At 68.4% G+C, this 57,114-nt stretch carries 46 protein-coding genes, 1 tRNA gene and 1 pseudogene (1 of these 48 only partly in view); 28 read left to right on the top strand and 20 right to left on the bottom strand.

The features are described from left to right. The 4 genes from AB5S17_RS17620 to AB5S17_RS17605 all read left to right on the top strand — a co-directional run. Positions 1-9 carry the 3' portion of a (2Fe-2S)-binding protein gene (locus AB5S17_RS17620; protein WP_369241768.1) on the top strand. 489 nt of this gene lie to the left of the window's left edge, so only the last 9 of its 498 coding nucleotides appear in the window; the start codon falls outside the window, past its left edge; its stop codon occupies positions 7-9. Next, positions 6-1,064 (top strand): xanthine dehydrogenase family protein subunit M, encoded by a 1,059-nt coding sequence (locus AB5S17_RS17615; RefSeq protein WP_369241766.1) that lies wholly within the window; start codon positions 6-8, stop codon positions 1,062-1,064. Before AB5S17_RS17620 ends, AB5S17_RS17615 begins: the two co-directional genes overlap by 4 nt. Continuing rightward, positions 1,057-3,306 (top strand): xanthine dehydrogenase family protein molybdopterin-binding subunit, encoded by a 2,250-nt coding sequence (locus AB5S17_RS17610; protein ID WP_369241764.1) that lies wholly within the window; start codon positions 1,057-1,059, stop codon positions 3,304-3,306. The genes AB5S17_RS17615 and AB5S17_RS17610 overlap by 8 nt, the downstream gene beginning before the upstream one ends. A 223-nt stretch (positions 3,307-3,529) precedes the next feature. Beyond that, positions 3,530-4,561 (top strand): Gfo/Idh/MocA family protein, encoded by a 1,032-nt coding sequence (locus AB5S17_RS17605; protein WP_369241762.1) that lies wholly within the window; start codon positions 3,530-3,532, stop codon positions 4,559-4,561. A gap of 30 nt (positions 4,562-4,591) precedes the next feature. Here AB5S17_RS17605 and AB5S17_RS17600 read toward each other — a convergent pair whose 3' ends face one another. Then, entirely contained in the window at positions 4,592-5,065 is a 474-nt protein-coding gene (locus AB5S17_RS17600) for a DUF2244 domain-containing protein (protein ID WP_369242028.1), read from the bottom strand. An 89-nt stretch (positions 5,066-5,154) separates the two neighbouring features. Here AB5S17_RS17600 and nth point away from each other — a divergent pair, with 89 nt between their 5' ends. Then, the gene (gene nth / locus AB5S17_RS17595; RefSeq protein WP_369241760.1) at positions 5,155-6,036 is read left to right on the top strand and encodes an endonuclease III; all 882 of its coding nucleotides are present in this window, start codon (positions 5,155-5,157) and stop codon (positions 6,034-6,036) included. A 112-nt stretch (positions 6,037-6,148) separates the two neighbouring features. Here nth and AB5S17_RS17590 read toward each other — a convergent pair whose 3' ends face one another. Together AB5S17_RS17590 and AB5S17_RS17585 are read right to left on the bottom strand one after the other, a co-directional pair. Next, the gene (locus AB5S17_RS17590) at positions 6,149-7,099 is read right to left on the bottom strand and encodes a hypothetical protein (protein ID WP_369242026.1); all 951 of its coding nucleotides are present in this window, start codon (positions 7,097-7,099) and stop codon (positions 6,149-6,151) included. A 234-nt stretch (positions 7,100-7,333) separates the two neighbouring features. Further along, the gene (locus tag AB5S17_RS17585) at positions 7,334-8,290 is read right to left on the bottom strand and encodes a hypothetical protein (protein WP_369241758.1); all 957 of its coding nucleotides are present in this window, start codon (positions 8,288-8,290) and stop codon (positions 7,334-7,336) included. Between the two features lie 163 nt (positions 8,291-8,453). On the opposite strand from AB5S17_RS17585, the gene AB5S17_RS17580 reads away from it, so the two are divergent. Beyond that, positions 8,454-9,533, top strand: coding sequence for an IS630 family transposase (locus AB5S17_RS17580; RefSeq protein ID WP_369241756.1), 1,080 nt, complete (start codon positions 8,454-8,456; stop codon positions 9,531-9,533). On the opposite strand, the gene AB5S17_RS17575 is transcribed toward AB5S17_RS17580, so the two are convergent. Beyond that, positions 9,522-10,598 (bottom strand): DGQHR domain-containing protein, encoded by a 1,077-nt coding sequence (locus AB5S17_RS17575; RefSeq protein WP_369241754.1) that lies wholly within the window; start codon positions 10,596-10,598, stop codon positions 9,522-9,524. The two genes, AB5S17_RS17580 and AB5S17_RS17575, sit on opposite strands and share 12 nt — an antisense overlap. Positions 10,599-10,722: 124 nt before the next feature. Beyond that, the gene (locus tag AB5S17_RS17570) at positions 10,723-11,454 is read right to left on the bottom strand and encodes a sulfate transporter family protein (RefSeq protein ID WP_369241752.1); all 732 of its coding nucleotides are present in this window, start codon (positions 11,452-11,454) and stop codon (positions 10,723-10,725) included. Positions 11,455-11,643: 189 nt separating this feature from the next. Here AB5S17_RS17570 and AB5S17_RS17565 point away from each other — a divergent pair, with 189 nt between their 5' ends. The 7 genes from AB5S17_RS17565 to AB5S17_RS17535 all read left to right on the top strand — a co-directional run bounded on the left by AB5S17_RS17565 (position 11,644) and on the right by AB5S17_RS17535 (position 20,475). Further along, positions 11,644-12,645 carry an adenosine kinase gene (locus AB5S17_RS17565; RefSeq protein WP_369241750.1) on the top strand — a complete coding sequence of 334 codons (1,002 nt, stop codon included), beginning with the start codon at positions 11,644-11,646 and terminating at the stop codon, positions 12,643-12,645. A gap of 124 nt (positions 12,646-12,769) precedes the next feature. Next, positions 12,770-13,762 carry a Gfo/Idh/MocA family protein gene (locus tag AB5S17_RS17560; protein WP_369241747.1) on the top strand — a complete coding sequence of 331 codons (993 nt, stop codon included), beginning with the start codon at positions 12,770-12,772 and terminating at the stop codon, positions 13,760-13,762. A 369-nt stretch (positions 13,763-14,131) separates the two neighbouring features. Beyond that, on the top strand, positions 14,132-14,422 hold the full coding sequence (locus AB5S17_RS17555) for a GIY-YIG nuclease family protein (protein WP_369241745.1): 291 nt from the start codon (positions 14,132-14,134) through the stop codon (positions 14,420-14,422). 1,660 nt (positions 14,423-16,082) lie between these two features. Then, the gene (locus AB5S17_RS17550) at positions 16,083-16,625 is read left to right on the top strand and encodes a formaldehyde-activating enzyme (protein ID WP_369241743.1); all 543 of its coding nucleotides are present in this window, start codon (positions 16,083-16,085) and stop codon (positions 16,623-16,625) included. A gap of 235 nt (positions 16,626-16,860) precedes the next feature. Beyond that, positions 16,861-17,775, top strand: coding sequence for a sugar-binding protein (locus tag AB5S17_RS17545; RefSeq protein WP_369242024.1), 915 nt, complete (start codon positions 16,861-16,863; stop codon positions 17,773-17,775). Positions 17,776-17,896: 121 nt separating this feature from the next. Further along, entirely contained in the window at positions 17,897-19,480 is a 1,584-nt protein-coding gene (locus AB5S17_RS17540) for a sugar ABC transporter ATP-binding protein (protein WP_369241741.1), read from the top strand. After that, a complete protein-coding gene (locus AB5S17_RS17535) occupies positions 19,477-20,475 on the top strand; it encodes an ABC transporter permease (RefSeq protein ID WP_369241739.1) in 999 nt (332 codons plus the stop codon). The genes AB5S17_RS17540 and AB5S17_RS17535 overlap by 4 nt, the downstream gene beginning before the upstream one ends. 182 nt (positions 20,476-20,657) lie before the next feature. On the opposite strand, the gene AB5S17_RS17530 is transcribed toward AB5S17_RS17535, so the two are convergent. Both AB5S17_RS17530 and AB5S17_RS17525 read right to left on the bottom strand, forming a co-directional pair. Next, positions 20,658-20,732, bottom strand: a tRNA-Glu gene (locus AB5S17_RS17530). Between the two features lie 180 nt (positions 20,733-20,912). Beyond that, positions 20,913-21,257, bottom strand: a complete 345-nt coding sequence (locus AB5S17_RS17525) for a fimbrial protein (RefSeq protein WP_369241737.1) — start codon at positions 21,255-21,257, stop codon at positions 20,913-20,915. A 59-nt stretch (positions 21,258-21,316) separates the two neighbouring features. Here AB5S17_RS17525 and AB5S17_RS17520 point away from each other — a divergent pair, with 59 nt between their 5' ends. Both AB5S17_RS17520 and rpoH read left to right on the top strand, forming a co-directional pair. After that, complete coding sequence (locus AB5S17_RS17520; RefSeq protein WP_369241735.1) at positions 21,317-22,327, top strand: RluA family pseudouridine synthase; 1,011 nt, start codon at positions 21,317-21,319, stop codon at positions 22,325-22,327. A gap of 184 nt (positions 22,328-22,511) precedes the next feature. Further along, positions 22,512-23,423, top strand: coding sequence for an RNA polymerase sigma factor RpoH (gene rpoH, locus AB5S17_RS17515; protein ID WP_369241733.1), 912 nt, complete (start codon positions 22,512-22,514; stop codon positions 23,421-23,423). Positions 23,424-23,609: 186 nt separating this feature from the next. On the opposite strand, the gene AB5S17_RS17510 is transcribed toward rpoH, so the two are convergent. From AB5S17_RS17510 to AB5S17_RS17480, 7 genes are all read right to left on the bottom strand, one after another. Beyond that, positions 23,610-24,602, bottom strand: coding sequence for a YihY/virulence factor BrkB family protein (locus AB5S17_RS17510; protein ID WP_369241731.1), 993 nt, complete (start codon positions 24,600-24,602; stop codon positions 23,610-23,612). A gap of 94 nt (positions 24,603-24,696) precedes the next feature. Further along, a complete protein-coding gene (locus AB5S17_RS17505; protein ID WP_369241729.1) occupies positions 24,697-25,305 on the bottom strand; it encodes a YjbE family putative metal transport protein in 609 nt (202 codons plus the stop codon). A gap of 370 nt (positions 25,306-25,675) precedes the next feature. Then, entirely contained in the window at positions 25,676-27,049 is a 1,374-nt protein-coding gene (locus AB5S17_RS17500) for a hypothetical protein (RefSeq protein ID WP_369241727.1), read from the bottom strand. A 178-nt stretch (positions 27,050-27,227) separates the two neighbouring features. Then, positions 27,228-29,651, bottom strand: a complete 2,424-nt coding sequence (gene xdhB / locus AB5S17_RS17495) for a xanthine dehydrogenase molybdopterin binding subunit (RefSeq protein ID WP_369241725.1) — start codon at positions 29,649-29,651, stop codon at positions 27,228-27,230. Then, a complete protein-coding gene (gene xdhA / locus AB5S17_RS17490; RefSeq protein ID WP_369241723.1) occupies positions 29,651-31,141 on the bottom strand; it encodes a xanthine dehydrogenase small subunit in 1,491 nt (496 codons plus the stop codon). Before xdhA ends, xdhB begins: the two co-directional genes overlap by 1 nt. Then, the gene (uraH, locus tag AB5S17_RS17485) at positions 31,141-31,506 is read right to left on the bottom strand and encodes a hydroxyisourate hydrolase (protein WP_369241721.1); all 366 of its coding nucleotides are present in this window, start codon (positions 31,504-31,506) and stop codon (positions 31,141-31,143) included. The genes xdhA and uraH overlap by 1 nt, the downstream gene beginning before the upstream one ends. A gap of 122 nt (positions 31,507-31,628) precedes the next feature. Beyond that, positions 31,629-32,642: an AraC family transcriptional regulator gene (locus AB5S17_RS17480; protein ID WP_369241719.1), complete on the bottom strand. Its 1,014-nt coding sequence runs from the start codon at positions 32,640-32,642 to the stop codon at positions 31,629-31,631. Positions 32,643-32,810: 168 nt separating this feature from the next. Between AB5S17_RS17480 and AB5S17_RS17475 the strand changes: the two genes are divergently transcribed. The 4 genes from AB5S17_RS17475 to AB5S17_RS17460 all read left to right on the top strand — a co-directional run bounded on the left by AB5S17_RS17475 (position 32,811) and on the right by AB5S17_RS17460 (position 35,723). Continuing rightward, entirely contained in the window at positions 32,811-33,563 is a 753-nt protein-coding gene (locus AB5S17_RS17475) for a 3-oxoacyl-ACP reductase family protein (protein WP_369241717.1), read from the top strand. Between the two features lie 463 nt (positions 33,564-34,026). Then, the gene (locus AB5S17_RS17470) at positions 34,027-34,638 is read left to right on the top strand and encodes a hypothetical protein (RefSeq protein ID WP_369241715.1); all 612 of its coding nucleotides are present in this window, start codon (positions 34,027-34,029) and stop codon (positions 34,636-34,638) included. Continuing rightward, positions 34,631-34,990, top strand: a complete 360-nt coding sequence (locus AB5S17_RS17465) for a transcriptional regulator (protein WP_369241713.1) — start codon at positions 34,631-34,633, stop codon at positions 34,988-34,990. The genes AB5S17_RS17470 and AB5S17_RS17465 overlap by 8 nt, the downstream gene beginning before the upstream one ends. Positions 34,991-35,021: 31 nt before the next feature. Next, positions 35,022-35,723, top strand: a complete 702-nt coding sequence (locus AB5S17_RS17460) for a di-trans,poly-cis-decaprenylcistransferase (RefSeq protein ID WP_369241711.1) — start codon at positions 35,022-35,024, stop codon at positions 35,721-35,723. Between the two features lie 239 nt (positions 35,724-35,962). Here AB5S17_RS17460 and metH read toward each other — a convergent pair whose 3' ends face one another. Next, positions 35,963-39,754 (bottom strand): methionine synthase, encoded by a 3,792-nt coding sequence (gene metH, locus AB5S17_RS17455; RefSeq protein WP_369241709.1) that lies wholly within the window; start codon positions 39,752-39,754, stop codon positions 35,963-35,965. A gap of 159 nt (positions 39,755-39,913) precedes the next feature. Between metH and AB5S17_RS17450 the strand changes: the two genes are divergently transcribed. Together AB5S17_RS17450 and AB5S17_RS17445 are read left to right on the top strand one after the other, a co-directional pair. Then, the gene (locus AB5S17_RS17450; RefSeq protein ID WP_369241707.1) at positions 39,914-40,534 is read left to right on the top strand and encodes a Uma2 family endonuclease; all 621 of its coding nucleotides are present in this window, start codon (positions 39,914-39,916) and stop codon (positions 40,532-40,534) included. Positions 40,535-40,644: 110 nt separating this feature from the next. Then, positions 40,645-41,811, top strand: coding sequence for an MFS transporter (locus AB5S17_RS17445; RefSeq protein ID WP_369241705.1), 1,167 nt, complete (start codon positions 40,645-40,647; stop codon positions 41,809-41,811). A gap of 128 nt (positions 41,812-41,939) precedes the next feature. Here the strand turns inward: AB5S17_RS17445 and AB5S17_RS17440 are convergent, their stop codons facing one another. Next, positions 41,940-43,307: an aspartate aminotransferase family protein gene (locus tag AB5S17_RS17440; protein ID WP_369241703.1), complete on the bottom strand. Its 1,368-nt coding sequence runs from the start codon at positions 43,305-43,307 to the stop codon at positions 41,940-41,942. Between the two features lie 462 nt (positions 43,308-43,769). Between AB5S17_RS17440 and AB5S17_RS17435 the strand changes: the two genes are divergently transcribed. After that, positions 43,770-45,404, top strand: coding sequence for a DegQ family serine endoprotease (locus tag AB5S17_RS17435; protein ID WP_369241701.1), 1,635 nt, complete (start codon positions 43,770-43,772; stop codon positions 45,402-45,404). Positions 45,405-45,578: 174 nt separating this feature from the next. On the opposite strand, the gene proX is transcribed toward AB5S17_RS17435, so the two are convergent. The 3 genes from proX to AB5S17_RS17420 all read right to left on the bottom strand — a co-directional run bounded on the left by proX (position 45,579) and on the right by AB5S17_RS17420 (position 49,068). Further along, complete coding sequence (proX, locus tag AB5S17_RS17430; protein WP_369241699.1) at positions 45,579-46,616, bottom strand: glycine betaine/L-proline ABC transporter substrate-binding protein ProX; 1,038 nt, start codon at positions 46,614-46,616, stop codon at positions 45,579-45,581. A 198-nt stretch (positions 46,617-46,814) separates the two neighbouring features. Then, positions 46,815-47,747, bottom strand: coding sequence for an ABC transporter permease (locus AB5S17_RS17425; RefSeq protein WP_369241697.1), 933 nt, complete (start codon positions 47,745-47,747; stop codon positions 46,815-46,817). Between the two features lie 112 nt (positions 47,748-47,859). Next, the gene (locus AB5S17_RS17420; RefSeq protein WP_369241695.1) at positions 47,860-49,068 is read right to left on the bottom strand and encodes a glycine betaine/L-proline ABC transporter ATP-binding protein; all 1,209 of its coding nucleotides are present in this window, start codon (positions 49,066-49,068) and stop codon (positions 47,860-47,862) included. Between the two features lie 606 nt (positions 49,069-49,674). Here AB5S17_RS17420 and AB5S17_RS17415 point away from each other — a divergent pair. The 6 genes from AB5S17_RS17415 to AB5S17_RS17390 all read left to right on the top strand — a co-directional run bounded on the left by AB5S17_RS17415 (position 49,675) and on the right by AB5S17_RS17390 (position 56,913). Next, on the top strand, positions 49,675-51,396 hold the full coding sequence (locus AB5S17_RS17415) for an HWE histidine kinase domain-containing protein (protein ID WP_369241693.1): 1,722 nt from the start codon (positions 49,675-49,677) through the stop codon (positions 51,394-51,396). Positions 51,397-51,582: 186 nt separating this feature from the next. Then, entirely contained in the window at positions 51,583-53,010 is a 1,428-nt protein-coding gene (locus AB5S17_RS17410; protein ID WP_369241691.1) for a methylmalonyl-CoA mutase family protein, read from the top strand. Beyond that, entirely contained in the window at positions 53,007-55,172 is a 2,166-nt protein-coding gene (gene scpA, locus AB5S17_RS17405) for a methylmalonyl-CoA mutase (RefSeq protein WP_369241689.1), read from the top strand. The genes AB5S17_RS17410 and scpA overlap by 4 nt, the downstream gene beginning before the upstream one ends. A 78-nt stretch (positions 55,173-55,250) precedes the next feature. Further along, positions 55,251-55,472, top strand: coding sequence for an AbrB/MazE/SpoVT family DNA-binding domain-containing protein (locus AB5S17_RS17400; protein ID WP_369241687.1), 222 nt, complete (start codon positions 55,251-55,253; stop codon positions 55,470-55,472). Then, positions 55,469-55,855, top strand: coding sequence for a type II toxin-antitoxin system death-on-curing family toxin (locus AB5S17_RS17395; RefSeq protein ID WP_369241685.1), 387 nt, complete (start codon positions 55,469-55,471; stop codon positions 55,853-55,855). The genes AB5S17_RS17400 and AB5S17_RS17395 overlap by 4 nt, the downstream gene beginning before the upstream one ends. Next, positions 55,852-56,913, top strand: coding sequence for a magnesium transporter CorA family protein (locus AB5S17_RS17390; RefSeq protein WP_369241683.1), 1,062 nt, complete (start codon positions 55,852-55,854; stop codon positions 56,911-56,913). Before AB5S17_RS17395 ends, AB5S17_RS17390 begins: the two co-directional genes overlap by 4 nt. Before the next feature lie 99 nt (positions 56,914-57,012). Here AB5S17_RS17390 and AB5S17_RS17385 read toward each other — a convergent pair. Next, positions 57,013-57,114, bottom strand: a pseudogene (locus tag AB5S17_RS17385) (IS630 family transposase); the annotation flags it as partial.

The raw sequence follows: 57,114 nt of genomic DNA, 5'->3' as shown, positions 1-57,114 counted from the left end.
GCGGCATGAACCGGTTCGACTATGTGAAGCCGCAGAGCGTCGCCGAGGCGGTCGCAGCGGCGGCCGAGCCCGGCGCGGCGTTCCTCGCGGCCGGCACCAACCTCCTCGACCTGATGAAGGGCGGCATCACCAGGCCGCAGCGTCTCGTCGACGTCACCCACCTGCCGGACCTTTCGGCCATCGAGACCTTGCCGGACGGCGGGGCCCGCATCGGCGCGCTGGTGAAGAATTCCGACCTCGCCACCGACCCGGCCTTCGCCAGGCAGTATCCCGCCGTCGCCGAAGCGCTGCTCTCCGGTGCCTCGGCGCAGCTGCGCAACGCCGCGACCGTCGGCGGCAACCTGATGCAGCGCACCCGCTGCGCCTATTTCTATGATCCGGCCAGCGCCTGCAACAAGCGCTCCCCCGGCGCCGGCTGCGACGCGCTCGGCGGCGAGAACCACGGCCATGCCGTCCTCGGCTGGAGCGACAGCTGCATCGCGGTCCACCCCTCCGACTTCTGCGTGCCGCTGGCAGCGCTCGGCGCGATCGTCGAGATCGAGGGTTCGAACGGGCGGCGCGAGGTGCCGTTGACGGCGTTCCACCTTCTGCCCGGCTCGACCCCGGACAAGGAGACGGTGCTGGAGCCCGGCGAGATGATCGTCGCGGTGCGCCTGCCGGCGGAGGCCGCGGGCTTTGCCGGCCACCAGCGCTACCTCAAGGTCCGCGACCGCACCTCCTACGCCTTCGCGGTCGTCTCCGCCGCGGCGGCGCTCCGGATGGACGGCGGCACGATCGGCGCGGCCCGCCTCGCCCTCGGCGGCGTCGCGCTGAAGCCCTGGCGCTCCGAGGCCGCCGAAGCCGCGCTCGCCGGCAAGGCGCCGGGACAGGCGGCATTCGCCGCGGCGGCCGAGGCCGCCTTCGCCGAGGCGAAACCGTCGGGCGACAACGCCTACAAGATCGACCTCGGCAAGCGCGTCGTGATCCGCGCGCTCGCCCTTGCGGCCGCCGGCACGCCGGACCGCCTGCCGGCGCTGCCGGCCTCCCCCTTCGCCCCCGTTCCGGAAGGTGTCCTCCATGTCTGAGACCGCCTCGCTTCCCACCGGCGCGCGCATGCGCCAGGGCTCCAACATCGGCCAGCCGATGACCCGCCGTGACGGCGTCCTGAAGGTCACCGGCCGCGCCACCTATGCCTCGGACAACAATCCGGACGGCCTGCTCCACGCCGTCGTCGCGACCGCCGCGATCGCCCGCGGGCGGGTGACGCATCTCGACGTCGACGCCGCCAAGGCGCATCCGGGCGTCGTTGACGTGATGACGCCTGAGAACCGGCCGGCGCTGGCGCAGGATCCGGACGCCAAGGACCACCCCTTCATGTTCCGCATGGACCTCCTGCAGAACGACACCGTCCGCTACGCCGGCCAGCCGATCGCCGTGGTGATCGCCAAGACGCTGGAGGCCGCGACGGAAGGCGCCGCGCTGCTCGCCCCGACCTATGAGGCCGAGACGCCGCGCGTGGACCTCGACGGCGAGAGCTTCGAACCGCAGGTCGTCGGCCCCGGCGCGCCCGCCCGCGCCGAGACCGGCGACTTCGACGCCGCCTATGCCGGCGCGCCGAAGCGGATCGAGGCGACCTACGACACGCCGCCGCAGTACCACAACGCGATGGAGCCGCATGCGATCGTGGCGCGCTGGGACGGCGACCGCCTGTCGATCGACATGCCGACGCAGGGGCTCGGCATGGCCGTCGGCCGGATCGCCGGCCTGTTCGGCATCCCGGCCGAGAACATCCACATCCGCAGCCCCTTCCTCGGCGGCGGCTTCGGCTCCAAGGGCCTGCCCGCCGGCCCGCAGATGCTCGGCATCATCGCGGCGAAGATGGTCGGCGCGCCGGTCAAGCTCGTCGTCACCCGCCAGCAGATGTATGGCCCGGTCAGCCATCGCGGCCAGACCCGCCAGACGCTCCGGCTCGGCATGGGAGAGGACGGCCGGCTGGCGGCGCTCGAGCACCACACCCTGGCGTCGACGAGCCGCTTCGACGACTTCGTCGAGCCGGCCTCCAACGTCTCCCACACGCTCTATGCGGCACCCGCGATCCGCACGACGCATAAAGCGACGCGCATCGACATCGGCACGCCGGGCTTCATGCGCGCGCCCGGCGAGGCGACCGGCTCGGTGGCGCTGGAGAGCGCCGTCGACGAAGCGGCCTATGCCGCCGGCATGGACCCGCTGGAGTTCCGCCTGCTGAACTATGCCGAGGTCGAGCCGATCTCCGGCAAGCCGTTCTCCTCCAAGGCGCTGCGCGAGTGCTACGGGAAGGCCGCCGAAGCGTTCGGCTGGGCGAGGCGCTCGTTCGAGCCGCGCTCGATGCGCGATGCGGAGGGAAGGCTCGTCGGCTGGGGCGTCGGCACGGCCCTCTTCCCGGCGGTGATGTTCCAGGCCGAGGCCCGGGCGGTGCTCCGCGCCGACGGCAGCGGCGTCATGGAAACCGGCGCGCACGACATGGGCCAGGGCGCCTGGACGGCGCTGCACCAGATCGCCGCCGACGGCCTCGGCCTGTCGATGGAGGAGACCGAGTTCCGCTCCGGCTCGTCCGACCTGCCGGACGCAGGCATCGCCGGCGGCTCCGGCCACACGGCGACGGCCGGCCTCGCGCTGCACCGCGCCGGCGAGGACGTCATCGCCAAGCTCACCCAGATGGCGGTGAACGACGAGCGCTCGCCGCTCTACGGCGCCGGCAATGTCGGCGTCGTCGCCCGCAACGGACGCCTCGTGCGCCAGGACGACGAGAGCCGCGGCGAGGCCTATGCCGAGATCCTCGCCCGCGCCGGGGTCTCCGAGATCGAGGGCCGCGGCCAGGGCGCCGCCGATCCGGCCGAGCAGGAGCGCTACGCCATGGACGCCCACGGCGCGGTCTTCGCCGAGGTGACCGTCGACCCGGACCTTTGCCAGATGCGGGTGACGCGGCTCGTCGGCGCGTTCGCCGCCGGCCGGGTGATCAATCCGCGCATGGTCGAGAGCCAGTACTTTGGCGGGATGATCTGGGGCATCTCCTTCGCGCTGCACGAGGCGGCGGTGCACGACAAGCGCTCCGGCCGGATCATGAACGCGAACCTTGCCGAATACCACGTGCCGGTGAACGCCGACGTGCCCTTCGTCGAGACGATCCTCGTCCACGAGGACGACCCCCACGTCAACGCGCTCGGCGTCAAGGGCGTCGGCGAGATCGGCATCACCGGCACCGCCGGCGCGATCGCCAACGCCGTCTGGCACGCGACCGGCAGGCGCATCCGCCGCTTCCCGATCACGCTGGCGGACCTCGTCTGACCGCGCCCCCCGCACCGGGCTGAACGAACGGCCGATCCGATCAGCGGGTCGGCCGTTCGCATGTGCGAGCGTCCTGTCGACCGACGCCCTCGTGGCCGGCCGTCGCCCCCTCCTCCCTTTCCAGCACCCCATCCGCGCCGGCAGCGCCCGCACGAGGCGCCGGCTTTGGCAGCGGCGCGGGGAAGCGGTAGGGTCGCCGGGAAGTAGCGGGGGAGAATCGGGGATGACCAAGCGGCGCGTCGCGATCGTCGGGCTCGGCATGGTGGCCGACGTGCATGCGAGGAGCCTCGCCGACCTGCCGGACCGGGTGGAGGTCGCCTGCGCCTTCAGTCCCACCGCGGCGCGCCGCGAGGCCTTCGCCGCGCGCCATGGTTTCCCCGCCTGCGAGAGCTTCGAGACGATCCTCGCCGATCGCTCGATCGACGCCGTCATCGTCCTGGCCCCGCCGAACACGCACCGCGACATCGTCACAAGCTGCGCCAGGGCCGGCAAGCATGTGCTCCTGGAAAAGCCGCTGGAGATAACCACCGCGCGCGCCGAGGCCATGGTCGCGGCCTGCGAGGCGGCCGGCGTGACACTCGGCATCGTCCTCCAGCACCGTTTCCGCCCGGCGGCGGAGAAGCTCGCCGGGATCCTTGCGCGCGGCGAGCTCGGTGCGATCGCCGGCTGCTCCACCACCATCCGCCTCTGGCGGCCGCAGGGCTATTACGACGAGCCCGGCCGCGGGACCCTGGCCCGCGACGGCGGCGGCGTCCTCCTGACGCAGGGCATCCACACGCTCGACCTGATGCTCTCGCTCGCCGGCCCGGTCGCCGAGGTGCGCGGCTTTGCGGCGACGAGCCCGCTGCACCGCATGGAGACCGAGGACATGGTCGCGGCCGGCGTGCGCTTCGAAAGCGGTGCGCTCGGCGTCATCGACGCGACCACCGCCGCCTATCCCGGCTTCCCGGAAAAGATCGAGCTGATCTGCCAGAACGGAACCGCCGTCCTTTCCGGCACCGGCTTCGACATCGCCTTCCACGACGGGCGGCGCGAGCGCTTCGCGCCGCTGGACACCGCCGGCGACACCGGCGCCGACCCGATGGCCTTCCCGCACGACTGGCACCGCAGCGCCATCGCCGATTTCCTGGGTGCGCTGGACGAGAACCGCCCGCCCCGCATCACCGGCCGCGAGGCGCTGAAGGCGCACCGGCTGATCGACGCGCTGATCGCAGCCGGCCGCACCGGCGCGAGCGTCGCCGTCGCCAAGGCCTGACGCGATCGCCTGCCGCCCTGCGGCCGCGCCTCAGCGCCCGCGCGCCGCCGCCAGCGCCTTGCCGAAGGCGCTGGCGAAGCTCTCGCGGTCGTCGGGATTGAGGAAGCTGCCGATCTCGGTCGAGCGCCCCTGCGAGGAGACGGTCATCCCCGTGATGCCGATCTCCTCGTGGCGCGAGACCTTGAAGCGCGCGAAGAACGGGTTGTGGTGCGCCTCCCGCACCTCGCCCTTCGGCGAGATCTTGCGGATGGCGCAGTCGGTGCGCGACACCCGCACCTCCTCGCGCGCCTTCGCCGCGCGGTAGTTCGCCGAGAACGCCCACCAGAGCAGCGCGACGTCGAGCCCGAAGAAGCCCACGACGGGCCAGGCGCCGTTGGCGACGAAGAGGAGGCCGGTGACGAGGCTGACGAGGCAGAAGAAGCCCATCACCAGCCGGAAGCCGGTGCGCCCGAGCGAGCGGTAGGGCACGAGCAGCGCCTCGAAGATCGGCCGGTCGCCGCCCATGCGGGCCGTATCGCCGGCGACGGTGCCGGCCGGATCGCCCTCGATTTCCCGATTGTCTTGCATCGGCGGGTCTCGCTATAGGGCACGGGATGGCCGAGAAGATCGATCCCGCCGCGCCCGCGGTCAAGAAAAAGGCAAAAGGCGTCTTGCCGCAGGCGGGTTCCGCCGCCGCGCCCGCCCCGGCCGGAAAGTCCGGCCGAAAGGCCGCGGTAAAGCCCGCCGGCAAGGATGCGAAGAAGCCCGCCAAGCGGGCAAAGCGCGCGCCAAAAATTCCCTATACGCCGGACGAGGTGGCCGAGATCTTCCGGCGCTTTGCCGTCCAGCGCCCCGAGCCGCAGCCGGAGCTCGAACACTCCAACCCCTTCACCCTGCTCGTCGCCGTCGTCCTCTCGGCGCAGGCGACCGATGCCGGCGTCAACAAGGCGACGCGCGGCCTCTTCGCCGCGGCCGACAACGCCGCCGCCATGGCGGCGCTCGGCGAGGATCAGATCCGCGAGCACATCAGGACGATCGGCCTCTACCGCAACAAGGCGAAGAACGTCCTCGCCCTGTCGGAAAGGCTTCTCGCCGAGCATGGCGGCGAGGTCCCGCGCGAGCGTGCGGCGCTGGAGGCGCTGCCGGGCGTCGGGCGCAAGACCGCCAATGTCGTCCTCAACACCGCCTTCGGCGAGGAGACGCTCGCCGTCGACACCCACATCTTCCGGCTCGGCAACCGGCTGAAGCTCGGCCCCGGCAAGACCGTGGACGAGGTGGAGGAGCGGCTGCTGGCGGTGATCCCGCCGGAGTACCGCCGCCACGCCCATCACTGGCTGATCCTGCACGGCCGCTATGTCTGCAAGGCACGCCGGCCGGAATGCGAGGCCTGCATCATCGCCGACCTCTGCAAGGCCGACGTCAAGACGACCGACGTCCCCGCGCCGCTGGTGGAACTCGGCGTCGGCATGGCCGTCGCGGGCGAGACGGCGGGCTGACCCAGCCGTTTCCCCCTCGCCTCGTCGCCGGCCCGCGTCGGCCTGCGGCCGCGCCGCCTGCCGTCCGCCTGCGCCGGCACCCACCGGCACCGCCGGGCGGCTGACCCTCCGGCTACTGGCAGATCGGCAAGGGCCGCGGCGTCGACTTCGGGAGGCTGGCCTTGTAGCGGGCGATCAGCGGCTCCAGCACCGAGGCCGACCAGAACTTCGGCGCCCCGCCGATCGCCTTCAGGCACTGCGCGTTCCAGTAGAGGCCCGAGCCCGGCGGCAGCACGCCGCCCTTCGCCGTATGCGCGACGGCGGCGATGTCGCGGGCTTCCGGATAGATGTAGAGCGTCGTCGGGGCGGCCTGCATGATCGGCAGGATCGTCTGGGCGTCCGCGGGGGACCAGCTGGTGCAGCCGTTGCTGCGGCCGGCGGCATAGCCGACGAGCTTGCCGAAGGGGACGTATCCCTCGCCATTGGCATAAGCATTGCCCGGCGCCTTGATGCGGCACATCGCCCGCAGCACCTCGGCGGGATGCCCGCCGATGACGCGCGCCCTGGCATTCGCCGTCGCCCCCTCGCCGTCGAACTGGACGAAGGAGCGCAGGAAGGGGACGGTCTGGCCGGAGGCGGAGCGGTAATAGCCCTTGAACGAGGTCCGCGTCTCGGCGGTCACATAGTCGCCGCCGGTGGTCAGCTCGGAATCGCTGGCATTGCCGAAATTCTTCACGCACTGGCGCCCGTTGGAGAAGTCGGCGAGCCCCGGCAGCTTGCGCCCGCTGCCATGCCCGGCCGACACCGCCCGGAAGGACTGCTGCGCCTCGCAGATGATGTAGAAGCGCCGGCCGATCCGGTTGTTGCCGAGGTCCGCCGGCCGCGTCGCATCCATCGCGAAATAGCAGGGGTTGCGCACCGCCCCGCTCGCGACCTTCTCCCGGTACAGCGCCCGCGCCCGCTGCAGCACCACCGCCGAGATCTGCCCGTCCGCCTCTCCGACATGCGCGGCGAGCCACGCCGGCACGCCCTGCGCCCCCGCGGCGGACGCCGCCGCCGGCAGGACCAGCAGGGAGCACAGGATGGCAAGCGCGAAAGCCCGCGCCCTCGTCAGCAGAAGTGGCAGTCCCGGCACGTGCACGTCTCCGTCAGGTTGCGTGCTGCCGTGGTGGGAGAGGTTCGTGTCGATTTGAGGGAAAGACATATTTCCTCGCACTTCATCTCCAGAGACCTTACTGCGAAAAGAAGCCCCAACCTGACACGCCCGCACAAGCCGCGCAGGCGTGGTCATGACCGTGCTGCCGTTTTGGAACGGGCGCTAGCAAAGTTGTAGCGGTAGCCGAGCAAAGGACTTCGCTGGAACGGAAGAACGGTCCGCCACGCGTGTCAGCAGGGTTCGGCACAATGCTGCAGTGAACACACACGCGATAATAAAAGCTGAGAGATCGCCGGCGGGTGGCGCATCAACATCTATTTCCATCGGATCACGCGTCCATTGACCTGCAAGCCTCGCCAACGATTCACGACGAGACCGGTTGACCTTTACCGGATTCCAGACGCCGAAACCTTGCCGGTACTGAATCTCATTACGAACCGAACTTAGCCAGCTCGCTCCGACTCCTCGCCGATATATCCTCCTGAGAGCCTCCACCTTTGAGAATACAGCCTTCGCATCTCTGTCCAACAATTGCCCACGAAGAATCTCTTCGGTCAGGCCAGACAGAATAGCATCGAACACCTCCCAAAAAATTTCGTGCGCGCCGCCGACACGGCCTCTAGCGAACGTCATAGTGAAGCCAGTCTGCCCTACGTTTACTGAGCATTTGTATAAGCCAGAGGGGAGATCGAAGGCGACGGGACTGCCACGGGCCGCGAGCAACGCCTTGATAAGGCCTGTCTGTCGACCTTCGAAATATGTGCAGCTATGGCCCAAAAGCCGCATTACACTGTGGCCCGCATAGAACGAAGAGTAATATAGCCGGATCAATGCCCACGGCAGACTATCTGCCCTCTCCAAGGCGGGGATGAGGTCAGCCATCGATGTAAAACAGGCGGAAGCAAGCCGAGAAGCGTCGCCGCCGAAAGCTTCCGAAATGAAAGAAGCTTCGCGGAAGTCAACACGTATCTCGTGCGACAGTTCATCGACATCCAGATCATATCCTGCTTGAGGTGCCTTCGTGATGGTGTCTGAAACATGCTGGATCGACGGGCGTCCGCTCAGCGAGAATAAGGCGCGCACTACTCGCGGCTGCAATGCATCCACGATGATTGACATCAGGCTGTGAAGCCAGAACCGATGGTAAATCCGGTACGCATGCCTTTTTTGAAGATGTCGACCAGTGAAGACGGGCTCTTACCTGGATTTGCTAGTGGTCTGACCGGAACAGAAGAATCCTGATGCGGATTCCGCTGCGCGTCCGCCTATGCGACTCTGCAGCATGCGCAACGGGGTCTCCATCTCGGTCTCCTCCGCCGATCGCCGGCGGCTGGAGTCCATCGTCGCGGGCCGCAGCACGCCGCAGAAGCATGTCTGGCGGGCGCGGATCGTCCTCCTCAGCGCCGACGGCGTCGGCACCAACGCGATCATGAGCGCGACGGGCAAGTCGAAGACAACCGTCTGGCGCTGGCAGGCGCGCTTCGCGGAGGCGGGCGTTGAGGGTCTTCTCGAGGACAAGACCCGGCCGCCCGGCAAGGCGCCGATCGCCGATGCTCGGGTCGCCGAGCTCGTGCGGCTGACGCATGAGCCGCCGCCGCACGAGGCGACGCACTGGACCGCGCGCGCCATGGCCAAGGCGGTCGGCATGGGTGTGGCGACCGTGCAGAAGATCTGGAAGGCGCATGGCCTAGCGCCGCATCGCTGGCGCGCCTTCAAGCTATCGACAGACCCTGCCTTCGCCGAGAAGCTGCATGCCATCGTCGGGCTCTATGTCAGCCCGCCGGCGCACGCGGTGGTGCTCTCGGTCGATGAGAAGTCGCAGATCCAGGCGCTCGACCGGACCCAACCGGGACTGCCGATGAAGAAGGGCCGGGGCGCCACCATGACCCATGATTACAAGCGCAACGGTACGACGACGCTCTTCGCGGCTCTCGACGTGCTCGAGGGCACGGTCTTCGGCCGCAACATGGCCCGCCACCGGCACCAGGAGTTCATCCGGTTCCTCAACGCGCTCGAGCGGGAAATCCCGGCCGGCAAGGTCGTGCACGCGATCCTTGACAACTACGCCGCCCATAAGACACCGGAGGTGCGGCGCTGGCTGGCGCGGCATCCGCGCTGGACCTTCCACTTCACGCCCACCTCGTCCTCATGGCTGAACGCCGTCGAGGGGTTCTTCGCCAAGCTCTCCCGGCGGCGACTGCAGCGCGGCGTCTTTCGCTCGGTGGTCGACCTCCAGGCCGCCATCAACCGCTTCGTCTCCGAGCACAACGAGAACCCCAGGCGGTTCGTCTGGCGTGCCGATCCGGATGAAATCATCGCCGCCCGGACCAGAGGGTTCCAAGCGTTGGAGTCAATCCACTAGATCCGCCCGCCGCACTCGCTCGAACATGGGAGCCAGGACTTCGTCAAAGTTTTCGAGGGTGAAACTAAGCCCATGGCGATCAGCAACTTTTTCCGCAACGGCAGGAAAGAGAATCAGAAGCGCTTTGAACATGGTCGGATTCGTGATGAGGTCCGAGACCTCATTCTGCCGGAGTCCCCCTAGGCAAGATCTTAAGTAGGCCGACAAGACCGCATATACCTCGTCCGAGCTAGCACCCACAAATGTATCTAAGATAGGCTTCAAGGCGCCGTTAAAGGTAACACGTGAAATCTTCCCCTTCTTGCGTTCGAACGGGCTCATGAGGCCAAAGAGGGGGCTTTCGCCTTGATTATTGAAAGCGTCGAATACCTCTCGCATTAATGCTTCGGAGTTGGACTCCGTTTCAGCCATTCGTTTGATATCAAGGATCAGCTCATTAGGAACTGGCCGTTGCTTCGTGTTGATGTCCATGAACAAGCGAGCCTCCTCCGTTCGAGAAAGCCCATTGTAAATTACAACTGGAACGCGAAGTTTGGACGTTGCAAGCCGGAAGCCGTATACGCGATGTTGTCCGTCCAAGATGAGGAAGGCACGGGACATGCGCTTGAAGCTAAGCGTGCGGTTTGGGCGATTGTACTGCAGCTCTGCTTCTGGCTGCGCGGACAAAACGATGGAGCTGGGGATCGTTCCTGTTCCGCTGTCAATGTAAGTTGCTATGTCGCGAGCCCGCCTCTCGTCAAGCGCCCGCTGAAATCCCTCCGCTGGATCGCGGTAGCGAGGCTCTACCATGCAGCTTTCTGCTAAGACATCGCTTGGCATAGACAAGGTGTAGAAGCGATGCTGACCTTGGATGAGGAGACTAGCCGTAAAGCTCTCGCGTCCGCTCTCGTCACGGACTTCGGCAGGATCCTGAACCACCTCGGGCATGGCGTTGTCATGATCGACTTTCGACACAAAATCACTCCAAGGCTTGACCCACGAAGACGGCAGACGGAAGGGCACCAACCATCCCGCACCCAAACTTGCGCCTTTGATGGGCGCTGACAACCCAGCCGTGCTGGCCATAGGGGACCTTGGCGACTTTCGTGGGAACTGTGTGCCCTGAGCGGACCTTCAACAGTTTAGCACCAACAGTGGTCTACGACCATCTCGGGTTTGAGAACGGTGCCCAAGGTCGATCCGGATGGCTTCAAACTGCCTCCCTCTCCAACCCCACCAGGCCGCCCTCCTTCTTCGCCACGCGCTGATGCAGGTGGACCATCAGGCTGGCGGCAAAGAGGGGGGTGAGGAGGTTGAGGATCGGCACCGCCAGGAAGGCGGCGATGACGAGGCCGGAGAGGAAGACGCTGGTGCCGTAGCGGATCCTGAGCGCCTTGGCGTCGGCCTCGCTGCGGTAGCGCATCGCCGCGAACTCGAAATATTCGCGGCCCAGGAGGTAGCCGTTGACGAGGAAGAAGGCGACGACGTTGATCCCCGGCACCCAGAGCAGCGCGAAGGCGATCAGGTTGCCGAGGATGACGACGCCGAGGAACTTCACCGAGATGAACAGGCCCTGGAAGAGCGGCAGCGCCCGGCCGGTCGGAACGCCCGGATAGCCGTCCCGCTCGACGATCTCGGCGACGTCGTCCTGGAAGGCGCCGGCGATCAGCGCGCTGATCGGCGCGATCAGGAAGGCGAGGAGCACGGCGAGCGCGATGCCCGCGGCCCAGCCGGCGAGCGTGCCCGCCTCGTCCAGCCAGTGCGGCGCGTTCGGGAAGAGATGCGACAGGAACGGCACCGCCAGCCATTCGAAGACGCTCTCGACGCCGAACCAGAGGCCGACCAGCACCAGGAGCGTCAGCCCCAGCGTCTTCCACAAGACCGCCCGGAACGGCGGCGACAGGATGTCGGCGAGCGCGAGGCGGGCGGAATCGACGATCATGTAGGGCCGGTCTCCCGAAGGCGCGGCAGGGCCGCGATGCGGCGCTGATGTAGGTGCGGCGCCGGGCGCCCGCAACGCCGCCAAGGCAGAGCGATGGCCGCCTCCGGCGGGCCGCCGCACCGGGCGCAACTTTCCAGCGCGCGCCGCATGCGCTAGGAGCGCGGCAACCCTCGAACAACGGAAGCACTCATGGCCGAATACGACGTCCTGACCATCGGCAACGCCATCGTCGACATCATCGCGCGCTGCGACGACGCCTTTCTCGAGGCGCAGGAGATCCAGAAGGGCGGCATGACGCTGATCGACGCCGGCCGGGCCGAGCATCTCTACGGCGCCATGGGCCCGGCGATCGAGACCTCCGGCGGCAGCGCCGGCAACACGGTCGCCGGCCTCGTCAGCCTCGGCGGCACCGGCGCCTATATCGGCAAGGTCTCGGGCGACCAGCTGGGCGCGATCTTCGCCCACGACATCCGCTCGCTCGGCGTGAAGTACGACACGGCGCCGCTGGAAGGCTTCCCGCCGACCGCCCGCTCGATGATCCTCGTCACGCCCGACGGCGAGCGCTCGATGAACACCTATCTCGGCGCCTGCGTCGAGCTCGGCCCGGAGGACATCGACGCCGCGCTCGTCGCGGCCGCCAAGGTCACCTATTTCGAGGGCTATCTCTGGGATCCCCCGCGCGCCAAGGAGGCGATCGTCGCCGCCGCGAAGATCGCGCACGAGGCTGGCCGCCAGGTCGCGATGACGCTGTCGGACTCGTTCTGCGTCCACCGCTACCGCGCCGAGTTCCTCGACCTCATGCGCTCCGGCACGGTCGACATCGTCTTTGCCAACGAGGCCGAGGCCCTGGCGCTCTACGAGACCGAGGACGTCGACGCCGCGCTCGCCGGCCTTGCCGCCGACACCAAGGCCTTCGCGATCGTCACCCGCAGCGAGAAGGGCTGCGTCGTCGTCGAGGGCGAGGCGCGCATCGCCGTCCCGGCGCTCACCGTCCCGCATGTCGTCGACACGACCGGCGCCGGCGACCTTTTCGCGAGCGGCTTCCTGCGCGGCTATACGCTGGGCCTCTCCCACGAGAAGTCGGCGCGCCTCGGCGTTGCCGCCGCCGGCCACATCATCACCCAGATCGGCCCGCGGCCGCAGACGCCGCTGAAGGACCTTGCCGAGGTGAAGTCCATCTTCGTCGGCTGACGCCGCGGCGGCTCCCGAAGGCCTGCCGGCGCGGCCCGCCCCTTGCGGCTGGCCGTTTCCGGCGCATTTGATGCGAAACGACGGGCCGTGGGATGCGCGGCCCTGCGGAGGAGGAGACCATTCCATGCTGAGATGGGGCATTTTGTCGACCGCGAAGATCGCGCGGCAGCACGTGATCCCGGCGATCTTCAAGGCCGATAACGGCGCGCTGACGGCGATCGCCAGCCGCGACAAGGAGCGCGCCTTCGAGGCCGCCGCCGCCTTCGGCATCCCGCAGGCCTTCGGCTCCTACGAGGAGATGCTGGCCTCGCCCGAGATCGAGGCGGTCTACAACCCGCTGCCGACCGCCCAGCACACGGAATGGACGCTGAAGGCGATCGAGGCCGGCAAGCACGTGCTGTGCGAAAAGCCGATGGGCATGAGCGCCGGCGACATCGAGAGGATCGCCGCCGCCGCGAAATCCGCCGGCGTCGTCGTCTCCGAGGCCTTCATGGTCACCTACCACCCGCAGTGGGCAAAGGTGCGCGACCTCCTCGCCGAGGGCGCGATCGGCCGGCTGATGCATATCGAGGCGGCGTTCAGCTACCACAATGTCGACCCGAACAACATGCGCAACCGCTTGGCGCTCGGCGGCGGCGCGCTGCGCGACATCGGCGTCTATCCCGTCGTCACCTCGCGGTTCGCCACCGGCGTCGAGCCGGTGCGGGTGCGCTCGCGCGTCCTCACCGACCCCGACTTCGGCACCGACAGTTTCGTCACCGGCACGGTCGACTTCGGCACCTTCGAGATGAGCGTCTATCTCGGCACGCGCATGGCGAACCGCCAGGCCATGGTGTTCCACGGCGAGACCGGCTTCATCGAGATCGCCGCCCCCTTCAACGCCGGCCTCTACGACGGCGACAAGGTGCATCTCCACGACAAGGGCCACACCCGCACCAAGACCTTCCGCTATCCCGGCGTCGACCAGTACCTGCAACAGGTGCACGCCTTCGCCGAAGTCGTGCGCGGCCGCGGCGGCGAGGTCTTCCCGCTGGACTCCTCCCGCCGCAACCAGGCGGTCATCGACGCGCTGTTCAAGGCAGGCGAGAGCGGGGACTGGGTGAGCGTCGGGGGGTGATGGGGCGGGGGCCGGAGCGCGGCGTGCGCTGCGGCCTTATGGGCGGATAACGGCCTGCCAGATCAATGACGATCGCGTGACCGGGCGGCGAGCCCAGACGGTTCAAGCGCAGGCCGCACCTTTCCCCCAGTCGTCATCCTCGGCCGCAGGCCGGGGACCCATGCCGAAGCCTCGCCACCGCCGCTCCGCCTCCGGCGGCGTCCCCTCTTTCATGGGATGGATCGTCACCAGCATGGCCCCCCGCGCTTCGCGCGAGGATGACGACGCTGCTGGCTGCGCCCTTCTCCGCAGGGATGCACCCCGCGCAAGCATCGCGTTCCTGCCACGCCCATTCTTGACGCGCCGATCGCTCGACCGCAGCATCCGTCCATGGCGGGACACGTCTATATCATGGCAAGCCAGCGCAACGGCACGCTCTACATCGCCGTGACCGCCGACCTCGCCCGGCGCGTTCACGAGCACAAGACGGGAGCGAATGAGACAAGCTTCACCAGCCGCTACGGCTGCAAGCGCCTCGTCTGGTACGAGGAGCACTTCGACATCCGCGACGCCATTGCGCGCGAGAAGGCGCTGAAGAAATGGGGACGCGCGAAGAAGATCGCGCTCATCGAGGACATGAACCCCGACTGGCAGGAGCTTTATCGCGGGTTGTGGTGGTGAAGCCTGCGGAGACGACAGCAGGCTCTGCCACATCCGCCTCAGGCGCATCCGTTGCCGGCTTCATCTCGGAGGGATCGCCGCCCTCCCCGCCTCGTCATCCTCGGCCGCAGGCCGGGGATCCATGCCGGAGCCTCGCCACCGCCGCTCGGGTGCATCGTGAGCCTCTTCCGCCACCGGACCGCCCCTCCCTGCCGTTCCGGCACGGATCCCCGCGCTCCGCGCGAGGATGACGAAGCCGAGAGGGTGCTGCCCGCCTGAAACGCTCGCGCAGTGGCAGGGAGATGTCCGCGAAAGCGACCGGCATGAGAAGCGATGCCGCTGCGGTGACACGGCGCGACGTCTCAGAAGCGCGCCCGCCCCTCCCCGCCTCGTCATCCTCGGCCGCAGGCCGGGGATCCATGCCGAAGCCTCGGCACCACCGCCGCCCGGATGCATCGGGAGCCTCTTCCGCCATCGGACAGCCCCTCCCTGCCGTTCCGGCATGGATCCCCGCGCTGCGCGCGAGGATGACGAAGCGTTGGTGACAGCGCCCTCTCTCCCCTTGAGGGAGAGAAAGCGATTTCATCGTCTTAGCGGCGAAGCCGGTAAGCGGTAGAAATCGCAAGAGAGGGGTGTGGAGCGGCAACGCATCGGCGGCGGCGCAGGATCGGGCGCCGCTCTTCTTCTCCCCCATGGGGAGAAGGTGCCCGAAGGGCGGATGAGGGGGACGAGCGCGGCGATCTTGCGGAGGGCGCCGGCTGGCACCATCCTGTCCAGCGTCGCGCCAGACGCCCTCATCGCCTGCCGGCACTTCTCCCCATGGGGGAGAAGAAGGAGGCTTCGACGACTTCGCCTTCCCTCCGACCCACTTATCCCCGCCCCTCCCGCCTCCCCCATAATCCCTCGCATCGCCGCCCACGGCGGGCACGGACGATCGCCGGGATCGGTCGGGGGTGGCGAGCGGTGTCCGCGGCGGGGTGTCTTCCGGAGACTTCCCGTCCCGGACGACCCGAGGCTTCGCCGGACCGTCCCCCATGACGAGGGGTCCGCGGACCGATCCGCTTGAGCCCGGAAGGGCGAAGAGCCGGCGGCGGCCAGGAAGCTTCCGCACGCATGCGCGCCGCAGGGCGCGCCGGCGGCGGAGGGGACCGGCTCATTCGGGATCGCCAAGACACCGCGCGGATCGCCGAGGGCGTGCCGCATCTACAAAGTTCCGAGGGCCCGCCCTCGGCGATCCGCCGCCCCGTCGGGCGGCCGCAGGATGCACACCGCCGGCTCGGGGGATCCCGAGCGCGGCGCCGATTTTGCGCGCCTGTTGAATGGGCGGAGACGGCGACGCTGTCCCCTTCTCCCGAAGCGGGAGAAGGTCCCGGCAGGGGGATGAGGGCTTCGTAGGGGACGGCGGAACAGGGGAGCCGATGCCTCCAGGCCAGCGGACGAAGTGAGGGTGATCAAACGGAGAAGCCAGCACGCGGCAGGCCCTCATCCGCTCCTTCGGGATATCGGGGCGAGCCACGCGTCTCGCCCGTCCTTCGGACCCTTCTCCCGCCTGCGGGAGAAGGGGAAGCCGAACCGTCCGCGCCCTCCCCCTGCTCCGACCCATTGCGCTTTTGCCGCGGCTGTCGCATCGCTGCCGCATCACATCCAACCACGAAACACCCAACCACAAGGACCATCCGACATGACCGACATCTGGTTCCGCACCGGCGAGGCGACGGTGCTGGCCGCCGAGGGGCAGTATACCGACGCCATGCCCGAAGTGCTGATCGGCTCGGTGAAGGGCCCGGTCGGCCAGGCCTTTGCCGGCATGATGGGCCAGGTGCAGGGCCACACCCGCATGTTCGTCGTGCGCGACATCAACCAGATGGTGCGCCCGGCGACGATGATGACCACCAAGGCGACGATCGAGAGCCTCGCCTATGTCGAGTTGCTCGGCGGCGTGGTGCAGGCGGCGACGGGCGATGCCATCGTCGACTGCCTGATCGACGGCACCCTGCCGAAGGAGGAGGCCGATGAGCTCTGCATGATCATCATGATCTGGCTCGATCCGCGCTGCGCCGACCATGCCGAGCTCGACCAGAAGGACCTCTACCGCACCAATTACGAAGCGACCAAGCTCGCGATCGGCCGGGCGATGCGCGGCGAGCCGAGCGTCGAGACGCTGATCGAAAACCGCAGAACGGTGAAGCACTACGCGCTCGACGGCGTCGTCGACTACGACTGAGGGCGCGGCGGCGCGCCGGCCCGGGAGGCCGGGCGCCGCGGCGGGTAAGCAAGACTGATCATCCTTGCCACCGTCGATTGACCGCGGCCCGATCGCTGGCTAGCGTAAGGCCACCTGGCCGCGCCACAGGGGAGAAGACCGGGCGACGGCAAGGGTCGGCCGGCGGGCGCCGGCCCTCGGGAGGATTAGGATGAATCTCGGATTGAAACTGGCCGCCAGCCTGGCGGCCGGAGCGATGCTCTGCAGCGCGGCCGCCGTGCCGGCCATGGCCCAGGACAAGCCGACCATGGCCTTCGTCGTAAACGTCGCTTCCGACTTCTGGAAGGCGGCCGAGGCCGGCATGAAGAAGGCGCAGAGCGAGCTGCCGGACTACACGCTGGAATTCAAATATCCCGACCAGGGCACGGTCGCGAGCCAGCAGTCGCTGATGGACAACCTCGCCGCCGCGGGCGTCAAGGCGATCATGGTCTCGGCCGTGGACCCGAAGGCGACCGACGTCCTGAACAAGATCGCCAGCGAGACCGCGCTCTTCACCACCGATTCCGACGCGCCGCAGTCGAACCGCATCGCCTATGTCGGCTCGTCCAACGTCCAGGCCGGCAACCAGGCCGCCGAGATCGCCAAGAAGGCGATGCCCGACGGCGGCAAGTGCATGGGCTTCGTCGGCCTGCTCGACGCCGCCAACTACAAGGAGCGCGCGCAGGGCTTCACCGAGGGGCTCAAGGGCTCGAAGATCACCCTCGTCGACACACGCGGCGACGGCGGCGACCAGACCCGTGCGAAGGCGAACGTCTCCGACGTTCTGACCGCCAACCCCGACATCAACTGCATGGTCGGCTTCTATTCCTATAACACGCCGCAGATCTACCAGGCGCTGAAGGAAGCCGGGCAGCTCGGCAAGATCACCATCGTCGGCTTCGACGACGACCCGATCACCCTCGGCGGCGTCAAGGAAGGCACGATTGCCGGCACGGTGGTGCAGCAGCCGTTCGAATGGGCCTATCAGGGCTTCAAGCTGATGGCCGCCTATCTCAAGGGCGACAAGTCGGGCATTCCGGACAGCAAGCAGATCATCGTCCCGACGAAGATCCTCTATGCCGGCGACATCGACGCCTATGTGAAGAACCTGAAGGCGATGGCCGGTCAGTGAGACGAACCGGGACCGGCCGGGCGCTACGCCGCCTGAGCCGGTTCTCGGCTGCGCAGCCGGGCCGGGACGGCGAACGGTCTCGCCGCCCCGCCTGCGTATGGTTCGAAGCTCGAGCGATCTCATGAGTCCTGCCGCCGCGCCCGCCGCCAGAGCCGGGTCGAAGCCGTTTCTCCAGCTCTCCGGCGTGTCGAAGTCCTATCCAGGCGTCGTCGCGCTCGACGGCTTCTCGATGAGCGTCACGCCCGGCGAGGTCATCGGCCTCGTCGGCGAGAACGGCGCCGGCAAGTCGACGCTGATGAAGATCCTCGGCGGCGTGATCGCGCCGGACAAGGGCACCATCACCGTCGACGGCGTCGCGAAGGCGTCCCTCACCGTCGCCGACAGCATGGCCGCCGGCATCGCCCTGGTGCACCAGGAGCTCAACCTCTTCGACAATCTCGACGTCGCCGCCAACATCTATATCGGCCGCGAACCGCGCACGGGCCTTTTCGGCCTCGTCGACAACCGCAGGCAGCGCGAGATGGCCGCGCCGCTGCTCGAACGGATCGGCGCCACCTTCACCCCCGCGACGCCCCTCGCCAGCCTGTCGCTCGCCCAGCGCCAGATGGTCGAGATCGCCAAGGCGCTGTCGGTCAATGCGCGGCTGGTCATCCTCGACGAGCCGACCTCCAGCCTGCCGCTGTCCGAGACTGCGAAGCTCCTCGACGTCATCAAGGGGCTGCGGGACGAGGGCATCTCGGTCATCTTCGTCTCCCACCGGCTGCACGAGGTCGAGGAGGTCGCCGGCCGGGTCGTCGTGCTGCGCGACGGGACGCTGGCGGGAACGCTCGCCAGGGGCGAGATCGAGCACGACCGCATGGTCCAGATGATGATCGGGCGCGATCTCAAGGTGCAGTCGGCGCCGCCCGCGACGGCCCCCGGCGACGTCGCGCTTGCGGCCGTCGAGGTGCGCACCGCCGCCTATCCCGCCCAGCCCGTCAGCCTGGGCCTGCGAAAGGGCGAGATCCTCGGCCTTGCCGGCCTCGTCGGCGCCGGCCGCACCGAGCTGGCCCGCGCCATGTTCGGCGTCGATCCGATCTATGGCGGCCGCTTCGAGGTCGCCGGCGAACCCTTCCGGCCCGGCCAGGTCGCCGACGCCGTCGCGCGCGGGATCTTCCTGGTGCCGGAAGACCGCAAAGCGCAGGGCGTCCTCCTCGATTTGCCGATCACCCAGAACATCTCCCTGCCGAACCTGTGGGCGCATGCCGCCGGCATCTTCGTCTCGTCGCGGGCCGAGAGCGGAACCGCGGAGAAGCAGCGGGGCAATCTCGCGATCAAGGCGCCGAAGCTGTCGACGCTGGCCGGCCAGCTCTCCGGCGGCAATCAGCAGAAGGTGGTGCTGGCCAAATGGCTGGCGATGACGCCGAAGGTGATGATCTTCGACGAGCCCACCCGGGGCATCGACATCGGCGCCAAGTCCGAGATCTACCGGCTGATGCGGGGCCTGGCGGACGAGGGCGTCGCCGTCCTGATGATCTCGAGCGACATGGAGGAGGTGATCGGCGTCTCCGACCGGATCGCCGTCATGCACGAGGGCCGGATCGCCGGCATCCTCGACCGAAAACAGTTCAGCGAAGAAAACGTCCTGTTGCTCGCCGTCGGCAAGACGGTCGGACAGGAAGCGCCGGCGGACCTGCACGAGGCGCTGCGGGAGGAAATGCGATGAGCAAGAAGGATCTGGGCCTGCTGGCGCTGATCATCGTCGTCGGCGCCGTGGTCGCGCTGATCAACCCGCGCTTCCTTTTGCCGATCAACATCGCCAACACCGCCAATCTCGTCGGCATGTTCGGCTTCATGGCGCTCGGCCAGGCGGTGGTCATCCTCACCGGCGGCATCGAGCTGTCGGTCGGCTCGATGATCGCGCTGGTGGGCGTGCTGTTCGTCGATTTCATCGCGACGCAGGCGATCCCCTGGCCGCTCGCGCTCGCGCTGATGCTGGCCCTCGGCATAGGCGCCGGCCTGCTGCACGGCATCCTGATCACCAAGCTGAAGATGCAGCCCTTCATCGTCACCCTGTGCGGACTGCTGATCTATCGCGGCATCGCGCGCTTCTACACACGGGATGCGACCGCCGGCTTCGGCTTCGGGCAGAACTTCCCGACGCTCGAAGCAATCACCACGAGCCGCAGCTTCGGCGTGCCCAACTCGTTCATCGCGCTGATGATCGTCACGGCGGTGATCTGGATCATCGTGCACCGCTCGGTCTACGGCCGACACCTCTATGCGGTCGGCAAGAACGAGGAAGCGGCCCGCTTCTCCGGCATCAAGACCGACCGGGTGATCATCGGGGCCTATGTGATCTGCCAGGTGCTGACGGTCATCGCCGCGATCTACTTCGCCATGTACACGCGCTCGATCTCGCCTTCGACGCAGGGCAATTTCTACGAGCTCTACGCGATCGCGGCGGCGGTGCTCGGCGGCTTCTCGCTGAAGGGCGGCGAAGGGTCGGTGATCGGCGCCATCCTCGGCGTGATCCTCTTGCAGGAACTCCAGAACCTCGTGAACCTTCTCGGCATCCCCTCGTCGCTGAACTTCTCGGTCATGGGCGGCGTCATCATCATCGGCGTGCTCGCCGACCAGCAATGGAGCCTCTTTCGGGAACGCCGCCGCACCCGCGACGCCGCCCGCGCCAATGCGCCGATGCCTGCGGCAGCCGAGTAGCGGCACGCGGTTGCGCCCGGATGCCGCGAAGCGACAGGCGGCATTCGGCTCGACTGCCCGAGCGAAAGCCGGCCGCTTCGGCCTCAGCACATCAAGCGCGCTGCCCGGCGCGTTCCGGCCAAGATCGACACGCGGGCAGTTTGCCGCGGTGACAGGGCCGATGGAGAAATTCTGGGGAAAACTGGTACGCCCAAGGGGAATCGAACCCCTGTTTGCGCCGTGAGAGGGCGCCGTCCTAACCGCTAGACGATGGGCGCGTAACCAGTGTCGGTGCCTATACCGGCTCGGCGGCGGGGACGCAAGAGGCTTTGCGGCGAAAGCTGCCGCCGACCCGGAACTTCCGTCCGGCCGCTCGCAAGGATCCGCAGCGGCGGATCAGGCGCGTCGGCCGGCAGACAGGCGACGACGACGGCGCGGGCGATGCGCGGCGGCGACCGTTATTTCGGTGCCGCGGCCTGCACATGCACGCGGGTGATCAGGCTGCCGTCGGCGAGCGAGACGAGGCGCAGCTCTTCCGCCCCGTTCACCGTCAGCCGCAGCAGCGCCCGGTCGCCGTCGAGCGCCATGCCCTCGATGACCGCGCCCGCCGGCAGGTTCAGCGCGATTTCGGCGCGGGGCGTGGGCGTTGCCGGCCGTGAGGTCTTGTAGACAATCGCCCCCAGCACCGCCATAACGCCGACGAGCATGATGCCGATGGCGGTGGCGAGCAGCCGCACCATCTTCTTGCGCAGGCGCTCGGTCACCGGGTCCAGCGGCTTCTCGTCCTCGTCCCTCAATGTCATTCCGGCTCCGGCTCGTCCCTGATGGCTTGCACGCCGCCGGTCCTACAGGCGTTCGGATCATGGAGACAAGACGCTTCGTCGTCAGCGATGCCGAGGCCGGCGAACGGCTCGACGCGTTCCTGGCGCGGGCGGTGGCGGGCGACATCTCCCGCAGCCGCCTGAAGGCGCTGATCGAGGCCGGCGAAGTGACGGTGGACAGTGCCGTCCAGACGAGCCCGAAGCGCAAGATGGCGGCCGGCGACGCCGTCGCCCTCGCCCTGCCGGAACCGGAGGATCCCGAGCCGCAGGCGGAGGCGATCACGCTCGCGATCGTTTACGAGGACGCCGATCTGGTCGTGGTCGACAAGCCGGCGGGCCTCGTCGTCCATCCCGGCCCCGGCAACTGGACCGGCACGCTCGTCAACGCCCTTCTCTTCCATTGCGGCGACACGCTCTCCGGCATCGGCGGCGTCAGGCGGCCGGGCATCGTCCACCGGCTCGACAAGGACACGAGCGGCCTCATCGTCGTCGCCAAGACGGATGCGGCGCATCGCGGTCTCGCCGAGCAGTTCGCCGCGCACGGCCGCGACGGGCGGCTCAGGCGCGCCTACCGCGCCCTCGTCTGGGGCCGGCCGCCGCGCCAGAGCGGACGCGTCGACGCGCCGCTCGGCCGTGCGGCGAACGACCGGCTGAAGCGCAGCGTGGTGCCGGCGGGCCGCGCCGACGCCCGGGAGGCGGTCACCCATTACAGCGTCCTCGACACCGCGGCCGACGCACTGGCGAGCCTCGTCGAGTGCCGGCTGGAGACCGGACGCACGCATCAGATCCGCGTCCATATGGCGCATATCGGCCATCCGCTGGTCGGCGACGACGTCTACGGCGCGGGCTTCCGCACCAAGGCGGAGCGGCTGGAACCGGAGGAGCGGGCGGTGGTCGCGGGCTTCCGCCGCCAGGCCCTGCACGCCTTCGAACTCGGTTTCGAGCATCCGGTCAGCGGCGAGGCGATGCATTTTCGGTCGGCTCTGCCGACCGACATGATGGAACTTTGTCGGGCGCTCGGAGTTACCTTCCACAGCACGGCGGCAGCCTGAACGAACGGAGCATGCCGGCGAATTGACCCTTTCATCCGTCCATCGCAGATGGACGGTGCGTCAAGGCGTGCAATCTGCCAACCGAATACCCATATGATGTTTCGTGCGGGTCGGCGCTTTGCGGCCCGTCGTCGGGCCGGCTTCGACGGGAAGCGGCCCTGCAACTGATGGAGGGCTTGAATTCATGGCCCAGGTGAATCTCCCGAGCATTGCTTCGGGCGAAGGCGGCCTCAGCCGCTATCTGGAAGAAATCCGGCGGTTCCCGATGCTGGAGCCGCAGGAAGAATACATGCTGGCGAAGCGCTACGCGGAACATGACGACCGCGACGCGGCGCAGAAGCTCGTGACCAGCCATCTCCGGCTCGTGGCGAAGATCGCCATGGGCTACCGCGGCTATGGCCTGCCGATCGGCGAGGTGGTGTCCGAGGGCAATGTCGGCCTGATGCAGGCGGTGAAGCGCTTCGATCCGGAGCGGGGCTTCCGCCTGGCGACCTATGCGATGTGGTGGATCAAGGCTTCGATCCAGGAATACATCCTGCGGTCCTGGAGCCTGGTGAAGATGGGGACGACCGCCAACCAGAAGCGGCTGTTCTTCAACCTTCGCAAGATGAAGAGCCGCATCCAGGCGCTCGACGAGGGCGACCTGCGCCCCGACCAGGTCAACCAGATCGCCACCCAGCTCGGCGTGTCCGAGGACGAGGTGATCTCGATGAACCGGCGCCTGTCGGGCGACGCCTCGCTCAACGCGCCGATCCGGGCGACTGAGGGCGAGTCGGGCGAGTGGCAGGACTGGCTGGTCGACGATTCGGTCTCGCAGGAAGAGATCCTCGCCGAGCAGGACGAACTCGACCAGCGGCGCGGCATGCTGAAGAGCGCGATGGGCGTCCTCAACGATCGCGAGCGGCGCATCTTCGAGGCGCGGCGTCTGGCGGAGGATCCGCTGACGCTGGAAGCGCTGTCGGGCGAGTTCGACATCAGCCGCGAGCGCGTGCGCCAGATCGAGGTGCGGGCGTTCGAGAAGGTCCAGAAGGCCGTGCGCGACAGCGCCGAGGCCGCAAGGCGCGCATTGCGGCCGGTCGAGCAGGCGCACGCCTGATCCGGTCCGCCGCTCCGGCGGCGCCGACATCGAAGGAAGGCCCGTCCGGCAGACCGCCGGGCGGGCCTTTTTCATTGGGCCCGTGCAGAGAGCCGGGCTGGACGGTCGCCGTGGCGTGGCGCCTGCTGATGCCGGCGGAGGCATGGGGAGGTGGGTCGAGCATCCGGCCCGCTTCGTCTGTCGGCGTCAGGGGCGGCCGGGCGTCAAGGGCGTTCGCGGCATCCGCTTCGGCGCCGGCTTGGACTGGGAGGCCTTTGCCGAACCCGCCGCGGCGTCGGCCTCGGCTTCCGCCTTTGCCTCCTCCTCCGTCGGCGGCGGCGCGTCCGCCGCGACGGCGTGCGGATCGGCGGTCGGGCCGGAGCGGTATTCGCCGTAGGCCCGCGTGAATTCCGCGCCGAAGAGCAGGATCTGCGAGGAGTAGTAGACCCACAGGAGGATCGTCACCAGCGATCCGGCGGCGCCATAGGTCGAGGCGACGCCGACGGCGCCGATATAGACGCCGATGACGAACTTGCCGAGTTCGAACAGCAGCGCCGTCAGGAAGGCGCCGACGAAGACGTCCCAGGTGGCGATGCGCACCTCGGGGAGGATCTTGAAGATCACCGAGAACAGCGCCGTCGAGGCGCAGATCGAGAACAAGGTGTTGACCGCGAAGACGAGGATCGACGCTCCGACGATGCGCCCGGTCAGATAGTTCGCGAGCGCCGTCAGCCCGGTGTTGATCACCAGCGAGACGAGCAGCAGGAAGCCGAGCGTCAGCACCAGCGAGAAGGCGAAGATCTGGCTGCGGACCGCGAGGGTGATCGGCGACAGCTTCGGCTGAGTCTTCCAGATCTGATGCAGGTCGTCGCGCAATTCGACGATCGCCCCGGTCGCCAGCACCATGAAGACGACGACGCCGATCGCCGTCGTCCACAGGCCGGAGCCGAAATGCGCCGCGCTCGCGAGCATCGTCTGGACCGCCTTCGAGGGCGCCTTGCCGATGATGCCGGCGATCTGGTTGACGATGGCGGTCCGGGTCGCCTCGCGACCGAAGAAGAAGCCGGCGATGTTGATCGAGATGAGGAGAACCGGGGCCATCGAGAAGATGGTGTAGAAGGACAGGGCCGCCCCGAGGCTGAGGCAGCGGTCGTTCCACCAGCCGATCAGGCTCGTTCGGATGAGGCGGATGAAGGTCATCGGCGGCGGGTCCCCTTGCTGACGCGCTCGCCTCCATCTAGGCGCGCCGGCCGTCCTGTCTGCCGCCGCGCCGCGCTCGGACGTGCGAAACGCGTCAGCTGACGTAGTGCGAGACCTCGAGGGAGCCCTCCACGATCATCCGCAGCGCCACGAAGAGGATGATGGCGAGGCCGACATAGGCGATCCAGCGGTAGCGATCGAGGAGACGCGCGATCAGCGTCGCGGCAAACCCCATCAGCGCCACCGAGAGGACGAGGCCGAGGGCGAGGACGACGAGATGGTCGCGGGCCGCCCCCGCCACGGCGAGGACGTTGTCGAGCGACATCGAGACGTCGGCGACGACGATCTGCCAGACGGCGGCGCCGAGGCTCTTGTGGGCACCGACCCCGGTGCAGTCGTCCGGCACCGCATCGCCGTCGGCGCCGCGCAGCTCCTGCCACATCTTCCAGCAGACCCAGAGCAGCAGGAGCCCGCCGGCGAGGATCAGCCCGACCACCTCCATGATCTCCGTCGCCATCACGGCAAAGCCGATGCGCAGCAGCGTCGCCGCCGCGATGCCGATCACCACCGCCTTCGTGCGCTGCGCGGGCGCAAGCCCGGCGGCGGCGAGGCCGATCACCACGGCATTGTCGCCGGCGAGCACGAGGTCGATGAAGACCACCTGTGCCAGCGCCACCAGCGAATGGATCGTCAGCCCGTCCATCAGCCGGCGCCCCCGCGGGGCGCATGGGAGCTGTCGTGGTCGACCCGGCTGACTTCCCGATCTGGCTGATCATGGGGAAGTGTCTCGGCGTCTCGCCCGGCGCACTCCGAGGAACGCACCGGGCGAGACGGGACCGGACCGCAGTGGTGGGCACCGACGATCGACGCGAACCGGCCCCTGATCCCCGGATCGTCCGGACGCCCCGACACGGGGCTCCGGGCATCCGGCCGCAGGCGGAGTCCCTGGGGAAAGCGACTGCGTCTCGGGCGGTCTCGCAAATGGGCGGGCTCAGGTAAATTCAGAAGTTGCAAGCAGGGCATAAGGGAAACTTTGTGCGGTCCAGGAGCCGCAACATGGGGACGATCGCCGCTCAGATCAGCACCGAGGCGATCGCCACCGAGAGCGACAGGGCGAGCCCCGCCGCAATCACGAAGCTGCGGTTCCAGACGAGCCCGACCTTCAGCGCCGTGGTGTGGCCGAGGCGGCCGATGAGGAGGGTCGTCGCGGTGAAGGGCGAGGTCGCGCCGGCGAGCGACCAGCCGGCGGTCAGCGCCAGGACGACGACGTTCGGGGAGACGCCCATCGCCGTCGGCGACGGCAGCAGCGGCGCCAGCAGCGACACCGACAGGATCGGGTTCATGCCGGCCTGCCCGAGCAGCGGCACGATCCAGATCATCGCGACGAGGATGACAAAGGGCGGCACGGCACCGAAGTCGATGGCGTGGCCGGCGGTCAGCGGCTTCAGCAGCGCCCCGCCGACGGCACCGATGACGCCGGCCATCACCAGGAGCAGGAGTTCCGAGCGGTAGGACGGGATCTCGGTGAAGGCGAGCCTGGTGAGCCGGCCGCCGAGCCCGAGCCGCGGCCCCTCGCCGCCGCTCACCTGGATGGCGATCCAGCCGAGCGAGATCAGCGGCACGATCAGCATGACGACGCCGATGACCCGGATGCCGGTCAGGAGCTCGATCGTGCCGACGGCGGAAAACAGCAGCGCCAGGAGCAGAACCAGCGGCTGCAGGTCGCGCCAGCTGCCGATCGGCCGGCGGTCGGCGGCGGCCTGCGCCGAGGCGGCGGCGGTGAGCTTCGGCTTGAAGACCGTGTCGAGGCCCCAGCCGATGGCGGTCATCAGCGCAGCGTGACACAGGGCAAGGCCGGCGACGCCGCTCCAGGACGAGCCGGGGACGATCGAGGTCGAGATGGCGATGGCGAAGGCCAGCGGCGACCACAGCAGCGAGGCGCAGAAGCCACGCTGGATCGCGAGCAGCATGCGGCGGTTGCGGATCGCGCCGATCTCGGCGTTCTTCTCGCGATTGGCGATGCTCTCGGTGAGGCCGCCGAGCAGGGTGATCGAGCCGTAGGAGAGGATCAGCGCGAAGAGATGGCCGCCGATGGTCAGCGCCATGTAGCGCTTGCCGGGCGGCTGGCTCGCCAGATACTGGCCGCAGCGCTCGATCGCCGGCGAGGTCGAGGCGGGATTGCGCAGCGAAGCGAGCGCGATGAAGAAGGTCGAGATGAACGAGCCCTCTTCGAGGCCCTTCATCACCACCTGCGGCCAGTCGTGGCGGAACAGGACCGCGATCGCGATCAGCGCCAGACCGATGGCGACGAAGGCCTTGCGCGACCAGCGGGCGGTCGGCGCCGCGAGGACGAGGAAGACGACGAGGCCGGCCGCACCGACGAGCCCGGCCGTCTCGCTGCCGATCCACTCACGCAGGACGACGGCGACCGCGGTGGCGATCAGCACAAACCCAATAACTCGGTCGATCACGGGGGGAGGACGCTCCGGCGGCGGGATGTTTCTCGTCTCTTAGCATCTTCGCGGCCGGCGTCACGCGGCGCGATGCGATTTTCGGGCCGCCGGCGGCGACGGCCCGCGTCCTCCGGAAACTGCCGGCGCGCGGAGGGCTCGCGCCGGAGCCGGCTCAGCCCGCGCCCTGCACCGCTTCCACCGCCCGCAGCACCCGCTCGGGCGTCGCCGGCGCGTCGAGGTCCGGAAAAGCCCGTCCCTCGCCCGCGGCAACGACCGCATCGGTCAGGGCGGAGAAGACCGATATCGCCAGCATGAAGGGCGGCTCGCCCACCGCCTTCGAGCGGTAGATCGTCGCCGAGCGGTTCTCGCCCTTCTCCCAGATCCGGATGCGCAGGTCGTCCGGCCGGTCGTTGGCGGTCGGGATCTTGTAGGTCGAGGGCGCGTGGGTGCGCAGCCGCCCCTTGCCGTCCCACCAGAGCTCCTCGGTGGTCAGCCAGCCCATCCCCTGGATGAAGCCGCCCTCGATCTGCCCCCTGTCGATCGCCGGGTTCAGCGACTTGCCGACGTCGTGCAGGATGTCGGCGCGCAGCAGCCGGTACTCGCCGGTCAGCGTGTCGATTAAGACCTCCGAGCAGGCCGCGCCATAGGCGAAATAGTAGAAGGGCGTTCCGGACGCGGTCTCGCGGTCGTAGGCAATGCCGGGCGTCGCGTAGAAGCCGGTCGAGGAGAGCGAGATGCGGGCGAGATAGGCTTCGCCGACGAGGTCGCAGAAGCGCTTCTCCATATTGCCGATGCGCACGCGGTTGGCCTCGAAGACGACCTGGTCCTTCGGCACGTGGTAGCGTTCGCACGCGTAGTTGATCAGCCGGTCCTTGATCGTGCGGGCGGCGGCCTGCGCGGCCATGCCGTTGAGGTCCGAGCCCGAGGAGGCAGCCGTCGCCGAGGTGTTCGGCACCTTGGCGGTCGTCGTGCCGGTGATCTTCACCCGCTCGATGTCGATCTGGAACTCCTCGGCGACGACCTGCGCCACCTTGGTGAAGAGCCCCTGCCCCATCTCGGTGCCGCCGTGGTTCAGATGCACCGAGCCGTCCTTGTAGACGTGGACTAGCGCGCCGGCCTGGTTGAGATGCGCGGTCGTGAAGGAGATGCCGAACTTCACCGGCGTCAGCGCCAGGCCCTTCTTCAGGACCGCGCTCTGCGCGTTGAACGCCCGCACCTGTTCCCGCCGGGCGCGGTAGTCGGAGGAGGATTCCAGCTCGTCCACCAGTTCGGCAATGATCGAGTCGGTGACCGGCATGTGGTAGGGCGTCGGCGCCGGCGCCTCGCCGCTGTCCGCGCCCGGATAGAAGTTGCGCTTGCGCACATCCAGCGGGTCGAGCCCGGTCTCGAAGGCGATGCGGTCGAGCGCGCGCTCGATGCCGACCATGCCCTGCGGCCCTCCGAAGCCGCGAAAGGCGGTGTTCGAGACGGTGTGCGTCTTCAGCCGCCGCGAATGGATGCGTGCGGCGGGCAACAGGTAAGCATTGTCGGCGTGGAACATCGCCCGGTCGGCGATCGCGGCGGAGAGATCGGAAGAGTAGCCGCAGCGCACGAAGTGCCGGAAGTCGGCTCCCGCGATCCGGCCGTCGTCGGAAAAGCCGAGCGCGTAGTCGATCCTGAGTTCGTGCCGCTTGCCGGTCATCTCCATGTCGTCGTCGCGGTCGAGCCGGCATTTCGCTGGCCGGCCGGTCTTCACCGCCGCGAGCGCCGCGACGGCGGCAAACAGCGCCGGCTGGCTCTCCTTGCCGCCGAAGCCGCCGCCCATGCGCCGGACTTCCACCGTCACCGCATGGTCCGGCACGCCGAGCATCTTCGCGACGTTGTGCTGCACCTCGGACGGGTGCTGCGTCGAGGAGTGGACACGAACATCCCCGTCCTCCTGCGGCACCGCATAGGCGACCTGGCCTTCGAGGTAAAAATGGTCCTGGCCGCCGACCTCGACGCGGCCGACGATCCGGCGCGGGGCGCTGCCCAGCGCCGAATCCACGTCGCCGAGCCGCATCTCGTGCGGATCGAGCAGGTCCCGGCTCGCCGCGTCGGCGAAACGGACGGCGTCGTCGATGGAGATCGCCGCCGGCAGATCCTCGTATTCGACCTTCGCCTCGAGCGCCGCGGCGCGGGCGGCCTCCCAGGTGTCCGCCGCGACGGCGAACAGCGGCTGGCCGACATACTGCACGATGGCGCCCTCGCCCTCGAACGGCGGAAAGATCGGATCGTCGCCGAAGACCGGCGAATAGTCGTTGACGCCGGGGATGTCCGCGGCCGTCAGGACCGCGGCGACGCCCGGCGCGGCACGCACGGCGTCGAGGTCGACGGACAGGATGCGCGCATGGGCGCGCGGCGACATGGCGATGAACACCTGCAGCGTGCCCGGCAGTTCTGGATCGTCGTCGGTATAGCGGGCCGCGCCGGTGACGTGCTTGAGGCCGCTGTCATGGGCGAGCGCCGTGCGCACGCCGCCGCGGATCGCGCGCTCCTGGCCCGGCGGACGCTCGCCGAGTTCGGCGATCGCCGGCTGGCCGGCGCCGGAGCGGTCCTGGATGCGGGTCTCGTCCATCACGCGACCTCCGGCGTGTCGGCAAGGCCCCAGGAGGCGATGCGCTGCGTCACCGCACCCGCCTGTTCCAGCTGGAAGCGCTTCAAAAGGTTCTGCGCCGTCTTCAGCCGGTAGGCGTCCGACGCGCGCATGTCGGAGAGCGGAGTGAAGTCGCCGGCCATCGCCGCCATGGCGTCCGCCACCGCCGCCGCGTCGAAGGGCCGGCCGACGAGCGCCGCCTCGGCCTTCGCGGCGCGCTTCGGGATGCCGGCCATGCCGCCGAAGGCGAGCCGCGCCTCGGACACCACAGCCCCCTCGCCCGCGCCCTCGAACGAGAGGCAGAAGGCGGCCATCACCGCCGAGATGTCGCTATCGAAGCGCTTGGAGATCTTGTGGGCGAAGAAGCGCTGATTGTCCCGCAGCCGCGGCACCTCGACGGCGGCGACGAATTCGCCCTTCGCCCGGTCCTGCCTGCCGTATTCGAGAAAGAAGTCCTCGAGCGCCACGACGCGGATGTCGTCGCCCCGGCGCATGAAGATCCGGCCACCGAGCGCGATCAGGCAGGGCGGCAGGTCGCCGATCGGCGAGCCGTTGGCGATGTTGCCGCCGACGGTGCCGGCATTGCGGATCTGGGCGCCGGCAAAGCGCCGTAGCATCTCGCCGAGGTCCGGATGGATGCCGGCGAGGACGTCCCGCGCCACGCGGTGGGTGACCGCCGCGCCGAGATAGACCTTGTCCTGCCGCTCCTCGACCATCATCAGGTCGCGCACCTTGGACACGTCGATCATCACCGGCAGGTCGCGGTGGAGCTTCGTCACCCACAGCCCGACATCGGTCGCGCCGGCAACGAGCACGGCGTCTGGATGCGCGGCATAGGTGTCGGCGAGAGCGTCGACGTCGGTCGGGGAAAACCAGCGCCCGCCCGCCGCCTCGTAGGCGAAGATCCCCGCCCCCTCCATGTCGGAGAGCTTTGCCGCCAGGGCGATATCCTCGAACTGCGTGTCCGGCACCGGCAATGCGGCGAGCTCCAGCCCGGCATCGACGATCGGGCCATAGCCGGTGCAGCGGCAGAGATTGCCGGCGACGAGATCCTTCACCGACTGGCGGTCGGTGATCGCCCCGGTCAGCCAGCCGGCATAGAGCTGCATGACGAAGCCCGGCGTGCAGAAGCCGCACTGGCTGGCATGCTTCTCGACCATCGCCTGCTGCAGCGGATGGACGCCGTCGCGCCCCAGATGCTCGACCGTCTCGATCGCCCGGCCGTTCATCGCGGGCAGGAACTGGATGCAGGCATTGACCGCCCGCCGGCGAATGCCGCCCGTCCCGTCCGGCTCGGCGAGGAGCACGGTGCAGGCGCCGCAGTCGCCTTCCGCGCAGCCCTCCTTGGTGCCGGTCAGACGCTCCTGCCGGCGCAGATATTGCAGGACGGTCGTCGTCGGCGCGACGCCGGAGACGCTCCGCTCTTCGCCGTTGAGGAGAAACCGTATGGGGCCGCTCGCCGTCTCGCTCATCAGCTCCCCCGATAGGTCGAATAGGCGAAGGGGGAGATCAGCAGCGGCACGTGGTAATGCGCCGGCGCCGCGATGCCGAAGCGGATCGGCACCACGTCGAGGAAGGCCGGCTCCGGCAAGCCGACGCCCTTGCCGCGGAAATAGCCGGCGACGGCGAAACGCAGCTCGTAGACCCCGGGCACGACCTCGTCGCCCGACAGCAGCGGCGCGTCCAGGCGCCCGTCGCCGTTCGTCTGTGCCGTCTTCAGCGGACGCGCGAGCCCGCCCTCGATCCGGTGAAGCTCCACGGCGATGCCGGCTGCCGGGCAGCCATGCACGGTGTCGAGCACGTGAGTCGTGAGCCGCGCGGCGTTTTCCTCGGCCATTCAGGCCCTTCCGTCGAATTTGACCATCTGGTCAAGCATTGTGCAACGGGCGGCGGAACGGGAGCAAGGGCCATGTGCCGATGTCGGGCGTGGTGGATGCGCGGTCGGCCCCCGACGCGCCTTCATCGGCTTGCAGCGCCGGTTTCGCCGGCCTGGAGAGAGGTGGGTTCGGCGAATTCGCTTCGTGCCGCAAAGGACGGGCGCGGGGATGTTCCGGACCGGCGCCGAACCCCGGTCTCATGGTCGAGCCCTCGGGAGAACTGGGCCGGCGACACGCCGAACCGTCGCCGGAAGGCGGTCGCGAAGGCGGCGCTCGAGCCATAGCCCACGTCTTCGGCGACCTCTTCAACGCGGCGATGTTCGCCGAGAAGGCGCTTGGCGATCGCCATCCGCCAGGACGTCAGATGCTCCATCGGCGCGACGCCGACCGTGTTGCGGAAACGCTCGAAGAAGACGGTCCGCGACAGGCCCGCCTCCTTGGCCAGTTCGTCGACCGTCCAGGACCGGGCGGTGTTCTCGTGCATGCGGTGAAGAGCGCAGGAAAGCCGCTCATCGGCAAGGCCGCGCAGCAGCCCGGAGGCCTGCGACCCGTCATGGGTCGCGCGCAGCGCCTCGATCAGGAGCACTTCCAGCAACCGCGCGACGATCGCCTCCCTGCCCGGCTGCCGACGAGCGGTTTCCTCGCCGATGAACTCGACCAGAGTCGTCAGGCGATCCACTCCGCGGATGTGGATCACGCGCGGCAGGAGCGACAACAGAAGGGTCGAGTCCGGCGCACCGAACACGCAATAGCCGACGAGCAGCCTGGCGGGCTCGGGCGCATCGTCCGACCCGAGGCGGAAGGTGCCGTCGGGCTGGCGGACGGGGTCTGTGGTGCGGGGCGCGTCCGGCGGCAGGCTTGCCGAACTCATGGCAAAGTTCTGCGCCTCGGGAATCAGAATAAAGTCCCCTGCCTCGAGCGCCCGGGGGTCAGCGCCGTCGATGTCGAGCCGGGCGGTTCCCGACAGCAGAACGCAATAGAAGGGGCGCCCCCGTTCGGTCCGATGGACGCGCCACACCCCGCGGGCGGTCACCAACTTGGAAAAGTCGGCGCTCGGTTGCAGCAGCTGGACAATCTCGGTCAATGGGTCGGCCATTTCCGGACTCTCGATAAAATCTCGCGCACTTCCGCATATGGATCGTCCGGATCGCGCTGTCTATCTCTCGACCCGCAAGCGCTGCCTCGAGCGAACCCGCCGCGCCGCCCTCGTGGGCGGTCCGGCGTCGAGCACACGCTTCCGTTTCTCAGACCGCAGGAGCCTTTCATGACACATGGCATGGACTTTCATGGCAAGACAGCCCTGGTGACCGGGGGAAGCCGCGGCATCGGCGCCGCGATCGCCCGCACCCTTGCGGCGCGAGGCGCCAGTGTGGCGATCACCTATTCGTCCAGCCGGGGCTCGGCGGAGGCCGTCGTCCGGGACATCGAGACCGCCGGAGGCACTGCATTCGCCATCGAGGCCGACCTCGCCGATGCCCGTTCGGCTGCATCGGGCGCAAAGAGCGCGGTCGAGACGCTCGGCGCACGGCTCCACATTCTCGTCAACAATGCCGGTGTCGCCCTGCACGGGCCGCTCGGAACGTTGTCGGACGACGAATTCGAGCGCAATCTCGACGTCAACGTTCGCGGCCTCTGGCATACGACGTCGGCGATCGTGGACCTTCTGGCCGATGAAGGACGTATCGTTAACATCGGCAGCTTCTTCAGCGAGCGCGTGCCGTTTCCGGGATCGAGTGCGTACGGCATGTCGAAGCACGCGGTCACCGGCATGACACGAGGCTGGGCGCGGGATCTCGCCCCGCGAGGGATCACGGTGAACTCCGTGGAACCCGGCCCGATCGCGACCGAGACGAATCCGGAAGAAGGGCCACGCGCCGACCGGATCAAGGCGATGGTCCCGCTGGGGCGGTTCGGCAAGCCCGAGGAAGTTGCAGACCTTGTTGCTTTCCTGGCATCCCCGGCAGCGAGCTACATCACGGGCTCGCAGATTCTGATCGACGGTGGTCTTCTGGCCTGATCCTCGGCGGCGTCCGCTCCCCGATCTTCGCCCGGCCGCATCGCCGCGAGCACAGCGCGGGGCTTTCCGGGCCGTCGGCTGCTCTGCCGCCCCGTCGACCAGCCGCAGTACGGCCGCCTCCACGCGCTTGAGCGCCCAAACCCCCGAGGGAGATCTCTTCGGAGGCGTCGAGCTTCACGTCGCATACAGCCGGAGAGCCGGGGAACTGCGGCGAGAGAGCCGGCCTCTCGGGGCGCGCGCCGCACGGAATACTGGGAGCCAGGGCAGGATCGGAGCCGGGGTTCTGTGGCGCCCGGCATCCCCAGAGGAAATTCGGGCAAGATTCACTCTCTGAGCGCGTTCGGCAGCGCGGCCGTGTCTGCCGTAGAGTGTCTGTCCGGACCGCGCGCGGGGCTGCACCGCTTGCGTCGCCGGTCCTCCCGGTTTAAGAAGCCGTAACTTTGCAAGACAAAGTCATTGGCCGATGCAAGAATACGAGAAGGCTCTGGCGGAGATCAGCGAAATCCGCGAACGCATCGCGGAGAGCACGACCTTCCGCGGCCTCGGCGCGGCGGCGCTCGCCGGGACCGGATTGCTGGCGATACTGACCGCGGCGCTGCAGGCCTGGCTGGTGCCGGATCTCGCCGCGACGCCGCTCGCCTATTTCGGCTGCTGGATCGTCCTCGCCTGCCTCTGCGTGGCGATCCTCGGCGCCGAGATGGTCGGCCGGTCGCGCCGCCGCCATGGCGGCCTCGCCGACGCGATGATCGCCAATGCCGTGCTGCACTTCCTGCCGGCGGGCGTCGCCGGCGCCGGCCTCGCCGCATTGTTCTACGGCTTTGCGCCCGACTCGGCGTGGATGCTGCCCGGGCTCTGGCAGATCCTCGTCGCGCTCGGCATCTTTGCCGGGCTGCGATCGCTGCCGACGGGCATGGCGATCGTCGGCGCCTGGTACTTCCTCACCGGCTTCACGGTGCTGCTCGTCGAGGTCGGCACCCTCGTCCCCTCGCCCTTCGCAATGGGGATTCCGTTCTGCGTCGGCCAATTCCTCTCCGCCGCCGTGTTCCGTTCGAGCGTGGGAGGCATCGATGGCTGAGGCGCCATTTTCCTATCAGGGCCTCGACCGGGTCATTCACGAGAAGGCCCGCCTCGGCATCATGACCTCCCTCGTCGGACAGCGGAAGGGATTGGCTTTCGCGGATCTGAAGCGGCTCTGCGGCCTGACCGACGGCAATCTCAGCCGGCATCTGCAGGTGCTCGAAGAGGCCGGCCTCGTTCGCATCGACAAGAGCTTCGAAGGCAGGCGGCCGCTGACGAAGTGTCATCTCACCGCCGAGGGCCGGCAGCGCTTCCTCGATTACGTCGGCGTGCTCGAAAAGGTGATCCGCGATGCGGCCGAAGCGGGCGGCAGCGAGGCCGCCCGTCCGAGTGCGCCGAAGCGCGCCTGATCTTTCCCCCTTTTTGTCAGGACACTTTGCAATGCAAAGCAATCATTCTCCCGGACCGCATCTCGGCATCATCATGGACGGCAATGGTCGCTGGGCCACGGCCCGCGGCCTGCCACGCGGCCGAGGACACGAGGCCGGCGTGCGGGCCATCCGCCCCGTCGTCGAGGCCGCGGCCGATGCCGGGGTCGGCACCCTGACCCTCTACGCCTTCTCCAGCGACAACTGGAAGCGGCCGCGGGCCGAGGTGGCCCTGCTGATGGGGCTGTTGCGCCGCTATCTCGACGAGGAGATCGAGGCGCTGCGTCGAAGCGGCATCCGGGTCACGCTCGTCGGCCGCCGGGACCGCCTGCCCCGCGGAATGGCGGCGCGGATCGCCCGCGCCGAAGCCGAGACCGCCTCTGCCACGCGTCTGCATCTGCGGATCGCCTTCGACTATTCCGGCCGGGATGCGATCCTCGACGCGGCGCGGCGGTCCGATCCGGCCGTCGACAGGCAAGCCTTCGGACGGCTGGTTTCGGGCGACGGCTCCGGGGACGTCGACCTCCTGATCCGGACCGGCGGCGAGAAGCGGCTCAGCGACTTCCTGCTGTGGGAATGCGCCTATGCCGAGCTTCGATTCGTCGACCGTATGTGGCCGGATTTCGGAGCGGGCGACCTCATGGCCGCGCTCGCCGACCTTGCCACGCGGCATCGCCGGTTCGGCGGCCTCCCCGCGGCGTCCGTCGCCGCCTGAGACGCGCGGCAGCCCCTGGAATGGGATACCCCGGCGTCTTCTCGCCGACGGCGCGTGGCCGCCGATCGGGAGGTGCAGCCGGCCGCCCGGCCGATCCCGCGCCCCCGATGGCGATGAAGGGTTGCCGCGATCCGCTTGACGACCGCGGCAGAGTTCCGCTTCTCCGGTGGGCCGGTAGACCTCTGCAGTGGACCTCCCGCCATCGACGAGGCGAGCGATGCCCCTGAATCCGGCGCGGCTCAGGCGGCCGCGTCGATCTCCGCCTCGGCCTTCTTCGGCACGTAATTCAGCACCGGCCCCAGCCAGCGCTCGACCTCGGCGACGGCCATGCCCTTGCGGCGGGCATAGTCCTCGACCTGGTCCCGCTCGATCTTGGCGACGCCGAAATAATGCGCGTCGGGATGGCCGATGTAGAGGCCGGAGACCGAGGAGCCCGGCCACATCGCATAGCTCTCCGTCAGCTGCACGCCGATCGCGGCCTCCGCGTCGAGCAGCCGGAACAGCGTCGTCTTTTCGGTGTGGTCCGGCTGCGCGGGATAGCCAGGCGCCGGGCGGATGCCGCGATAGGGCTCGGCGATGAGCTCCTCCGGCGCAAAGGTCTCGTCCGCCCCGTAGCCCCATAACTCGCGGCGGACCTTTTCATGCATCCGCTCGGCGAAGGCCTCGGCGAAGCGGTCGGCGAGCGCCTTGACCATGATCGAGGCGTAGTCGTCGTTCGCCTTGGCGAAGCGGTTGGCGATCGCCTCCTCCTCGATGCCGGCGGTGACGACGAAGCCGCCGACATAGTCCGGCTTCCCCGAGTCCGCCGGCGCGACGAAGTCGGCGAGCGCGAGGTTCGGCCGGTCGCCGCGCTTCGTCAGCTGCTGGCGCAGGGTGAAGAAGGTCGCGAGTTCGTCCGTCCGGTCGTCGCCGAGAAAGAGGCGGATGTCGTCGCCGACGCTGTTCGCCGGCCAGAAGCCGACGACCGCCTTCGGCTGGAACCACTTCTCCTCGACGATCTGCGTCAGCATGGCCTGCGCATCGGTGAACAGCGAGCGCGCCGCCTCGCCCTGGCGCTCGTCCTCAAGGATCGCGGGATAGCGGCCCTTCAGTTCCCAGGTCTGGAAGAAGGGTGTCCAGTCGATGTAGCGCGAGAGCTCGGCAAGGTCCCAGTCCTGAAAGACGCGGGTGCCCGTGAAGGACGGCGCGACCGGCTCGTAAGCCGCCCAGTCCGCCTTGAAGGCGTTCGCCCGCGCCTTCGCCAGCGGCAGCCGCTGCTTGTCGCGCTCCGACTTCTCGTGCGCCTCCGCGACCTTGCGGTATTCCTCGCGGATTGCTGCGACCGTCTTCTCCCGCGTCTCCTTCGAGAGCAGGCTGGAGACGACGCCGACGGCGCGCGAGGCGTCGGTCACGTAGACGCTCTGGCCGCGCTCGTATTGCGGATGGATCTTCACCGCGGTGTGGACGCGGCTGGTGGTCGCGCCGCCGATCAGAAGCGGCAGGTCGAAGCCCTCGCGCTCCATCTCGGAGGCGACATGCACCATCTCGTCGAGCGACGGGGTGATCAGGCCGGAGAGGCCGATGATGTCGACGTTCTCCTTTTTCGCGGTCTCCAGGATCTTCGCCGCCGGCACCATGACGCCGAGGTCGATGACCTCGTAGTTGTTGCAGGCGAGGACGACGCCGACGATGTTCTTGCCGATGTCGTGGACGTCGCCCTTGACCGTCGCCATCAGGATCTTGCCGGCCGCCTCGCGCTTGCCGCCGGCCGCCTCCTTCTCCGCCTCCATGAAGGGCAGGAGATGGGCGACCGCCTGCTTCATCACGCGGGCGGACTTCACCACCTGCGGCAGGAACATCTTGCCGGAGCCGAACAGGTCGCCGACGATGTTCATCCCGTCCATCAGCGGGCCTTCGATGACGTGCAGCGGGCGCTCGGCGGCGAGCCGCGCCTCCTCGGTGTCGGCGTCGATATATTCGGTGATGCCGTTGACGAGGGCGTGCGCGAGCCGCTCGTTCACCGGCTTCTCGCGCCAGGAGAGGTCCTTCTCCTTGGCCTTGCCGCCGCCCTGCCCCTTGTAGCGCTCGGCGAGCTCCAGGAGATTCTCGGTCGGATCGCCGCCGGCCTTGGGCGTGCGGTTCAGGACGACGTCCTCGCAGGCCTCGCGCAGCTCCGGGTCGATCGTGTCGTAGACGGCGAGCTGGCCGGCATTGACGATCCCCATGTCCATGCCCGCCTGGATGGCGTGGTAGAGGAACACCGCGTGCATCGCCTCGCGCACGGCCTCGTTGCCGCGGAAGGAGAAGGAGAGGTTGGAGACGCCGCCGGAGACATGCGCGTGCGGCAGGGTCTGCCGGATCGTCCGCGTCGCCTCGATGAAGGCGACGCCGTAGCCATTGTGCTCCTCGATGCCGGTCGCGACCGCGAAGATGTTCGGATCGAAGATGATATCCTCGGGCGGGAAGCCGATCTCCTGCGTCAGGAGCTTGTAGGCCCGCGTGCAGATCTCGACCTTTCGCTCGTAGGAGTCGGCCTGGCCCTTTTCGTCGAAGGCCATGACGACGACCGCCGCGCCGTAATTGCGCACCAGCCGCGCCTTGGCGAGGAACTCCGCCTCGCCCTCCTTCATCGAGATCGAATTGACGATCGCCTTGCCCTGGACGCGCTTCAGCCCGGCCTCGATCACCTCCCACTTGGAGCTGTCGATCATGATCGGCACCTTAGCGATGTCCGGCTCGGCGGCGACGAGGTTGAGGTAGTCGATCATCGCCTGGCCGGAATCGATCAGGCCCTCGTCCATGTTGACGTCGATGACCTGCGCGCCGTTCTCCACCTGGTCGCGCGCGACCTCGAGGGCCGCCGGGTAGTCGTTCTCCTTGATCAGCTTGCGGAATCGCGCCGAGCCGGTGACGTTGGTGCGCTCGCCGACATTGACGAAGGGGATGTCCCTGGTCAGCGTGAAGGGCTCGAGGCCGGACAGGCGCATCAGCGGCTTGACCTTGGGAACCGCGCGCGGCGCATGCTCCTTCAGCGCCTCGGCGATCGCCCTTATGTGATCCGGCGTCGAGCCGCAGCAGCCGCCGACGATGTTCACGAGGCCTTCCCGCGCGAAGATCGCGACCTCCTTCGCCATCGCCTCCGGGCTCTGGTCGTATTCGCCGAACTCGTTCGGCAGGCCGGCGTTCGGATAGGCGCAGACGAGCGTGTCGGCGACGCCCGCGATCTCCGCCAGATGGTCGCGCATCGCTGCGGCGCCGAGCGCGCAGTTGAGCCCGATGGTGAAGGGCTGGGCGTGCCGCACCGAATGCCAGAAGGCGGTCGGCGTCTGGCCGGAGAGCGTGCGGCCGGAAAGGTCGGTGATCGTGCCGGAGATCATCACCGGCAGGCGTACGCCCTTCTCGGCGAAGATCTCCTCGCAGGCGAAGATCGCCGCCTTGGCGTTCAAGGTGTCGAAGATCGTCTCGATCAGCACGAGATCGGCGCCGCCGTCGATCAGCCCGCGCAGCTGCTCGCCATAGGCGATGCGCAGATCGTCGAAGTCGATGGCGCGAAAGCCGGGATTGTTGACGTCCGGCGACATCGAGGCCGTGCGGTTCGTCGGCCCAAGCGCGCCGGCGACGAAGCGGCGCTTGCCGTCCTCCTGTTCGGCGCGGACCGCGGCCCGCCGGGCGAGGCGCGCGCCGTCCCGGTTCAGCTCGTAGACCTGGTCCTCCATGCCGTAGTCGGCCTGGGCGATTGACGTCGACGAGAAGGTGTTGGTCTCCAGGATATCCGCACCCGCGATGGCATAGGCGTAGTGGATGTCCTCGATCGCCTTCGGCTGGGTCAGGATGAGCAGGTCGTTGTTACCCTGCAAGTGACACTCGCAGGCGCCGAAGCGGTGGCCGCGGAAATCCTCCTCCGACAGGCCGAGCAGCTGGATCTCGGTGCCCATGGCGCCGTCGAGGATCAGGATGCGTTCGCTGGCGGCCTTGCGAAGCGCCGCTGCGGCCTCGGCCGGGTTGCGGCCCTCGGTCATGGGTCCGAAGAGCTGGTCGGTCGATGCGGTCATGGCGGAATGGTCCCTATCGTTGAGGCCAGATCACATAAAGATATGCTTATGTCAACAAACGCAGGCGCGGACCGCTTCGGCAACGCCCGTCATTCCGCTTGAAAGCGACGGCCGATCCACGATCTACTGCACGACGGACGACCGAGAGGATCATGCGCCATGTCCAGCCTGATCGCGGAGCCGATCGAAGACCCCGTCGATCCCCCCAACACGACGCGGGCGGCGGAGGGGCTGCCGCGCCGCCGCTTCACCGTCGCGGAGATCGAGGCCTTCGTCGAGGCCGGCGTCATCGCCGAGGACGAGCGGTTCGAACTGATCGGCGGGGAGATCGTGCCGATGTCGCCCAAGGGCATGCGCCACGAGCGGATCAAGATGTGGCTGATGGAGGAGTTGGTCCGCAACCTCCCGCGCCGCTTTGCGACCAATCCGGAGACGACCTTCCGCCTGTCCGAGGACACCTTCCTGGAGCCGGACTTCGTCGTGTTCGAGCGGGCAACGGGGCTCGAAGGCCTCGGCGGCGGCACCTGCCTCCTGGCGATCGAGATCGGCGTGTCGAGCCTCGCCTACGACCGCGGCCGCAAGGCGGCGATCTACGCGGCCTTCGGCGTGCGCGAACTCTGGGTCGTCGATGCGCGCAGGCTGGAGACTCGGGTGTTCCGCGAGCCGGTCGGCGGTAGCTACGCGTCGGTCCGCGACGCCCCCGCGGACGAGACGCTGGAGCCGCTCGCCGTTCTGGGATTTACGTTGAGGCTCAGTGACTTCGAGCGGTTCGAGGGGTAGCGACCGCCGGGCCGTGAGGCGGGAACGGAATCTTCGGACGTCGCTTCCGTCCTGCCGGCAACGCAATCCGCCCGTGGCCATTCCCTGACCGATAGGGAAAGGGGGCTCTGGTGGCGGATCGACGACGGATTGCGATCGCCGGCTTCATCGCCACGGCGGTCACCTTCGGCCCCGGGCGCATGGCCTATGGCATGTTTCTGCCTCAACTGAGGGAAGAGTTCGGCTTCGGCACGGGCGCCAGCGGCGGCATCGCCGGCTTTGCCTTCTCGGCCTTCTTTCTCGCCCTGTTCATCACCGGCCGGCTGGAGCCGCGTTTCGGACCGAGGCTGCCGGTCCTCGTCAGCGGAGGACTTGCGACGGCGGGTTTCGCGCTCACCGCCCTCGCTCCCAGGTTCCTCGTCATGTGCGTCGGCGTCGCGCTGGCGTCGGCAAGTGCCGGCTTCGCCTGGACGCCGTTCAACAGCATGACCGAACAGGGGGTGGAAGAGCGCTACCAGAAGCGCGTCCTGTCGATCGTCAGCACGGGAACCACGTTCGGGATCATCGCCGCGGGCCTGCTCGGTGTCGGCCTTGCGGCCGCTGGGCAGACATGGCGCGTCTCCTGGTGGATCTTCGCCGCCACGGGACTTGCCGTCGTCGTCGTTCCCTTCGCGCTTCTGCCGAAGCCGGGGCGGTTCGAGCGCGGCAACCCGCCTCCGCTCCGCCGCATCCTCGGGCAGCTTCGGCGTCGAAAGGCCGTGCCCCTCTACGGCTTCGCCTTCTCGTTCGGTGCGACGAACGGCACCTACCTGTCCTACTGGATCGAGCACATTTCCCAGTCCGGCGGCCTTGCCGGAATTCCGGTCGATCTGACCGGACCGGTTCTGTTCGTGGTCTTCGGCCTGGTCGGCTCGGCGGGGCTCCTCACCGGCGACATCGAGACCAAGACCGGCCTTCGCGCCCTGCTCGTCGCCCTGTTCGCCGGCTCGGGCGCCTCGCTCCTGCTTCTCGCATTCCTGCCCGACAGCTGGGTCGGCACAGTCGTTTCGGCCGCGCTGCAGGGCATCTGCCTGATGGCGCTGAGCGCGATCTACTCCTTCTGGAGCGAGCGCCTGTTTCCCGACATGCCGTCGACCAGCTTCACGGCCGTCCTCATGCTCTATGCGATCGGCAACGCCACTGCTCCGCCGCTGGCAGGCCTCATGAGCAGCGAATGGGGGCTCGCAACGACGCTGGCCCTGTTCGGCGGCCTGTCCCTCGCCTCCATCCCTCTGGTTTACTGGGTGGAAGAGGTCTGACCGCTGTCGTGGCAGGCCCGGCTGCACCGGGATCGCCCATTGCAGCCAGGCTCCCGCCGGAGCGGAGAGGAGACCGGGCGTGCAGAGCCCGCCCCGGTCGATGCGCTTCCCGGCACCGGGAGTGCGCGTCAGCCCAGCTCGGCCTGCAGTTCGTCGAGGCTCCGCCGCGTCGTCTCGACGATGGTGTCGATGTGCTCTTTCTCGACGATCAGCGGCGGGCAGACCGCCAGCGCGTCGCCGATGGCCCTCAGGATCACGCCGTTCTTCTGGACGAGGCCGAAGGCCTTGGCGCCCATCGTGCCCGGCGGCTGCAGCGAGAGCTTCTGCGGCTTGTCCGTCACCAGTTCGATCGCCGCGATCAGGCCAACGCCGCGGACCTCGCCGACCAGCGGATGATCCTCCAGCGTGCGCAGGCTCTCCTGGAAGTGCGGCGCGAGCGCCCGGACATTGCCGAGGAGGTCCTTCTCCTCGATGATCTTCAAGTTCTCCAGCGCGACGGCCGCGGCGACCGGATGGCCGGCGGCCGTGACACCATGGCCGAAGGTGCCGATCTCCGAGGACTGGTCGGCAACGGGCGCGTAGACCGTCTCGTTGATCAGCAGCGCCGAGATCGGCAGGTAGGAGGAGGACAGCGCCTTCGACACCGTCATGATGTCCGGCTGAATGCCGAAGGTCTCGCAGCCGAACATGTTGCCGGTGCGCCCGAAGCCGCAGATCACCTCGTCGGCGACGAGCAGGATGTCGTATTTCTTCAGGACGGCCTGGATCTTCTCCCAGTAGGTCTTCGGCGGCACGATGACGCCGCCGGCGCCCATCACCGGCTCGCCGATGAAGGCAGCGATCGTCTCCGGCCCCTCGGCCTGGATCAGGGCGTCGAGATCCTGCGCGCAGCGGGTGGCGAAATCCTCCTCGCTCTCCCCGTCGCGGCCCTCGCGCCAGTAGTGCGGGCAGCTCGTGTGGAGGATGCCTTCCATCGGCAGGTCGAATGCGCGGTGGTTGTTCGGCAGGCCGGTGAGGCTGGCGGACGCCCAGGTGACGCCGTGATAGCCCTTGATGCGGCTGATGATCTTCTTCTTCTGCGGCTGGCCGAGCGCATTGGCGCGGTAGCGCACCAGCTTGATCATCGTGTCGTTGGCTTCGGAGCCGGAATTGGTGAAGTAGGCCTTCGACATCGGCACGGGGGCCATCGCGACGAGCTTCTCGGCGAGCTCGATCGCCGGCCCGTGCGACTTGTGGGTGAAGGTGTGGTAGAAGGCGAGCTTCTCCATCTGCCGCGCCGCGGCCTCGGCCAGCCGCTTCTCGCCGAAGCCGACCGCGACGCTCCAGAGCCCCGCCATCGCCTCGATATAGGTCTTGCCGTCGGTATCTGTGACGTGGACGCCCTTGCCGCTCTCGATGACGATCGGCCCGATCTCCTCGTGCTTGCGCGCATTGGTGTAGCTGTGGAGGTGATAGGCGATGTCGCGCGCTTCGATCGAATTCGGCTGGACGGTCATCTGAGGCTCCATTGTGTCGCGGCAGGACGCCGGAGACAGCATCCCGGCGCATGACGAGATCGTCTTGTTGCGCCCGCCGAGGGGCGGCGGTCAATCCGCCGCCGCAAGTCATTCGAAGGCGCAGCGGCAAGTCGTGATCGTCCGGACTGTCCGATCCATAACGGAACCCGTCCGCGCGCGTCATCCCCCTCTCCCACCTTACCGCCAGCCAACCACGCGCTTAAGCTTTCGTAACGGCGCGAAACTTCCCTCCAAACCGTCCGTTTTCTGGTCCATATGAGGATCAGCGGCCGGGGCCCAAGGGGCGGTTCCGGCTCTTGCTGCGGCCTTTTCGAAGCGCCGCATCAGCGCCCGGCGCGGAGCCGACGAGGGCTTCCGCGCCGGCGGGCCGACGAGCCGAGCCAAGGCCCGGGCGGCATGCCGCGGCGCTTCCAACGCATCGACCCCTTCGAGGAAGAACGGATGAGACAGTTTTCGATCCTGAAGAAGCACCGCATCGCTGCCGGCCTCGGCGCCGCCGCGATCGCCGTGCCGCTCGCCACCCTGCCGGTGCTGGGCTCCACCACCGTCTTCGCGCTCGGCGGCGCCTCGCAGGCGCAGGCCCAGACGCAGAGCGCGTCGAACGACAAGACGCCCGTCGACGCCAAGGTGACGAGCGACATGAGCACCGGCTCGCTCGCTCCCATCGTCTCCGCCGACAAGCCCGCGGTCGTCACGATCATCTCGCATATGAGCGGCAGCGAGAACTCGCCGACCGCTGAGCGCGGGCACGGCCACATGGGCCAGATGGACCCGCGGCAGATGCCGTTCGACCAGTTCTTCCGGCACTTCTTCGAGCAGCAGATGCCGGACGGCCAGGGCGGGCCGAACCCGTTCCAGGCGCAGCCGGACCATCAGATGGAAGCGCTCGGCTCCGGCTTCATCATCGACGCCAACGGCACGATCGTCACCAACAACCACGTCGTCCAGGGCGGCAAGGACATCAAGGTGATCCTCGACGACGGCACGCAGCTGCCGGCGAAGGTGCTCGGCACCGACCCGAAGTCGGACCTGGCGGTCCTGAAGGTCGACGCTGGCCATGACCTGCCGACGATCTCCTGGGGCGATTCCGACCAGCTGAAGCTCGGCGACAAGATCCTCGCGATCGGCAATCCGTTCGGCATCGGCACGACCGTCACCTCCGGCATCGTTTCGGCCCGCGGCCGCGACCTCAACGGCGGCCCCTACGACAACTTCATCCAGGTGGATGCGGCCATCAACAAGGGCAATTCCGGCGGTCCGCTGGTCGCTATGAACGGCCAGGTCGTCGGCATCGACACGGCGATCTACTCGCCGAACGGCGGCAATGTCGGCGTCGGCTTCGCCATCCCCTCCGACGAGGCGAAGGCGATCGTCCAGAAGCTGATCACCCACGGCTCGATCCAGCACGGCTTCATCGGCGTCGAGATCCAGCCGGTGACGCAGGACGTCAAGGATGCGCTCGGCCTGAAGACCAAGAGCGGCGCGCTCGTCGCCAAGGTCACCTCGGACAGCCCGGCCTCGCGCGCCGGCATCAAGACCGGCGACATCATCACCGAGATCGGCGGCAAGCCGGTGGACGACGCCCGCGCTCTCGCCCGTGACGTCGCCGACCTGACGCCGGACACGCAGACCAGCGTCACCGTGCTGCGCCACGGCGACCAGAAGCAGCTGTCAATCACCATCGGCAACATGAAGACCCTGGAAGCCTCGAACGGCGGCGGCAACGGCGACCAGTTCCAGGGCGGGGCCGAGACCTCGGCGCTGGGCATGCAGCTTGGCCGGCTGACCGACCAGACGCGGCAGGAGCTGAACCTGCCGAGCGACGAGTCGGGCGTGCTGGTCGAGGACGTCAACCAGAACAGTGCGGCGGCCGACGACGGCCTGTCGGCGGGCGACGTCATCCTGTCGGTCAACCAGCATCCGGTGAAGACGCCGCGCGACGTCGAGAATGCCGTGAAGGAGGCGAAGAACTCCGGCCGCAAGCAGGTGCTGCTGCTCGTCGCCCATAACGACCAGCGCAGCTTCGTCGCGCTGCCGGTTTCCGGCAACAACAACAACGGTAACAGCAACGGCTGATCGGTCGCGCCGGCCTTGCGCCGGCGCGCTCCGGGCTCCGGGCTTCGCGGTCCGGACGTGCTCCGTTGGGCGGCAGCCGAGGCCGGCGTCAAGCCGGACCGACATGCAAAAAAACGGGCGGGCTCGGAAGGGCCCGCCCGTTCGCTTATGCGGTTATGAGGAGGGAGCGGCGGCTCAGCCCTTGGCTGCGGCGCGCGCGTCCTTCAGCCACTTGTCGACCTCCTTCTGGTGGCCGGAGATCCACTGCTTGGCCTGCTTCTGGATGTCCTCGGCCTTGTCGGCGCCTTTGTTCATCTCGGCGTTCTGCGCGAAGATGTCCTTCAGCGGCACCGAGACTCCCTGAATCAGCGTCTTCGCCGCCGGATTGTCCTTCAGGAACTGCGTGTTGACCACCGGCCGGATGTCGTTCGCCGGCCAGCCGAGGCGGCAGGGATTCTCGACGCAGCCGTCGACGCCCTTGACCGTCGCGGCATCGGCCAGCTTCATCTGGTCCTTCGGCAGCGCGATCTTCTTCGGCGTCTCGATCCAGACGACGTCCTTGCCGGGCTTCAGCTCGTTGACCGTCCAGTTCGGCGTCCAGGTGTAGAACAGGATCGGCTTGCCCTGCTGGTGCGCGGCGATGGCATCGGCCATCGAGGCGGAATAGGCGGCCTTGATCGGGTTGATGTCGTCGGTCAGGCCGTAGGCCTTCAGCTGGTAGCCGATCACCTCCTCGCAGCCCCAGCCCGGCGGGCAGGCGACCATGTCGGCCTTGCCGTCGCCGTTGCGGTCGAAGGCCTTGCGCACCTTCGGCTTCTTGAAGTCGTCGAGGGTCTTGATGCCGTACTTCTTGGCCGAGGCCTTGTCGACGAGATAGCCCTGCAGCGCGCCGCCCTTGGCGACGTAGCCGATCTTCTGAGCGCCCTGCTGGAAGGCGTTCTCATAGGTGTTGTGCAGCGGGAACCAGCCGTTCACCCACATGGTGACGTCGCCCTGGCCGACCGCCTGATAGAAGGCCGGCGCATCCAGCGTCACCGGCTTCGAGACGTCGTAGCCGAGCTTTTCCAAGAGCTGCGAATAGATCTCGGCGGTGAACCAGCCGGTGTCCCAGGTGGCACGCGCCATCTTCACCGAGACGCCCTTGCCGGGCATGTCCTGGGCGCTCGCGGCAAGCGGCGACAGGACGAGGCCGAGCGCGGCGACGCTTGCGAGGAATGTTGTCTTTCCGGACATGAAGAACGGACTCCTTGGTTGAGGTTCGGGTTCTTTTCCGTGGATGTCGGGCCCCGCCGGAGCGGGACGTCTCGGCGCGCGGGCCCGCGCGCAGCGGCGCGACGGACGCGCCGGGGATCACGACGGGCGCCAGGCCGACGGGCTCGGTCCGGCGCCTTTCGTGAGTTCGCTGCGCCGCCCCTTGAGCGGCGCGAAGGGTCACTCGGCCGGCTCGGCCCGCCGCGACCCGGCCGCCATCGGCCGGAACAGCTTGGTCAGCGTCGAGCGGACCGAGGTGCGCTGGCGCATCTTGCGGCGCTCGCCGAGCCCCTGCGTGATGCGGTCGAGCACGATGGCGAGGAGCACGATGCCGACGCCGCCCGCCGTCGCCGTCCCGACGTCGAGCCGGCCGAGGCCGGTGTTGACGACGAGGCCGAGGCCGCCGGCGCCGATCAGCGCGGCGATGACCGACATCGACAGCGCCAGCATCAGGGTCTGGTTGAGGCCGGCCATGATGGTGCGCAGCGCCAGCGGCAGCTGCACCTCCCACAGCGTCTGGCTCGGCGTGCAGCCGAAGGAGTTCGCCGCCTCGATCAGGTCGCCGCGCACGTTGCGGATGCCGAGATCGGTCAGCCGGATGATCGGCGGCAGGGCGAAGATGATCGTCGCGATGACGCCCGGCACCATGCCGACGCCGAACAGCATGACGATCGGCACGAGGTAGACGAAGGACGGGATCGTCTGCATCACGTCGAGGATCGGCCGGACGATCGCCAGGAACCGGTCGCTGCCCGCCGCCGCGATGCCGATCGGCACGCCGATGATGACGCAGAACACCACCGAGGTCACGATCATCGACAGCGTCGTCATCATGTCGGACCACAGGCCGATCATGTCGACGAAGAAGAAGGCGAGGATGGTGAAGATCGCGACGCCGCGGCTCGCGACCCGCCAGGCGATCAGCGCGAAGATCGCGGTGACGAGGAGCATCGGCACGGCGTTGAGCAGCCAGTCGAGATTGGCCAGCACGACATGCACCGGCTCCTGCGCGGCGCGGAAGAACGGGCGAAAGTTCGGCACGAGGAAGCCGCGCACGAAGCTCTGCACCCAATCGTCGAAGGGGATGTGGACGTAGTCCGATGGACTGAACATCGCGTCTGTCGCTCTCCCTTTGGAAACGTGTCTCGGTTTGCGCCGCGGCGAGAAGCGCGCGGCGATGCTGCGAAAAAAGCTGCGGCGGCCGCCGGCCGCCCGAACGCCCGGCCTATTCGGCCGCGACCGCGGTCGCCGCCTCGCGGGGCGCGTCCGGCTCCTTGCCGAGCTCGGCGAAGATCGCCCGCGGCTCGACGACGCCCGTCAGCCGCCCCTCGCCGTCGACGACCGCGATCGGCAGGCCCTGCTCGGCCAGCGCGTAGAGATCGTTGATCGGCGTCGTCTCGCGCGTCTTCGGAAAGGCGGCGACCATGGCGTCGGCGGCATCGTCGCCGGACGCCGCTGCGAGGTCGCGATAGGTCAGGACGCCGACCGGCACCCCGTCCTCGACGACGTAGATCGCGTCGCGCCCGCTCCGCTCCATCGCCGCCAGAGCCTCCGTCCGGCTGAGACCCGCCCTTTCCAGAGGCTCGGCAGGGCGCGCGACGCGCCGCGCCTTGAAGACGCGCGAGCGGTCGATGTCCTTGGTGAAGGCGGCGACGTAGTCGTCGGCGGGATCCCCGACGATGTCCTCGGCGGTGCCGACCTGGACGAAGCGGCCGCCCTTCATGATGGCGATCTTGTCGCCGAGGATCAGCGCCTCGTTGAGGTCGTGGGTGATGAAGACGATGGTCTTGTTCAGCTTCTTCTGCAGCTGGATCAGCTCGTCCTGCATGTCGCGGCGGATCAGGGGATCGAGCGCGCCGAAGGGCTCGTCCATCAGCAGGACTTCCGGCTCTGCCGCAAGGCCGCGGGCAAGGCCGACGCGCTGCTGCATGCCGCCGGACAGCTGCTCGGGGTAGCTGTCGGCATAGGCGCCGAGCCCGACCTGTTCGAGCGCGCGCATCGCCCGCTCGCGCCGCTCGGTGGCGCCGACACCCTTCACCTTCAGGCCGAAGGCGGCGTTGTCGACGACGGTCTTGTGCGGAAACAGGGCGAAGTGCTGGAAGACCATGGCGATCTTCTCGCGCCGGATCGAGCGCAGTTCCTCGCCCTCGGCCTTCGCCACATTGGCGCCGTCGATCAGGATGTCGCCCGAGGTCGGCGGGATCAGGCCGTTCAGCATGCGGATCAGCGTCGACTTGCCGGAGCCGGACAGGCCCATGACCACGAAGATCTCCCCCTCCTCGATGTCGACGTTGACGTCCTGCACACCCACCGTATTGCCAGTCTCGGCCAGGATCTCTTCCTTCGTGCGGCCCTTCTCCAGCAATTGGAGGGCGGCCTCGGGAGAATCGCCGAAGATCTTGTATAGGTTCCGGATGCTGAGCTTGACTGTCATGGACTCGCGAAGTGAGGACTTGGGTCGGTGCGCTCCTCGATCGTCTGTGCGATGCACAAGCGCTACGGGCCGCACGAGCGAGAGATATTGTCGCCCGGCGGTATGACCAAACTTGAACATTCGGGCAGCAATGGCAACCCCTTCCGCCCAACTTTCGCCTCAGAGCCGGCGCGGGCGGTGTGCGGTCCGCCCCTCGCCGGCCGCGCGAACCTCGTTGAGTCACAGGCGGTTGGCCGGACAGCCGCGGCCTGCCCTCCGGCTTGGGCAACAGGCCGCATTTCGCCCCGCGCCGCTTCGATCGGCCCGGGCAGCTGCCTCATTCTGCGACAATCTGGCTGCTGGACGCGCCGGCCATCCCGGCTTCTCCGCCGCCGCGCCCGAGCCACACCAAAATGTAAGGAAGCTGTGGGCGCGCCGGAATGGTCAATGTTGGCAGAGGTTTATGACCGGGTGCGGCGGGCGCGGGAAACAACCGGACGCTTCCCACCAAGTCCCTTATAGATAATCACAATTGGCTGCCATAGAGTGGGAAATCGGTGGGACGAGGACAGCTCCGTGGGAGACGCGAGGCCGACCCCTGAAGGCGATGCGGAAAGCGGCAGGCTGATGGCTTTCGATGCGGATGCGGTGCACGCGGCACCGGGACAAATGCGCGATGCGGACCGACCGGCGGCGATCCGGCCACGCAGCTTCTCGCTGTCGCGGCTGATGCGGCGCCCGCCGCTGATCGCCCATCTCGTCGCCTTCGGGCTGACGGTGCTCGTTCCGGCGCTCCTGTTCAGCGCCTTTCTGATCCTGCAGTTCTCCGACCAGCAGAAGCAGATCGCGGCGGCGCAGGTGAACGACACCGCGGAGATCGTCTCCAATGCGGTCGACCGGGAAATCTACGGCCTGATCACCATGGGCCGCGTGCTGGCGGCCTCGCCCGCGCTGGAGAGCGGCCATTTCGACACCTTCCAGGAGCGGATCCTCGCCGCCCTGCGCAACACCCAGACCAGCGCCGAACTGGTCGACCGGTCGATGCAGGTGCTGGTGGCGACGCGGTCGGACCTGCCGCCCGCGGACAACGCCGTCTTCGACGACACCGCCACCGTCGACCGTGCCTTCGCGACCATGCGGCCGATCGTCTCCGGGGTCTCGTTCCGCAAGAGCAGCGGCCAGTTCGTCTACCACGTCGCCGTGCCGGTGATGCGCGGGCAGGATCCGCTCTACGTCCTGGTGCTGACCAAGGCGGCGACCTCGTTCGAGTCGGTCATCGCCGACCGCAACCTGCCGCGCGAATGGTCCGCGATCATCAAGGACTCCGAAGGCCACCGCGTCTTCGCCGCGGTCACCAGCGGCGGCAAGATGGAGTCGCGCCAGGGGATTTCCTACGACAACCCCTCGATCATCGAGGCGATCGGCTCCGGCGCCTCGACCAGCCTGATCGAGGCGTCCACCGTCTCCTCGCTGTCGGGCTGGACGACCACGGTCGCGGTGCCGAGCGCGGTGATCGACGGGCCGACCTACCGCTCCTGGATCCTGCTGCTCGGGGCCGGCTTCCTGCTCCTCGCCTTCAGCGTCGCGCTCGGAATCATCTTCGGCCGGCGGATCGCCGAGCCCATCCTGGCGCTCGCCAACCAGGCCGAGCAGATCGGCAAGGGGCGCCCGGCCAACACCATCTCCACCGACATCGCCGAAGTCGGCCAGGTCTCGAAGGTGTTGGCGCAGGCCTCGCGCGAGCGCCGCGAGGCTGAGGAGCAGAACCGCTTCCTGATGCGCGAGATGACGCACCGGGCGAAGAACCAGTATGCGCTGATCGCCGCCATCGCCCGGCGCGCGGCGAAGGAGAGCGCCGACACCGGCCAGTTCCTCGACACGCTGTCGGAGGCGCTCGCCTCGCTCGCCCGCTCCGCCGACCTGCTGGCCGGCCGCGGCTGGCACAGCGTCGACATGGAGGAACTGATCGCCATGCAGCTGAAGGCGTTCGGCTCGGACTCCGAGCAGATCGACAGCTGCGGGGTGGACACACCGCTGAACTCGACGGCGGCGCAGACGATCGGCCTTGCCCTGCACGAACTGGCGACGAACGCGGCGAAATACGGCGCCCTGTCGAAGCCGGAGGGGCGTGTGCGGATTTCTTGGTCGCTGACCGAGGTCTTCACTCTCGTCTGGCGCGAGAGCGGCGGCCCGCCGGTGGTTCCGCCGAAGCGGTCCGGCTTCGGCACGCTCGTGACGCAGAAGATGACGGCACGCGGGCTCGGCGGAACGGTGGACATGGACTATGCGCCGGGCGGCGTCGTCTGGACGCTGACGGCGCCGGCCGAGACGATCCTCGCCCGGGACTGAGGCTGCCGCGGCCGGAACGGCTGCCCGATGCTGCGAAGGCCGCATTTCGCCCCGGGCCGATCTGCCTTATCTCTGTTCGTGACAACGCCCCTGGCGGGCTCGCCGACGCCGGTGCCGCCGGCCGCTCGTGTCGGCCTGCGGAGCGGGGACGCCGAAACCAGGGAAGTCGGGGAGGACGAGGTTCGGATGGAGACTGTCGCCTTTGCCGCGGCCGATGCGGCCGAGTGGCGTGCGCTCGTTGCGAAATCGCTGAAGGGCAAGAGCTTCGAGACGCTGTCGACCCGTGCCGCAGACGGCTTCGTCTACGGGCCGCTTTATCCCCGCAAGGCCGATGCCGAGCCGCTGGCCCGGGCGGGCAGCCGGCCCTGGACGGTCTTCCAGCGGCTGGACGATCCCGATGCCGAACGGGCCGGCGGCCAGGCGCGCGAGGATCTGGCGGGCGGCGCCTCCGGCCTCGCCCTCGCCTTCGCCGGCTCGCTCGCCGGGCGCGGCTTCGGCCTTGCTCCCGAGGCAGAGGCGGTCCGCCGCGCCCTCGACGGCGTCCGGCTGGAGATGATCGCGCTGCGGATCGAGCCCTGCCGCGACATCGGCGGGGCCGCCGAAGCGATCGAAGCGCTTGCGGGAGCCAGGGGACAGGGCATCGAGACGTTGGCAGTCGATCTCTGCCGTGACCCGTTCGCCGTCGCCGCTTTCGATGGCCGGCTGGCGGGCGACGCGGCCGCGATGCGGCGGCAGGCCGCCGATTTCGCCCGGGCGGTCCGCGAACGCGGCTTTCGCGGCCGCATCGTCGAGGCCGACGGGCGGATCTATCACGATGCCGGCGCGACCGCGGGGCAGGAGCTCGGCGCGGTTCTCGCCGTGGCGGTGGAACATCTGCGCGGCCTCGAAGCGGCGGGGCTGAGCCTTGCCGAGGCCGCCGGTGCGATCGGCTTCACCCTGCCGGTCGACCAGACCGAGTTCGAACAGATCGCAAAGCTGCGCGCGCTGCGCCTCCTCTGGGCGCGGGTGCTGGAAGCCTGCGGCGAGGCCGCGCCGCCGCCCGCCCGCATCCACGCCGAGACATCCTGGCGGATGATGGCGGCGAAGGACCCGCACACCAACATCCTGCGCGCCACCGTCGCGGCCTTTGCGGCCGGCGCCGGCGGCGCCGACAGCCTGTCGGTCCTGCCCTATACGGCGCCGCTCGGGCTTGCCGATCCCGCGGCGCGGCGGCTCGCGCGCAACACGCAGCTGATCCTCCAGGAAGAGACGGGGCTGTCGCGGCTCGTCGATCCGGCGGCCGGCTCCGGGGCGATCGAGGCGCTGACCGACCTCACCGCGGAAGTCGCCTGGGGCGAATTCCAGAAGATCGAGGCGGACGGCGGGATCGCCGCGAGCCTTGCCTCCGGAGCGCTGCAGGGCCGAATCGCCGACGCCCGGGCGGCCGCCCGGCATAAGCTGGACGAAGGCGAAGCCGGCATCGTCGGCGCCAACCTCTATCCGCCGGATGCCGAGCGCGTGCACGCCCTCATTGAGGCGGAGCCGACCGTCGCCGCCGTCGCGACGACCGGTGGGATCGCCTGCGAGCCTCTCGCCCCCTGTCGTCTCAGCGAAGCCGTGGAGACCGCCCGATGAGCCGCGTTCCCGACTTCTCGCGGCTCGCCTGGGCCCGTCCGGCGAGCGGCGTCGCCGACCGACAGGCCCTTGCGGACATCGAGACGGCGGAGGGGATCGCCCTGCCCGCCGCATCCTCCGGCGGCGACATCGCGGACCTTCCCTATCTCGACACCTGGCCCGGCATCGCGCCCTATATCCGCGGCCCGTACCCGACCATGTATGTCGAGAAGCCCTGGACGATCCGGCAATATGCGGGATTTTCGACAGCGGCCGAGTCCAACGCCTTCTACCGCCGCAATCTCGCGGCGGGCCAGAAGGGTCTGTCGATCGCCTTCGACCTCGCCACCCATCGCGGCTACGACAGCGACCATCCGCGCGTCGCCGGCGATGTCGGCATGGCCGGCGTCGCGATCGATTCCATCATCGACATGCGCGAACTCTTCGACGGCATCCCGCTCGACGAAATGACCGTGTCGATGACCATGAACGGCGCCGTCCTGCCGGTGCTGGCGCTCTACATCGCCGCCGCCGAGGAACAGGACGTCGCGCAGAAGGATCTCGCCGGGACCATCCAGAACGACATCCTCAAGGAGTTCATGGTCCGCAACACCTACATCTACCCGCCCGAGCCCTCGATGCGGATCATTTCGGACATCTTCGCCTACACCTCGAAGCACATGCCGAAATACAACTCGATCTCGATCTCCGGCTATCACATGCAGGAGGCAGGGGCGACGGCGGACCTGGAACTCGCCTACACCATCGCCGACGGTATCGAATACGCCCGGGCGGGCGTTGCGAGCGGGCTGTCGATCGACAGCTTCGCGCCGCGCCTATCCTTCTTCTGGGCGATCGGGATGAACGTCTTCACCGAGATCGCCAAGCTCAGGGCAGGCCGGCTGATCTGGGCGAGCCTGATGCAAAAGACCTTCGCGCCGAAGGACCCGCGTTCCCTCTCCCTGCGCACCCATTCGCAGACCTCCGGCTGGTCGCTGACGGCGCAGGACGTGATGAACAACGTCGTGCGGACCTGCGTCGAGGCGATGGCGGCGACGCAGGGGCACACCCAGTCGCTTCACACCAACGCCTTTGACGAGGCGCTGGCGCTGCCGACCGACTTCTCCGCCCGCATCGCCCGCAACACCCAGCTCGTCCTCGCCCACGAGACCGCCACGACGCGGCTGATCGATCCCTGGGGCGGCTCGGCACATGTCGAGCGGCTGACCCATGCCCTCGCCGAGAAGGCGATGGCGCATATCGACGAGGTCGAGGCGATGGGCGGCATGGCCAAGGCGATCGAGCGCGGCCTGCCGAAGCTGAGGATCGAGGAGGCCGCGGCGAAGACGCAGGCCCGCATCGATTCCGGCGCGCAGACGGTCGTCGGCGTCAACAAGTACCGCGCCGGCGGCGAGGAGGAGATCGACGTCCTCAGGGTCGACAATGCCGGCGTGCGCCGCCAGCAGATCGAGAAGCTGGAGCGGCTGAAGGCCGAGCGCGACGACGCGGCGACGCGGGCTGCGCTCGCGGCGCTGGCGAAGGCGGCCTCCGATCGCTCCGGCAATCTCCTGGAGCTGTCGATCGCGGCGGCGCGGGCCAGGGCGACGGTCGGCGAGATCTCGGCGGCGCTGGAGACGGTGTTCGGGCGGCACGTCGCGACGAACCAGATCGTCGCGGGCGTCTATAAGCGGGAGGCCGGCGCCATGTCGGATCGCATCAAGGCCGTGCAGGCGCTGTCCGAAGCCTTCGCCGAAGCGGAGGGGCGCCGTCCGCGCATCCTCGTCGCCAAGATGGGTCAGGACGGCCACGACCGCGGCCAGAAGGTGATCGCCTCGGCCTTCGCCGATCTCGGCTTCGACGTCGACATCGGGCCCCTGTTCCAGACGCCGGAAGAGGTCGCGCGCCAGGCGGTCGAGAACGACGTCCACATCGTCGGCGCCTCCTCGCTGGCGGCCGGGCATCTGACGCTGGTGCCGGAGCTGCGCCAGGCGCTCGAGGCGGAAGGACGCGGCGACATCATGATCGTCGTCGGCGGGGTGATCCCGCCGCAGGACATCCCGGCGCTGCGCGAGGCCGGTGCGGCGGCGATCTTCCTGCCCGGCACGGTGATCGCCGAGGCGGCGGAGAGCCTGATCCGGGACCTGTCCCGCCGACTCGGCCACGACGCGCTTGCGGCCGAGTGAGGCGGCTTGCCGTGGCGGCGGTAAAACGCTAGTTATAACACGCAAGTAGCGCGGTTCTCTGCTTCGAAGGCCTCCGTCATGAACACTGTTGTGCGCAAGATCGGCAATTCCGATGGAGTCATCCTGCCCAAGGAGATCCTGGAGCAGGTCGGTTTCGCCACGGGCGACCGGCTGAGCGCCATCGTCTCCGGCGATGAGATCAAACTCGTCAAGGCAACCTCCGACTTCGAGGTGGAACTGGCCCATGCGCGGGTGTTCATGGACAAGTACCGGGACGCCTTGGCAAAGCTCGCCAAGTGACGTGGCGGTGGATTTCGCAGGCGAGTGCGGAAGCCTTCCATAGCGAGCAGATCGACCGCTTCGGCGGCGCGCGCGGCATTCGCGAGGTGGGGCTGCTGCAGTCCGCCCTCGACCGCCCGCAGAACAAGGCGGCCTACGCCGATCCCGATGTGTTCGAACTGGCGGCGGCTTATCTCTATGGCCTTGCCCGCAACCGTCCCTTCGTGGACGGCAACAAGCGGACGGCGATCGTCGTTTCGGCTGTCTTCTTGATGAAACACGGATATCGGATCACCGCCGACAACGGGATGCTCTATCAGTTCGTGATGGACGTCGCCGCCGGCGCGGTGAGCGAGGACAGCGCGGCCCGCTGGTTCAGGGACTTCACGGAGACGATGGCGTGATCGAGGCGTATGAGGCGGAGGGCGCGCGCATCAGGCGGCGCCCGGTGGCGGCTGGGGACCTGCCGCGGGGCGCGATCTGGCTCGACCTCAAGGACCCTTCGCCCGAGGAGGTCGCCGCGATCGAGCATCTCTGCGGCATCGACGTCCCGACCCGCGAGGAGATGCGCGAGATCGAGGTGTCCAGCCGGCTCTATTCCGAGGACGGCGCGGACTTCATGACCGCGGCCGTCGTCTACGGCCTCGACAGCGGCCATCCGGGCTTTGCGCCCGTGACCTTCATCCTCGTCCACGAGCGCCTCGTCACCCTGCGCTACAGCGAGCCGAAGAGCTTCGCGATCTTCTCGGCCAAGCTCTGCCGCGACACCTCCCCTTCCGGGCGGCCCAACGGCAACGGCATTCTTCAGGACGACGGGCAGATTGCCCTTTCCGAGATGACGGCGTCGGCCCCGGAGCGGCGCGCCACCGCGCAGTCGATCCTGATCGGCCTCCTGGAAACGGTGATCGACCGGGTCGCCGATCTCCTCGAAGCCATCTCCGCCGATCTCGACCGCATCGGTGAGGACGTCTTCTCCTCCTCCAAGCAGAAGCACCCGACCGGCACCGACGACTTCAAGTCGCTGCTGCGGCGGATCGGCGCGGCCGGCGACCTGACCTCGCGCGTGCGCGAGAGCCTTGCCACCATCGACCGGCTGCTGCCGTTCATGCAGCTCGTCCTCGACGGCCGCAAACCGACCAAGGACGCCAAGCTGCGGGTCAAGGCGATGATCCGCGACGTGCATTCGCTGAACGACTTCGTGTCGTTCCTCTCCAACAAGACGACCTTCCTGCTCGACACCACCGTCGGCATGATCTCGATCGAGCAGAACGCCATCATCAAGATCTTCTCGGTCGCCGCCGTCGCCTTCCTGCCGCCGACCCTCATCGCCTCGATCTACGGCATGAACTTCAAGATCATCCCGGAGCTGAACTGGACGTTCGGCTACCCCTATGCCCTCGGCCTGATGGTGGTCTCCGCGGTGGTTCCGCTGTTCTTCTTCCGCTACAAGCACTGGCTCTGATCGCGGCCGGCAGCGGCCCTTCATGAGGCCGTTTCCGGCCGCGCCGGCGGAGCGCCTCGGCTTCGGCTCGAGAACCGGGATCCAGGCGGCTAGAGCGTTTCACGGTTTGACGGAAGCGTAGCCGGCGTTGGCGAAGTAGTTGGCGCATTCGGCGGGCTGGATGGTTTCCACCAGAGCGCCGATGCGGCGCCATGTGTCTTC

Source organism: Jiella sp. M17.18 (genome assembly GCF_041027365.1).
Lineage (GTDB): Bacteria > Pseudomonadota > Alphaproteobacteria > Rhizobiales > Rhizobiaceae > VKMB-3413.
Note: the sequence above shows the minus strand (reverse complement) of the source record. Positions and strands in the feature narration are given on the sequence as shown.

What these genes read in the sequence shown, in the direction of transcription:
- AB5S17_RS17610 (WP_369241764.1), top strand. Translation starts at nt 1,057, where the DNA reads ATGTCTGAGACCGCCTCGCTTCCCACCGGCGCGCGCATGCGCCAGGGC.
- AB5S17_RS17545 (WP_369242024.1), top strand. Translation starts at nt 16,861, where the DNA reads ATGCTCTGCAGCGCGGCCGCCGTGCCGGCCATGGCCCAGGACAAGCCG.
- AB5S17_RS17585 (WP_369241758.1), bottom strand. Translation starts at nt 8,290, where the DNA reads ATGTCAATCATCGTGGATGCATTGCAGCCGCGAGTAGTGCGCGCCTTA.
- AB5S17_RS17555 (WP_369241745.1), top strand. Translation starts at nt 14,132, where the DNA reads ATGGCGGGACACGTCTATATCATGGCAAGCCAGCGCAACGGCACGCTC.
- AB5S17_RS17520 (WP_369241735.1), top strand. Translation starts at nt 21,317, where the DNA reads ATGGAGACAAGACGCTTCGTCGTCAGCGATGCCGAGGCCGGCGAACGG.
- rpoH (WP_369241733.1), top strand. Translation starts at nt 22,512, where the DNA reads ATGGCCCAGGTGAATCTCCCGAGCATTGCTTCGGGCGAAGGCGGCCTC.
- AB5S17_RS17475 (WP_369241717.1), top strand. Translation starts at nt 32,811, where the DNA reads ATGACACATGGCATGGACTTTCATGGCAAGACAGCCCTGGTGACCGGG.
- AB5S17_RS17415 (WP_369241693.1), top strand. Translation starts at nt 49,675, where the DNA reads ATGGCTTTCGATGCGGATGCGGTGCACGCGGCACCGGGACAAATGCGC.
- AB5S17_RS17580 (WP_369241756.1), top strand. Translation starts at nt 8,454, where the DNA reads ATGCGCAACGGGGTCTCCATCTCGGTCTCCTCCGCCGATCGCCGGCGG.
- AB5S17_RS17605 (WP_369241762.1), top strand. Translation starts at nt 3,530, where the DNA reads ATGACCAAGCGGCGCGTCGCGATCGTCGGGCTCGGCATGGTGGCCGAC.
- AB5S17_RS17510 (WP_369241731.1), bottom strand. Translation starts at nt 24,602, where the DNA reads ATGACCTTCATCCGCCTCATCCGAACGAGCCTGATCGGCTGGTGGAAC.
- AB5S17_RS17615 (WP_369241766.1), top strand. Translation starts at nt 6, where the DNA reads ATGAACCGGTTCGACTATGTGAAGCCGCAGAGCGTCGCCGAGGCGGTC.
- scpA (WP_369241689.1), top strand. Translation starts at nt 53,007, where the DNA reads ATGAGCCGCGTTCCCGACTTCTCGCGGCTCGCCTGGGCCCGTCCGGCG.
- proX (WP_369241699.1), bottom strand. Translation starts at nt 46,616, where the DNA reads ATGTCCGGAAAGACAACATTCCTCGCAAGCGTCGCCGCGCTCGGCCTC.
- AB5S17_RS17560 (WP_369241747.1), top strand. Translation starts at nt 12,770, where the DNA reads ATGCTGAGATGGGGCATTTTGTCGACCGCGAAGATCGCGCGGCAGCAC.
- AB5S17_RS17450 (WP_369241707.1), top strand. Translation starts at nt 39,914, where the DNA reads ATGTCCAGCCTGATCGCGGAGCCGATCGAAGACCCCGTCGATCCCCCC.
- uraH (WP_369241721.1), bottom strand. Translation starts at nt 31,506, where the DNA reads ATGGCCGAGGAAAACGCCGCGCGGCTCACGACTCACGTGCTCGACACC.
- AB5S17_RS17460 (WP_369241711.1), top strand. Translation starts at nt 35,022, where the DNA reads ATGCAAAGCAATCATTCTCCCGGACCGCATCTCGGCATCATCATGGAC.
- AB5S17_RS17505 (WP_369241729.1), bottom strand. Translation starts at nt 25,305, where the DNA reads ATGGACGGGCTGACGATCCATTCGCTGGTGGCGCTGGCACAGGTGGTC.
- AB5S17_RS17600 (WP_369242028.1), bottom strand. Translation starts at nt 5,065, where the DNA reads ATGGGCGGCGACCGGCCGATCTTCGAGGCGCTGCTCGTGCCCTACCGC.
- AB5S17_RS17435 (WP_369241701.1), top strand. Translation starts at nt 43,770, where the DNA reads ATGAGACAGTTTTCGATCCTGAAGAAGCACCGCATCGCTGCCGGCCTC.
- xdhA (WP_369241723.1), bottom strand. Translation starts at nt 31,141, where the DNA reads ATGAGCGAGACGGCGAGCGGCCCCATACGGTTTCTCCTCAACGGCGAA.
- AB5S17_RS17470 (WP_369241715.1), top strand. Translation starts at nt 34,027, where the DNA reads ATGCAAGAATACGAGAAGGCTCTGGCGGAGATCAGCGAAATCCGCGAA.
- AB5S17_RS17420 (WP_369241695.1), bottom strand. Translation starts at nt 49,068, where the DNA reads ATGACAGTCAAGCTCAGCATCCGGAACCTATACAAGATCTTCGGCGAT.
- AB5S17_RS17525 (WP_369241737.1), bottom strand. Translation starts at nt 21,257, where the DNA reads ATGACATTGAGGGACGAGGACGAGAAGCCGCTGGACCCGGTGACCGAG.
- xdhB (WP_369241725.1), bottom strand. Translation starts at nt 29,651, where the DNA reads ATGGACGAGACCCGCATCCAGGACCGCTCCGGCGCCGGCCAGCCGGCG.
- AB5S17_RS17440 (WP_369241703.1), bottom strand. Translation starts at nt 43,307, where the DNA reads ATGACCGTCCAGCCGAATTCGATCGAAGCGCGCGACATCGCCTATCAC.
- AB5S17_RS17465 (WP_369241713.1), top strand. Translation starts at nt 34,631, where the DNA reads ATGGCTGAGGCGCCATTTTCCTATCAGGGCCTCGACCGGGTCATTCAC.
- AB5S17_RS17535 (WP_369241739.1), top strand. Translation starts at nt 19,477, where the DNA reads ATGAGCAAGAAGGATCTGGGCCTGCTGGCGCTGATCATCGTCGTCGGC.
- nth (WP_369241760.1), top strand. Translation starts at nt 5,155, where the DNA reads ATGGCCGAGAAGATCGATCCCGCCGCGCCCGCGGTCAAGAAAAAGGCA.
- metH (WP_369241709.1), bottom strand. Translation starts at nt 39,754, where the DNA reads ATGACCGCATCGACCGACCAGCTCTTCGGACCCATGACCGAGGGCCGC.
- AB5S17_RS17540 (WP_369241741.1), top strand. Translation starts at nt 17,897, where the DNA reads ATGAGTCCTGCCGCCGCGCCCGCCGCCAGAGCCGGGTCGAAGCCGTTT.
- AB5S17_RS17575 (WP_369241754.1), bottom strand. Translation starts at nt 10,598, where the DNA reads ATGGCCAGCACGGCTGGGTTGTCAGCGCCCATCAAAGGCGCAAGTTTG.
- AB5S17_RS17550 (WP_369241743.1), top strand. Translation starts at nt 16,083, where the DNA reads ATGACCGACATCTGGTTCCGCACCGGCGAGGCGACGGTGCTGGCCGCC.
- AB5S17_RS17425 (WP_369241697.1), bottom strand. Translation starts at nt 47,747, where the DNA reads ATGTTCAGTCCATCGGACTACGTCCACATCCCCTTCGACGATTGGGTG.
- AB5S17_RS17480 (WP_369241719.1), bottom strand. Translation starts at nt 32,642, where the DNA reads ATGGCCGACCCATTGACCGAGATTGTCCAGCTGCTGCAACCGAGCGCC.
- AB5S17_RS17570 (WP_369241752.1), bottom strand. Translation starts at nt 11,454, where the DNA reads ATGATCGTCGATTCCGCCCGCCTCGCGCTCGCCGACATCCTGTCGCCG.
- AB5S17_RS17410 (WP_369241691.1), top strand. Translation starts at nt 51,583, where the DNA reads ATGGAGACTGTCGCCTTTGCCGCGGCCGATGCGGCCGAGTGGCGTGCG.
- AB5S17_RS17565 (WP_369241750.1), top strand. Translation starts at nt 11,644, where the DNA reads ATGGCCGAATACGACGTCCTGACCATCGGCAACGCCATCGTCGACATC.
- AB5S17_RS17400 (WP_369241687.1), top strand. Translation starts at nt 55,251, where the DNA reads ATGAACACTGTTGTGCGCAAGATCGGCAATTCCGATGGAGTCATCCTG.